Genomic DNA, 56,310 nt, shown 5'->3' on the forward strand with positions numbered 1-56,310 from the left:
CACATGCAGCGTGATGAAATCGGCCTGGGCGAGCAGCTCGTCGAGCTCGACCTTGGTGACGCCCATTTCCTCGGCACGCTCCTTGGAGAGGAACGGGTCATAGGCGACGACGTGCATCTTCAGGCCAATGGCGCGGGCACAGACGATGGAGCCGATATTACCGGCGCCGATGACACCGAGTATCTTGCCGGTGATTTCGACCCCCATGAACTTCGACTTTTCCCACTTGCCGGCCTGCGTGGAGGTGTCGGCAGCCGGAAGCTGACGTGCGACAGCAAACATCAGGGCGATTGCGTGTTCGGCAGTCGTGATCGAGTTGCCGAAGGGCGTGTTCATAACGATGATACCACGGCGCGATGCGGCCGGGATATCGACATTGTCGACGCCGATACCGGCACGGCCGACGACCTTGAGGTTCTTGGCCGCTTCGATGATCTTCTCCGTCACCTTCGTGGCGGAACGGATGGCGAGACCATCATAATTGCCGATGACTTCGAACAGCTTGTCCTTGTCCTTGCCGAGCTGCGGCTGGAAATCGACTTCGACGCCGCGATCGCGAAAAATCTGGACGGCAGTTTCCGACAGTTCGTCGGATACGAGAACGCGAGGTGCCATGAGGGCCTCCTTCAAAGAGTTCAACGATGAATGAATTCGGAATGCGGGGCTCCGCCATCAGGCGGAGCCGGATGCGATCACGTCAGGCGGCAGCCTGAGAAAGCGCGGCTTTCTGGGTTTCAAAAGCCCAGGAGAGCCACGGCATCAGCTTCTGCATGTCTGCAGTTTCGATCGTAGCACCCGCCCAGATGCGCAGCCCGGACGGAGCGTCACGGTAAGCGCCGATGTCGTAAGCGACACCTTCCTTTTCGAGGAGAGCGACGAGGCCCTTGGCGAAATTTGCCTGGCCATCGGCATCGAGAGCAGCCACATCCTTGTCGACGATCTTCAGGCAGATCGAGGTATTGGATTCGATCTCCGGCTTGACGGCCAGATTGGCGATCCAGTCGTTTGCGGCGACGAAATCGGCGATAACATTGGCATTGGCATCGGCGCGGCCGATCAGGGCCTTGAGGCCGCCAAGCTGCTTGGCCCAGAGAAGCGCATCAATGTAATCTTCGACGCAGAGCATCGACGGCGTATTGATCGTCTCGCCCTGGAAGATGCCTTCGATGAGCTTGCCGCCCGAGGTCAGGCGGAAGATCTTCGGCAGCGGCCATGCCGGCTGATAGGAGACGAGACGTTCGACGGCGCGCGGTGACAGGATGAGGATGCCATGCGCACCCTCGCCGCCCAGAACCTTCTGCCAGGAGAAGGTGACGACATCGAGCTTGGCGAAATCGAGATTCTGCGCGAAGGCGGCAGACGTCGCGTCGCAGATCGTCAGGCCCTTGCGGTCGGCAGGGATGAAATCGGCATTCGGAACGCGAACGCCCGAGGTTGTGCCGTTCCAGGTAAAGACCACGTCACGGTCGAAATCGACAGTGGAAAGGTCGGGAAGTTCGCCGTAACCGGCTTCGATCTTGCGAACGTCCTTCAGCTTCAGCTGCTTGACGACGTCGGTAACCCAGCCGGCACCGAAGCTTTCCCAGGCGACCATGTCGACGCCGCGCTCACCGAGCAGCGACCAAAGCGCCATCTCGACGGCGCCGGTATCGGAAGCAGGAACGATGCCGATGCGGTAATCCGCAGGCACTTCCAGAATTTCGCGGGTAAGATCGATGGCCTGCTTCAGCTTGGCCTTGCCGACTTTCGCACGGTGCGAACGGCCGAGGGCCGCATCGGAAAGAGCTTCGAGCGTCCAACCAGGACGTTTCGCGCAGGGGCCAGAAGAAAAATGAGTGTTTTGCGGACGCACGTCCGGCTTTGCGGTATTCGCCATATTGCTACCCTTCCAGATAGATGGCTCCTCGTTGGGGAGGAGTGTCCCGCCGCCGTGTTTATGGGCGAAGCCCGTCATAGTCAAGCGGCTGACGTCGTTTCTAGAGGATATTTTGCCGCAGTGGCGATCGTCTTTCCGGTTACGCCGCACTGCTTGCGGTACAGCGGCCCTGAAAATTGAAGATGTTGCGACCAATGCAAGACGCCGCCTCGATATGGGCAGCAGCATTTCCCGCATCCGCGTCGAGAAACAGTTCCGACATCACGACATGGGCGCCGCAGTAGTCGAAAATGCCATGGTCGATCTGCGTCCTCATGGCGTTGAGATAGCCGTGCCGCTCATAGGTGCTGACATCTGCACCACCGATACCGACGAGATGCACCCGCAGATGCCCGAGCTTCTTCACGACCTTGCTGCCGGGTACATCGTCATAAGCCCAGCCATTGGCAAAAACGCGATCGATCCAGCCTTTCATCAGGGCCGGCATCGACCACCAATAGACGGGATAGACCAATACAAGCGCATCAGCGCGATCGATTCTCGCCTGCTCGGCGGCGACATCGGCGGGGGGCGCAGCTTTGCGGCGATGGGCAGCAATATCGGCTTCGCTGAATCTGGGATCGAAAGCCTCATCCGTTAGATCCGCGATGTCGAAGGAGTTGGCGCCGTCGAATGCCAATATGCCCGCGGCAATTTGCGCGGCAACGCCATGGCTGAGAGAACCAGAATCGGGATGAGCGAGAACGATGAGTGCATGCATGTCGAAACCTCCTGATCGACGCTTGCGAGCAAGGTCGACGGCTTATATACTTTTTGTAAACTACTTTTGGTAGGTTACTTTTCGTAGGTTATGATGTCAAGCGTTGACAACCGACATAACAGCACCACCGCGCGCCCGCGCCGCCGGCTTTCGAGAGAGGAACGGCATCGACAGCTTCTGGACGTGTCGTGGCAGCTGATCCGGGAAGAAGGGACCGATGCGCTGACGCTTGGCCGGCTCGCCGAACAAGCGGGCGTGACGAAACCTGTCGTCTACGATCATTTCGGCACACGGCCAGGACTGCTTGCTGAACTTTACCGCGAATTTGACGATCGGCAGACGGCGCTGATGAATACTGCGCTTCGTGAAAGCGGACAGGCACTGATCGACAAGGCAAAGGTGATGGCCGCCTCCTATATCGATTGCGTTCTCACACAGGGGCGTGAAATTCCCGATGTGATCGCAGCTTTGGCGAGTTCCCCGGAATTGGAAAAGGTCAAGCATGAGTGTCAGGTAGTTTTCATGGACCAGTGCAGATCCGTGCTTGCCCCCTTCGTCGGTGCAGGGGCCATCGCTTCAGCCAGCCTCTGGGCAATGCTCGGCGCTGCCGAAACTCTCTCTTACGCCGCCGTAACGGGTGAAATCACGGCCAGACAGGCTGAGAGCGAACTTTTTGAAATCATTCTGGCAATGGTCTCCAGAAACACTCGCTGAAACGAAAAAGCCGCCCCTCCGGGCGGCTTTCGATAATCTCTGAAGCTCTGGTCCTACTTATAGACCGGCTGCTGCAGCGGAATTTCTGGCGGTTCGTAGGCAACCGGCTGGGCGCAGCCGTCGAAGAGGTAACGGGCGCCGACGCGGGCTTCGTGGACGTTGATGCCGCGGTCGCGGCCCGGGCCGCCGTTTTCGTTATAGCCGAACATGTCGCCGCCGTTGATATGCAGATAGCGGTAGCCGACATCGGCCTTGACGTTGCAGGTCACGTCGATCGAGGCACCGGCCATGAGAGCGTAGCTGAAACGCCAGCCGCTGCGGCCGCCGTGAATGACTCCGTCATCGCAACCGCTGCCGTCGTCGGCGCAGGCAACGTTCTGGAGATCGTCCCACTTGACATAGGAACCACCGATACCGGCACCGACATAGGGCGTGAAGTAGGCGTAGGTGCCGAGGTCGACGTAAACGTTGGCGAGCAATGTATAGGCCGTCATCGACGATACATCTGTCGAAGTACATGCCACAGCGCAGGCACCGAAGGCCGCGCCGCCGCCAGTCGTCGAGCCGTGGAAGTCAGCGTTGGTGAGGTAGTCGAAGGTGAGGTCGGTGCGCAGATAGTTGTTGATCTGGTAACCGACACCGCCGCCTATCATCCAGCTATCGTCTAGATCGGCATCGTCGAAATCGGCTTCCAGAGCATTGCTCCCCTGGAAGAACTTCGCGCCGCGTAGATCAGTGAAGGCGTAACCGATATCACCGCGCAGGTACCAGCCGGTCGATTCGGTAACGGCGACTTCCGGCGGCTGTTCCGGCACGGGCTCGACCGGAGCAAGATCGGCAGAATAGGCGTTCGACGCGATCAACAGCGCGGCGAAGATACCGGACAAGGTTCGTTTCATGGATTCACTCCAGTCGGTTGCGTCGGCGTGCTGCCGCCAAAACGGTTACGCTTTTTATGGATAATGAATCGGAAACGTTAAAAGCTGCTTAACCATAAGAAGTAATTCGAATATTCACGGCAGAACATGTTTCGAAAAAGTAAATACGGGCCATCTGCCTGTTTCGACTTCTGGAATCTGCAAGACGACAAATAAAAACTGCTCCTCAGTCCGGATGAATATCGCGCCCTGCTCACCGAACACGGCCTCACAGTCGTCGCCCACAAGGTCGAAGACCCCGCCTGCGGCAGCCACACGGTCTGGCTCGCGCAACGCCAATAAAAAAGCCGGCACGAAGGCCGGCTTTCAATCCTTTTTGCGGCGCTTTCAGGCGGCGCTGCGTACGCTCGAAATCGTGCCGATGAGATCGTTGACGATGCGCTCGATCTGCGCCCGGTCGTCGCCTTCCGCCATGACGCGGATCAGCGGCTCGGTGCCGGACGGGCGGATGACGAGACGGCCATTCTTGGAAAGCTCGGCTTCCGCATCGGCAATCGCCTTGACCACCTGCAGGTCCTCCAGCGGCTTGCCGCCGGCAATGCGGACATTGCGCAGAAGCTGCGGCACAGGCTCGAAGCGGCGGCAGATTTCGCTGACCGTCTTGCCGGTACGCTTGACGGCCGCCAGAATCTGCAGCGCGGCAACGAGACCGTCGCCGGTCGTGCCGTAATCCGAAAGCACGATATGGCCGGATTGCTCGCCGCCGACATTGTAATTATGCTGGCGCATATGCTCGACGACATAGCGGTCGCCGACCTTCGTGCGGGCAAGGCCGAGCCCCTTGTCCTCAAGGAAACGCTCGAGGCCAAGATTGGACATGACGGTCGCAACGATACCGTTGCCGCGCAGCTGCTGGCTCTCGGCCCAGCTTTCGGCAATGACGGCCATCAGCTGATCGCCGTCGACGATCGAGCCGTTCTCATCGACGATGATGACGCGATCCGCATCGCCGTCGAGCGCAATGCCGATATCGGCACGCACTTCGTCGACTTTCTTCTGCAGGGCGACCGGGCTGGTGGAGCCGCAATTCAGGTTGATGTTCGTGCCGTTTGGATCGTTGCCGATCGTTACCACGTCGGCGCCGAGCTCCCAGAGGACGGCAGGCGCCACCTTGTAGGCCGCACCGTTGGCGCAGTCGACCGCGACGCGCAGGCCCTGCAAGGTCACGTCGCGCGGCAACGTGCGTTTGACGTGCTCGAGATAGCGATAGATATCGCCATCGACACGCTTGGCTCGGCCGATTTCCTCAGCCTTGGCAAGCTGTCCCGATAGATCCTTGTCGAGCAGGTCCTCGATCTGTGCTTCGATGTCATCGGAGAGTTTGTAACCATCAGGACCGAAAAGCTTGATACCGTTATCCTGGAACGGATTGTGCGAGGCCGAAATCATCACGCCGATATCGCATCGCAGCGAGCGCGTCAGCATGGCAACCGCAGGTGTGGGAATAGGACCGAGCAGGAACACGTCCAGTCCCGCCGCGGTAAAGCCGGCCACGAGGGCATTCTCCAGCATATATCCCGACAAGCGCGTATCCTTGCCGATCACCACACGATGGCGGTGGGCGCCGTTACGGAAAATTGTTCCTGCCGCGATGCCGACCCGCATCGCAAGGTCCGGCGTCATGGGGAAGATATTGGCTTGGCCTCGGATGCCGTCCGTCCCAAAATAGCGTCTTTTCATATGCACTCCTGCGCTTTCCGCGCGCCGTAGAAGCTTACGCATTCCTCAAGCAAGAATCCGGCTTCAAAGATTGGTGCTGCGCCCAAAACCTTGATCAGACTTGTCTTTAATCAGCGGAATGCCACAAAACCGCGTAACCGGCACGTAAATTACCAAGAAAACCGATTATATCCTGTTACTAATATTAAAAGGGCCGGATTCCCTGTGGAAATCCGGCCCTTTAAGCAAATTCCTGTTCAATTTCAGTGAGGCTGAGGTTCCAGCCCGCCCTCGGGTTCATCACCCTTGGAAGCTGGGCGCACACCGGCCTTCGGCACGGCCGAGCCGCGGCTCGGAGGCGAATCATCGCCAAGATCGCGCGCAGGCTTTTCGCCACGGATCAGCGCTTTGATCTCTTCGCCGGTCAGCGTCTCGTATTCGAGCAGCCCTTCGGCGAGCGCGACGAATTCGTCGTGTTTTTCCGTCAGGATCGTGCGGGCTTGGGTATAGGCCTCGTCGATCAGGCGGCGCACTTCATTGTCAATCTTTTGCGCGGTCGCTTCAGAGACATTCTTCGACTGCGAGACGGAATGACCGAGGAAGACCTCCTGCTGGTTCTCGCCATAAGCAACCTGGCCGAGCTCATCGGAGAAGCCCCACTGGGTGACCATCGCACGGGCAAGCTTGGTCGCCTGCTCGATGTCGGAGGAAGCACCCGAAGTGATGTTCTCCTTGCCGAAGGTCAGCTCTTCGGCGACGCGACCGCCCATCATGATGCAAAGGCGCGAGATCATCCATTTGTAGCTCATCGAGTAGCGGTCGCCCTCGGGAAGCTGCATGACCATGCCAAGCGCACGGCCGCGCGGAATGATCGTTGCCTTGTGCAACGGATCGGCGACCGCGACGTTGAGCGCAGTGATGGCGTGACCGGCCTCGTGATAAGCGGTGAGCTTCTTTTCCGCCTCGGTCATGGCCGAAGAGCGGCGCTCCGCACCCATCATGATCTTGTCCTTAGCGTCTTCGAATTCCTGCATGGTCACGACGCGCTTGTTGCGGCGGGCGGCCATGAGAGCAGCTTCGTTGACGAGGTTCATCAGGTCGGCACCTGAGAAGCCGGGCGTACCGCGGGCCAGAACCTTGAGATCGACATTCGGTGCCAGCGGAACGTTGCGGGCATGAACTTTCAGGATACGCTCACGGCCGACGATGTCAGGGTTCGGAACAACGACCTGGCGGTCGAAACGACCCGGACGCAGCAGCGCCGGATCGAGAACGTCGGGACGGTTGGTCGCGGCGATCAGGATGATGCCTTCATTGGCTTCGAAGCCGTCCATCTCGACGAGAAGCTGGTTCAGCGTCTGCTCGCGTTCATCGTTACCGCCGCCGAGACCGGCGCCGCGATGGCGGCCGACGGCGTCGATTTCGTCGATGAAGATGATGCAGGGCGCATTCTTCTTGGCCTGTTCGAACATGTCGCGGACGCGGCTTGCACCGACACCGACGAACATTTCAACAAAGTCAGAACCGGAAATGGTGAAGAACGGAACGTTGGCTTCGCCGGCAACCGAGCGGGCAAGCAGCGTCTTACCGGTACCCGGAGGGCCGACGAGCAGCACGCCGCGCGGAATCTTGCCGCCGAGGCGCTGGAACTTCTGCGGGTCACGCAGGAACTCGACGATTTCTTCCAGGTCCTGCTTTGCCTCATCCACACCAGCAACGTCATCAAAGGTCACACGGCCATGCGCCTCGGTCAGAAGCTTGGCCTTGGATTTGCCGAAGCCCATCGCGCCACGCGAACCACCCTGCATCTGGCGCATGAAGAACAGCCAGACACCGAGGATCAAGAGCATGGGCAGCAGCGTCCCGAGATAGCTCAGGAAGCCGGAAGAACCATCGGTTTCCGGGCGCGCAGTGACGGCGACATTCTTGCCCTGCAGGCGCTCGAGCAGATTGTCGTCGATGACGGGCGAATAGGTCTGGAAGGTATTGTTGTTTTCCAGATATGTCCCGGTCAGCCTGTTACCGGTGACCACGACATCCTTCACCCGGCCCGCATCAACCTCACGCAGGAACTGCGAATAAGGGATTTCGCGGGAACCCGTCTGCGCCGGAGCCGTCTGGAACATACTGAAGAGGGCAATCAGCAGCAACGCTATGATCGCCCACAATGCGAAATTACGTAAGTTAGGGTTCATCGAACTCCCCAGCACTGGACAGTCGCCTCATGGCGGCCGTCATATTTGGTCTCTAACATAGGGTTGCGCCAAGCCATTGCCAAGGCGATCCACTCTGTCAGATCGTTTTTCCGTCAATACTTCTTAAAGGCGGCTCCGCATAGGGCGCTCTTGAGAAAACTGCCGAAAGCCTGTCGGCAAAGGTGAAATCAAATCGTGTCAAAAAGCGGTCGAAGGGGGCAAAATAGGGCGCCAAATCGATGGATCGGACGGATTCTGAAGCTAAATAAGCTCCTTCCGCGGACAAGGCCGGCGCCGAGGCGATTGCGCGCTTCCATGCTGCTTTGGGAAGGTGCCCCAAATGATGCTCCCTCGTTCCTGTGCTTGTCATAGGAATCCAGCCACCGCGCGTCCGCGCGGTGAATGACTCCATATGCAGCGAAAGAGAGTCTTCCGTGCCCAAGGACTTGGGCACGCTGGATTCCTGTGACAAGCACAGGAATGAGGGGGAGTGTGTGGCCGCGGCTTCGATTGCGATCGAGGCCACCGATCCATTGCGTGCCGCGAACCGTCCATCCCAAACCCCGGCCTCTCCCGGCCGAAGCACCAGAGGCAGGATTCCACGGCTCTCACGCGCCAGATATAGCCCATCACGCCGCAGATCGAATACCACCCTGCCGACAGTCATTCGCCCCGGCTTGCCGCCAACAGTAAACGCAAGAAGCCGCTCCATCTGCACCCTCCCCGGCACAAACGACTGCCCGCCGAAAACGGCAGCCAGGCGGCCGAGCGCATAATCGAGGACGGCGTGATCCTGCTTCAGACCGTCAGGCATCACTTGCCCGAGCAGGCCGCCATGAAGCCTGAAATATCGATCCAGCCATTCGGCTCCCTCGGACGCAAGAGCCAGCCGCTCCTGCCCGGCCCCGCGCATATCTCTCTCTGCACCGGCTTCGGCCGATAGCTGCCGGCGCATCCGCACGCGTTCGTATTTCATATCCTCGTTGCTGGGATCGTCGATCCACGACACGTCTCGTGCGCTCAGGAAAGCGCGAATATCGGCACGGGTGGAGAAAAGCAGCGGCCGCAGGATCCAGAAGCGCCGGTCGAAGAGCACCGCATCGGCAATGCCGGTCGAAATCTGCTCCGCCCGCATCCCCCGCATCCGTAACGTCTCACGCTGATCGTCGGCCGTATGCCCGGTGACGATAAGGTTGGCTTCAAACGCTTCCGCCCCCTCGGCGAGAAGACCGTAACGCGCCTCACGCGCGGCAGCCATGATGCCGGTTTTCGGCTTCGCGCCCTGCCAGATTATCGTCCGGTGCGGAATGCCGAGCGATGTGCAGAGGGCTGCGACCTGACGCGCCTCGTCTGCAGATTCGGGGCGCAGCGCGTGGTCGATGGTCGCGGCGCAAAGGGAAATGGAAAGATTGGGAGCGGCCTTCAGCGCTTCGGAAAGCAGGAGGAGCAGGCCGGTGGAATCGCTTCCGCCCGAGATCGCGACCAGAATGCGCACAGGCGTCTTCAGCGAGGTGAGGAAACGGTCGACTGCCGCCTCAGGGGAAATGGGATCCTCCGGAAACAAACCGGAAGACCTCAGCAGGCGAGACGCTTCTGTTCGCTCGCGACCTTATTTATGACGGCGCGGGAAGCCTTCGGATAGCGCTTCGAAACTTCGCGCAGCGTCGCACAGGCAGTCTCGGTATTGTCGAGCGCGGCAAGCGACATGCCCAGCTTCAGCAGCATCTCCGGCGCCTTTTCGGAGGTGGCATATTTCTGATGGGCGTTCAGGAAAGTCTTCGCCGCCTCATTGAATTTGCCTTGGGAATAAAGTGCTTCACCGAGCCAGAAATTCGCGTCCGGAGTCCGTGCGCTGTTCGGATAGCGGCCGATGTACTGCGTGAATTCCTGCTCGGCAATGTTGTAATCGCCGGAAAGCACGTGACCATAGGCGGCCTTGTATTGATCGGATTCGCTGCCGAGCGAAGCTGTCTGCTGCGGTGCGGTTACGCCTGGAAGACTATTTCCCTTCGGCGCAGCATCCGGAAGCGGCGCGGAACCGACCGTTGCACCTTGATTCACCGAACCGCCGATCTGATTACCATTCTGATCGAAATCCATGGAGCCCAGCTCGCGCGGCGGCTGGCCGAGGCCGCCATCGGCCGGCATGTTGGTGGAGGGAGCCGTTTCGGCTCCCTGCGGGGCTTGGATGACCTTGGCGATATCGTCGCCACCGCCTGAAGCCGGCGGAGCGACATCTGCCTCGCTCTTCTTCACCGGTGCCTTGGCACCGCCGCCACCGCTCGCGCCGCCCGTCTTTTCGAGTTGCTGGAAGCGGAATTCGTTGTCTTCCTGCTGCTTGCGGATCGTCTCCTGCATCTGGAGGAGCTGATAGCTCATTTCCTCGATACGACCGTTCAACTGCCGCATCTGGTCTTCCATCTGCTGGATACGGACTTCCGCGCCGCTGTTCTGCACGTTGACGACGGGTGCTGCCGGCTGGCTCTGTTGCGCGGATTGGCCGCCAATGTGCAAGCCGAAGAACGAAGCGGAATAAGCCGCTCGCTCGCTCCCGGTCACGGCCGCAAGGCACAGCATGCCTGCCACGACTAGTTTCTTCATTTTTGTATCGTCCTGTCCCAGTGATTCTTCGCGCCTCGATGGCACGAACAGGAGATTTTTCCAATTGCTCTCAAAAAGCAACGGAGTCTGGCCAAAGTGTGGTCAAAAAGAAAGGCGGCCCGCAAAGGACCGCCTTCTCAAATTCCGGGTTTTGCCGGAAATTACATGCCTGCGCCGCCGAGAACAGTGACGGCACGGCGGTTCTGCGACCAGCACGAAATATCGTCGCAGACGGCGACCGGACGTTCCTTGCCGTAGGAGATCGTCTTCATGCGCTGGGCGGGGACGCCGCGCGAAGCGAGATAATCCTTGGCCGCTGCCGCGCGGCGAGCGCCGAGAGCAAGGTTGTATTCGCGCGTGCCGCGCTCGTCGGCATGGCCTTCGACGGTGATTGCATAGTTCGGGTAGCGACCGAGCCACTGAGCCTGACGGTCGAGCGTCTGGGCGGCATCGGCGCGGATCGACGTGGAGTCGGTGTCGAAGAAGATGCGGTCACCGACATTGACCGTGAAGTCCTGGGCAGAGCCCGGCGTTGCCGCACCGGCACCGAGGCCGAGATCACCGGCGCTGTTCGGCACGTTCTTCTTGTTGGCGCAGCCCGCAAGAGCGAGACCGGCGACAAGCGCGATCATGACGGGGTTGCGGGCGAAATTCTGCAGACGGCTCATTGCCGGGGTGTGAATTCGGCTCATGGCCGGGTCTCCTTGCGACTTCAATCAGGGTTTCCGGACAGTAACCGCACTCGGTTAACCGGCCATCAAAGATTATGGTTAACGATTCGTTGATTTGTCCCTGCATCGCCCATTTTCAGGACTTTGCGGCGACATGAAGGCGAATTTCCGCTCCTCCACTACTCAAGAAGCGGCGACCAGGCGGGGTCCGAACCGTAGGCCGGCGTCTTGATGGCCTGTTCATTGTAGCCTGTCAGGTCGATCGAATAGAGCTGTGGACCGCCCGCACCCGCTGCCTGGCGGAAGAACATGATGACGCGGCCATTCGGCGCCCAGGTCGGGCCTTCATTGTGGAAACCGGTCGTCAAAATACGCTCACCCGAACCATCCGGCTTCATGACGCCGATCGAGAACTTGCCGCCCGACTGCTTGGTGAAAGCGATCAGATCGCCGCGCGGCGACCAGACCGGCGTGGAGTAACGGCCATCGCCGAAGGAGATACGGGTCTGACCCGAACCATCGGCATTCATGACGTAGATCTGCGACTGTCCGCCGCGGTCGCTTTCGAAGGCGATGCGGTTGCCGTCCGGCGAATAGGAGGGCGAAGTGTCGATGGCCGCCGTCGAGGTCAGGCGGGTCGTCGTGCGCGAGCGCAGGTCCATCGTATAGATGTTCGAGTTGCCCTCCTGCTGCAGGCTCATGATGACCTTCTGGCCATCAGGAGAGAAGCGCGGCGAGAAGGTCATGCCCGGGAAGTTGCCGACCACTTCACGCTGCCCGGTCTCAAGCTGCAGCAGATAGACGCGCGGCTGCTGGTTGGCAAAGGACATGTAGGTCACTTCCTGCCGGTTCGGCGAGAAGCGCGGCGTCAGAACGAGGTCGCTACCGTCAGTCAGCATGCGCACGTTGAAACCGTCCTGATCCATGATCGCCAGCTGGCGCTTGCGCTGCTGCTTGGTGCCGGATTCGGACACGAAGACGACGCGGGTGTCGAAATAGCCCTCTTCGCCGGTGATCTGCTTATAAATCGCATCAGCGATAATGTGCGCGACACGGCGCCAGTTCTCCGGCTGCGTGTAGAACTGTTGGCCGGTCATCTGCTGACCGGCGAACGTGTCCCACAGACGGAACTCGGCGCGAAGACGGCCATCCGCCTCCTGGGTGACGCGGCCTGTGACCAGTGCCTGAGCGTTGATGACCTTCCAATCCTCGAAGCGCGGCGAGGCGTCCGGATTGGAAATCTTCTCGATGAAGGCTGTCTTGTTGATCGGCGCAAACAGTCCAGACCGCTGCAGGTCGGCCGCGATGACCTGTGAAACCTGCGCACCCATGTTGCCCTGCAGGAAGTCCGTTACCGCGATCGGCAGCGGCTGGACGTTACCCTTATTGATGTTGATCTCAACAAGTGCGTTGGCCGGCGTCGCGAAGGCAGCGGCGGTCATCAGACCGGCAGCGACCATGATGGCGCGGAAGAAGGAACACTTTGTCATACCAAACAGCCTTTCAGCATTTATGGGTTCAGGTCGCTGGCATCGAAGTTAAAGATAACTTCCTTCCAGCCATCGTATTTATCTTTTGGGAGCATCGTGAAAGGAGCCGCGCGGACGATCGCACGAAACGCAGCGTCCCTAATGGTTTTACGCGTGGCCTCGCTACCACCGCTGGCGTCAGCCTCAGGGGTTCCCAAGATCTTGCCGTCTTTGCCGAGCTTCACACGAAATTGCAGTTTGACGCTGCCGGCATCCTTGAGGTTACCAGGGAGTATGAAACGGTCAGCGACCGAGCGTTTCATTGCGTCCATGGTCGCTCGGCTTATCATCGGCACATTCGTACCGCTTTCTTTGCGGACGACAGTCTCAGCACGCGCATTAGGAGAAAGCGTGCAAGCAATCGCCAATATCGCCATGGTCCCGAAAGACTTCGCAAAATGGAATCGCCGGTGCAGCATCTAGATTCCCAGATCGCTCGGATCAAAGTTGACGACGACTTCGTTCCAGGCGTCGTATTTGTCTTTCGGCAGACTTGAGAAAGGCGCTGATTTCATGATGGCGCGATAGGCACCGCCGGCCAGAGCCCGGCGGGTGGAATCATTGTCGCCACCGGTAGCTTCGACTTCCGGCTCGCCAATGATATTGCCGTCCTGATCAAGCTTCATATGAACCTTGATGCGCACGTCAGCCATGCCTTCCATGCCGGGAATGACCGACCAGTTGCCGGCGATCGCGCTTTTCAGCGCATCCATTTCACTAAGCGACAGTTTCGAGGCGCCGTTCGTGGCCTTCTTCGCGCCCAGCGATGCTTCCTGCGTCGAACGCTTCGTGCCTCCGGCAGACGGATCCGTCTTGTTCAACAGTGCGGAAATCTCATCCGCGTTGAAGTCACTCTTCATCGACGAAGCGGATTTCGCCACTTCCTGCTTTTTGTCAGCCTTCTTCTTGTCCGTCGGCACTTCCGCAGCCTTCGGCTGATCCGGGGTCTTCTCCGGTGGTTTTTCGGCCGGTTTCTGCTCCGGCGGCTTTACCTGCGGCTTGACGACCGGGGTCGGCACCTTGTCCGGCAGTGCTTCCGCATCCGGCTTCGGCGGCTCCTCAGGCTTGGCCTGCTCTTCCGGCGGCTTTTCCTCAGGCTTCGGCGGCGGCGTTATTTCTGCCGGCTTGGTCTGGGGAATGGAAGCGACTTGCTTTGGCTGCTCGACCTCGGTCTCTTCCTTGTTGACTTCCTTGACGTCGTTCGGCTTCGGGTCGATCTGCGACTGGGGCTTGTCGCTCGAATTGGCAGCGGCCGCGTCGCTGTTGCTCGGCTTGGCGTTCGGAACCGGCGGCGTCTTCAGATCGACCTTATTATCACCGGCGTTTTCCGACGGCTCCGGGATTGGCGGCCGCGTCGTGGGCACAGGCGCAGAGGTCTCCTTCATTGGAGCCTTCTTATCGCCCTGCTGCATCTGCGTGATGGATTCCACCGGCACGAGATCGACCGGCATTGCCTCGAAATCCTCCACCTTGAAAGATTCCGGAGCGCCCAGCGACACCAGCGCCCAGGTAAGCACCAGCCCGTGCAGAACCGCAGATGTGACGACGCTGGTCTTCATCTTGAGCGTTACTGGTCCTTCTTCTGCTGCGTCACGAGGCCGATATTCTTGAAACCCGCGCCCTGGATACGGGCCATGACGTCAGCAATCACGCCGTAAGGCGCAGTCGCATCGCCGCGCACGAAGATGCGCTCGTTGTAACCGGTGGTGGCGATCGCCTCGAGCTTTGCAGCAATTTCCTCAGCCGGGATCGGCGTTTCCTGCAGATAGACTTCGCCGTTGTTCTTGACCGAGATCGTGATCGGCTGCGTCTCGGAATTCAGCGCCTTGGCCTGCGTTTCCGGCAGATCGATCGGAACACCGACCGTCATCATCGGGGCCGCCACCATGAAGATGATGAGCAGCACGAGCATGACGTCGACGAGCGGCGTCACGTTGATTTCGGAGATAACCCCCTTGTTGCGGCCGCGGCGGCGGCGTCCGCCGCCTCCTCCGCTATTGCCGCCTACAGCCATACCCATGGTCGTCTACTCCGTTACTGCGCGGCCTGGCGCGGCTGCAGCTTCTCGTCGATCTGGCGCGAAAGGATGGCGGAGAATTCATCCGCAAAGCCTTCCATGCGACCCGAGAGCTTGCCGGCATCGGCGGAGAACTTGTTGTAGGCGATAACCGCCGGGATAGCGGCGACGAGACCGATGGCGGTCGCGAGCAGCGCTTCCGCGATACCGGGCGCCACAACCGCAAGGTTGGTCGACTTCGAACCGGCGATTGCCTGGAACGAGGTCATGATACCGACGACCGTGCCGAACAGACCGATAAACGGACCGGCCGAACCGATCGTCGCAAGCGAGCCGAGACGGGCCGAGAGATATTCGGATTCACGGGCGAGTGTGACGTCCATGGCGCGGTCAATACGCATTTGCAGACCGATCGGCGAACGCGCACCACGCTCGAAGGACTTCTTCCATTCGCGCATCGCCGCGACGAAGATCGCCGCAAGGCCCGTATTGTTGCGCTCGGAAAGCGTCCGATAGAGTTCTTCCAGCGACTGGCCCGACCAGAAGACCTGCTCGAACTTGTCGAACTGGCGACGGGCGCGTCCGTAGGCCAGATATTTGTCGATGACGATCGCCCAGGTCCACACCGAAGCGGCGACAAGGCCGAGCATGACCAGCTTGACGACGATGCCGGCCTGCATGAAAAGCGACCAGAGGCTGACGTCGGTCGTGGCTGCTGCCAATCCTACTTGTTCCATAGATCCAAAATCCCCGAATCCAAACGCCCGGCGCTTGACCGGGCGGCACGAAGTGATCACGCAAGAATGTCTGGCGGCCGCCGCCCAAAGCCCTGGTCAAGCTTCCAAGCTCTTCTTCCGCCTTCTTGCCGTCAAATTTGGTCAAAGGAAGGCGTGCGTCGCACAAACTCCGACTCCGCGAGTAAGACACCATTATGGTTAATAGATCGTTAGTGCCAGACTATGACAGCAGGAATGTCGCGAGAGATTTTGTTCCTGGATAACTTGACCGGAGCATCGCCCGGTTGCTGAACACAGCGCTCATCTTGCAGCGCGGCAATTCCTTCACATAAAATTCAAGTTTTTACAAGCCCTCGATTCCGGCAGTTTGACGCGGGAAACGCAGGCATTGTCCCGGCTATTTTCAGGTCTCTGGAATAAGCATTTGCCTTGCGAGCGCCTCCGGCAGCCGGCGCGGCCTGCCCTTGGCATTGATCACGGCGATGATCACCTTCGCGGCGATTAGCAGAGTATCGGCGCGGCGGATTTCCTGGTTGAGCACCATCTTCGCGCCACCGGCCTTTTCCGTGTGTGTGATCACGGTCAAAATATCGTCCATGCGGGCCGGGCTTTTAAAGTCGATCTCCATGCGATGAACAACGAAAACGAGTCCTTCCTCGTCCGCATTCACAAGCTCTCGCTGCTCGACACCGAGACAGCGCAGGTAGTCGGTGCGGCCCCGTTCGAGGAAATGCAGATAGCGTGCGTGATAGACCAGACCGGAGAAATCGGTATCTTCGTAATAGACCCGCTGGACGAGTCGATGACCCACCTCGGTGAGCTCGCCGGAAATAGAAAAACCGTGTTCCGCCATAATTTTCTCCAAACTTTCCGGCCCTCTTTGGCGCAACACGTCTCGACACGCAAGCATTGAACAATTGTCATATTTCCTAACTATTCCCGTTAGGACGCAACCATGAGGAGCCAGTGGCATGAAGATTGCAGTGATGGGCGGAGACGGGTTCATCGGTTGGCCAACCTCGCTACATCTCTCCGATGCCGGGCATGACATCCACATCCTCGACAATCTCTCCCGTCGCTGGATCGATACCGAGCTCGGCGTCCAGTCGCTGACGCCGATGGACTCCATTCAGGAGCGCACTCGTATCTGGCATGACGAAACCGGCCGCCGCATCCATTTCAATCTGATCGACCTCGCTCGGGACTACGAGCTCCTGAAGAAGTGGCTCGCGGAAAACCGGCCGGATGCGATCATCCATTTCGCCGAACAGCGCGCCGCGCCCTATTCGATGAAGAGCGACCGGCACAAGAACTACACTGTTAACAACAATGTCAGTGCCACGCATAATCTCTTGAATGCGCTGGTCGAGCTGCAGCTCGATGCGCATGTGGTCCACCTCGGCACGATGGGCGTCTATGGCTATTCGACGGTCGGCGCCGCCATTCCGGAAGGTTATCTGCCTGTCGGTATCGAGACGATGGATGGCGAAACTGCCTCCCAGGAGATTCTCTATCCATCCAATCCCGGCTCCATTTACCACATGACCAAGTGCCTGGATCAGCTGCTCTTCCAGTTCTATGCCAAGAATGACAGCCTTAGGATCACTGATCTGCATCAAGGCATCGTGTGGGGCACGCATACTGAACAGACGCGCCGCCATCCGCAGCTTATCAACCGCTTCGATTATGACGGCGACTACGGCACGGTGCTGAACCGCTTCCTCATCCAGGCCGCCATCGGCTATCCACTGACCGTCCATGGCACCGGCGGACAGACGCGCGCCTTCATCCACATCCAGGATTCCGTTCGCTGCATCGAACTGGCGCTCCAGAATCCCCCCGCTCGCGGCTCACGGGTCGAGATCTTCAACCAGATGACGGAAACCCACCGCGTGCGCGATCTTGCGGAGATGATCGCCAAGATGGCCGGTTCCGAAGTCGTCTGGCTGCCCAATCCGCGCAAGGAAGCCGCCGAAAACGATCTGGTCGTCAGGAACGACAAGTTCCTCGGCCTTGGCCTCGATCCGATTACCCTGAAAGCCGGCCTGCTCGACGAAATCGTCGAAGTCGCCAGGAAATTCGCTTACCGTGTCGACCGCTCCCGCGTCCCGGCCGTCTCCGCCTGGACGAAGGATATCGCCGCGACAATTAATCACGACCCGGAGGGCAAGCGGCTGAAGTCCGTATCATGAGTGGTGCTATCTTCTCGAAGCAACGGCCGTGCCGGAGCGAGGCCGCTCAGGAAAGTACCTCGCATCCATGACCTCAGTCCCGCAGTTCGCCTACGTCACCCTGGTCACCAATGCCGATTACGCTATGGGCGCGACGGCACTAGCCAACTCGCTGCGCCGCACTGGTACGGATGCCGCCATCGTCATCCTGCATACCGGCGGTGTTGACGCGGCCACCCTCGCCCCACTGGACGCTCTCGGCTGCCGGCTGGTTGAAGTTGAGCATCTGCCTTTGTCTGATGCTTTCAACGAGCGGCATGCGCGCGGCAACCTCCATTCCGAGGCACCTTTCACCAAGGGCCGCAAGCCGGCTTTTCACTCGCCGCTCGACAATTTCTGCAAGCTCCGCCTCTGGCAGCTTGTCGAATATGAGCGCTGCGTTTTCATCGATGCCGATGCGATCGCCTTGAAGAACGTCGACAAGCTCTTCGCCTATCCGGAATTCTCCGCGGCGCCGAATGTCTATGAAAGTCTTGTTGACTTCCGCCGCATGAACTCCGGGGTCTTCGTCGCCCGCCCTTCGCAAGAGACCTTCCGGAAGATGCTTGCGGTTCTGGATCAGCCCGACATCTTCTGGCGGCGTACAGACCAGACCTTCCTTGAGACGTTCTTCCCTGACTGGCACGGCCTGCCGGTCTATTTCAACATGCTGCAATATGTCTGGTTCACCATGCCGGCCCTGTGGGATTGGGAGAGCATTTCTATTCTGCACTATCAATATGAAAAACCTTGGGAAAAAGATCATCCCAAGGCCGCGAGGCTACAACCTTTGATCGATTTGTGGCATTGTTTCCATATTGGCGGCCATGTGCCGGAGATTGCATCTCTGGCCAATCCGGATGAGGCGGCATGAAAGTACTGGTATCAGGCGGAACGGGCCTCGTCGGACGTTATATCGTCGAAGAGCTGCTTTCTGCCGGATATCAGGTGATTGTCGGCGGACGGCGTGCGCCGCTCCCCCGGTCCTTCTCTCGCCCGGTCGATTTCGTCCCACTTTCGCTCGATCCGGATGAGGACGATATCGGCGCCTTCGATGACGCCTATTTCTTCGTGCATGCTGCCTTCAGCCACATCGAAGGAAAATACCGCGGCGGCGAAGGCGATGACCCAAAGGCGTTTCACCGCCTGAACCTCGATGGCACAGTGAAACTCTTCGAGGAAGCAAAGCGCGCAGGCACCCGCCGTTGCATCTTCATGTCCAGTCGCGCCGTCTATGGCGAGCACGCACCGGGCACCGAGCTTTTCGAAACCATGCCCGCCACGCCGGAAACTCTCTACGGACAGGTCAAGCTCGATGCGGAACGCACGCTCGCCCATCTTTCCGGACCGGGCTTTGCGGGAGCAAGCCTGCGGGCAACAGGCGTTTACGGTGACCGTTATCCAAGCAAATGGGATCGATTGATCGATGACTATCTGAGCGGCCGGCCTGTTTCCCCGCGCGCGGGAACCGAGGTACACGGTCGCGATCTCGGCCGTGCCGTGCGGCTGATGTTGGAAACAGAAAGCGCCCGAATCTCCGGCGAGGTCTTCAACGTTTCGGATATCGCCGTCGATGCGAGAGATATCCTTTCGCCGATCCGGCATCACGCCGACTGTCCCTTCCCGCTGCCCGAAGCAGCGGACAAGTCAAAGCTTTGCGCTATGGACACGGGTAAGATCCGCGCGCTCGGCTGGAAGCCCGGCGGCATGGCCCTTTGCGAGCAAACGATGCGGCAATTGGCCGAGAGACAAATGGTTCCGCGGCCCAGTTCCACGCAAGTCTGATCTGGCAGAGTGCGCACCAAATGTAATCGGGGGTATATTATGCAGCTCGCAACCGTTTCGGCGTCCACCCTTCTGCGCGGCACCCAGCCGGCACAATCCGGCGTTTCGTCCACGAGCGATGAGCCCGACACCGGCGTATTGAAGATCCAGCGGCAGTCGCTGGCGCTGGAGCAGGTGCGCAATTCGCTGGCTAGCTCCGCCGACGATGCGAAGAGCCGCGCCCAGCGCAAGCTCGAAGAAGCCAAGCAGGAGCTTCAGGCGCTGAAAACGGCGGGCTTCCCGCCTGAAGTGATTGCGCGTCTTGCCGCGGAACTCGCGCGCAAGGTCGGCGCCGCAGCCTCCGAATTCGCCTCCGCCGTTGCAACCGGTGGCTCTTCCGACGCAAGTACTGCGGCCGGCGCAGCATCCACGTCAGCTTCCACCACCACGACGACCGATGCCACCACGAGTGCTGCAGCCGACGTTGTCGCAAGCGATGCTACGACTTCCACCGAGGCAACGCAGAATACCGAGACGACAACGGAAGCCGCCGAGGACGGCACGAACACTGCGGAAACGGATGGCGCGGCTCATGCGCGCAAGGCCTATCAGGAAATCATCGAAGACGGTCCGAAATCGTCGGCAATTTCCGCCGATGACCGCAAGACGATGGAAGAGTTCAAATCCGTGGTCCGCGAACTGAAGCAAATACTCGAAAAGGCCATGCGCGACCTGCGCGAGAAAAACAGCGACGTTGCCCGCGAAGGTGCGATTGGGGCAGCACAATCAGCCGTGACCGGCCTGTCGGCTGCCGTGCCGACAGCGACCATCCCTTCGAGCATCGTCGTCTAAGCCTTAGGCTCTGCCGTCTGCGGCAGAAAATGGATGGTTGCCTGGTTGACGAGCAGCACAAGGCAGGCGGCAAAGACAGTTGCAAACAGCCTATCCAGTAGCGCGGAAGCCGGCAGGGCATGATCGGCGGTTCCCATGGCCATCATCATCAGCGGCGTCATCACGATCGAATAGGCGAGATAATTTCTGGCCCTCAGAAAGGGCCTGATACCACCGAGCACGGCGACAACAAGCACATCGGCCCAGGCCGGCAAGGTAAGAAACGAGAGCAATCCCGCACAACAGACCCCGAAGAGAACGCCGATCACCCTTTGCGTCGTCTTGAGCGGCAAGCGTTCCGGCCGCCGCTCGATCAGCAGCACCAGCGCCAGCGCCGCCCAGTGAATATCGTGATCGGGAAAGAACAGGTGGATGAGCGAGACGGCACCCAGACAGGAAACCAGCCGGACAGGATATTGCCAGCCTGCCGGCTCCATCAGGGAACGCCGCAGCCTGTTGAATTTCTGTCTGGCGGTCGGCTTGCGTTCATCCTCAACCGGCTCTGCCGCATGACGGCGGATATGCGCGACGACCGCTGCCATCGAGATGTGGAGAACGACAGCGAAAAGCGCGCCACCGATGATAATGGCGAAGATCAGCAGCGGATTTGCGGTGGTGGTGGAGACGATGCCGCCGACCATGACGAGATAGAAGATGAAGCGCATGGAAGCGGCAACCATCGCGCGATCGAAACCGCCGACGATACCGGCAACGCCGGCAATCACCAGCAGCCCCGTCTGCCAAGACCCGCCAAGCCGGGCGAGTGCACAGGCAAGCCCCGCCGCAGATATCAGAACCAGCAATGCGGCCCCTGCGCTCGCAGCTTGCGTCCTCGGTCTGCCATGCGCTACCGTCCCGCTCATTGCCATGCCGCCGATCAGGCCAAGCCCTGTATGATGGCCCTTCGCCGCAAGCAGTGCCGGAACAGCCATGGCAACCGCCGATACGGCGATTTCGATCGCCGTCACCTCCTTTTCAGTCGACCAGCGAAAGGCTCCGGCTACGTGATTGAGTGTCTTTTCCATCGACGGCCTCTCAGACTCGGGATTGGGCTTTGGCAAAATAATACGCAGTGCGTACTATATGTCCAGTAACAAAGATACAGCCGCGACGCTCATTCTGCGCTCCGTCCTGCTGCTCGGCCGTCGCTTGCGGGCCGCGCGCCCCGAAGGTCCGCACAGTCTCTCCACCATCGCGATTCTCGCGACACTTCACCGTCTAGGGCCTATGCCCGCCTGGCGGCTCGCCCTGGAGGAGCATCTGCAGCCGCAGTCGGTCACCCGCATCATTGCAGCTCTTGAGCGCGACGGGCTGATCAGCCGTACGCGTAGCGAGGCCGACCGCCGCGAGATCGAGCTGTCGATCACTACTCACGGCCGCACGGTGTTGTCCGATGACATAGGCGCCCGTCGCGCCTGGCTGGAAAAGGCGATGAATGACCGGCTGACGCCGGAGGAGCGCAAGACATTGATGGAAGCGTCGGAAATTATGCTGAAGCTCTCCCATGCCCACATTGAGAATGAGGCGCAATCAGGCGAGGAATAGACCCTTTTCACCTGTCGCCACCAGCCGCAAGCGGTTATGTTCGCTGGGCAACGATACTGGATTTGAGATGACGCCCAAGGAATTGAAGGCTCAATTGCGCACCGAACGTCTGGCGGCTCGCGACGCCATCCCGACGGATCTGCGCGCAGCCAAAAGCCTCGACATGGCGGCCCATGCCGGCGATACGATTGCTTTTGCGCCCGACACCATCATCTCAGGTTTTCTGCCGATCCGTTCGGAAGCTGATCTGCAGCCGCTGATGGCGCGGTGGCGCGGCCGCGGCGCCCGCCTCTGCGTGCCCGCAATCATCGACAAGCAGACCATCGTCTTCCGTGAGCTTGTCCACGGCGTGGCACTCATCGGCACCGGCTTCGGCACGGTCGGCCCAGGCGAAGACGCTGCTATCCTCGACCCGGAAATCATGCTCGTGCCGCTGTCGGCCTTCGATCCCAGAGGCCACCGCATCGGCTACGGCGCCGGCCACTATGACCGTGCAATCGGCCGTCTCCGGCAAAAAGGCCTGTCTCCGAAGCTGATCGGCATTGCATTTGACTGCCAGGAAGTGGCAGAGGTACCCGCTGAGCCGCATGACATAAGCCTGGATGCCATCCTGACGGAAAGCGGCCTGCGCCATTTTACCTCACGGATTGGATAGGGAATGCGACTGCTATTTCTGGGTGACATGGTCGGCAAGACGGGACGCACCGCGGTCTGGGACCGCCTGCCCGGTCTGGTTTCCGACCTGAAGCTCGACTTCGTCATCGTCAATGGCGAGAACGCCGCCGGCGGCTTCGGCATCACCGAAGACATCTTTCTCGAGACGATCAATGTCGGCGCCGACGTGGTGACGACAGGCAATCACGTCTGGGACCAGAAGGATGCCGTCGCCTTCGCCGGCCGCCACGACCAGTTCCTGCGACCGGCAAACTATCCGCAGGGAACGCCTGGCCGCGGCTCCGGCCTCTTCTATGCGCGCAATGGCGCGCGCATTCTCGTCGCCAACATCATGGGCCGCGTCTTCATGCATCCCGAGCTCGACGACCCCTTCAAGGCCGCCGAGACGATCCTCGCCGCCTGCCCTCTGAAGGAACAGGCCGATGCGATCATCTTCGATTTCCACGCGGAAGCGACGAGTGAGAAGCAATGCTTCGGCCATTTCGTCGACGGCCGCGCCAGCTTCGTCGTCGGCACCCACACCCACGTGCCGACCGCCGATGCGCAGATCCTGAATGGCGGCACCGCCTACATGTCGGATGCCGGCATGTGCGGCGATTACGACTCCTCGCTCGGCATGGACAAGGAAGAGCCGCTCAACCGCTTCATCTCCAAGATGCCGAAAGGCCGCATGGAAGCCGCGACCGGCCCCGCTACCATCTGCGGCGTCGGCGTGGAAATCTCCGATGCGACAGGTCTGGCGGAAAAGATCGCTCCGCTGCGGCTTGGTCCAAGACTTGCCGAAACGATCCCGGAGTTCTGGCGTTAACACACAATTGTGAGCATGCTCCGTCTGGACCGCTGCGACGGCATGCCGCATCCTTTCCGCTTCGTGAAAGCGCCGGAGGGGTGGCATGAAGCCGCATTGTCTTGTCCTCGCTATCGCATGCCTTGCGGTTTTCACCGCGCCGAACCTTGCCAAAGCCCAGGAAGAACGAGAACCTGTCAGTCAGTGCCAGGCCATCGCCCAGAATATCCCCAAGGCTATCTTCGCGAGTTTCTCCAGTGTAGCGCCGATCGTCCCTGCGGTTTCCGAGGATGAGGACGTCAAATTTACCTATCTCGGCCATTCGACGTTCGAAATAGAGACTCCCGGCGGCATCGTCATCGCCACCGATTATAATGGCTGGTACAGGCCGGCCATTACGCCCGATGTCGTCACCATGAACAAGGCGCACTCGACGCATTACACGCTGACCCCGGATCCCGGCATCAAACACGTGCTGCATGGGTGGAGCGACATCCCGGGCGAAAAGGCCAGGATCAATCTCGTCGTGGGCGACGCCTATATCCACAATGTGACGACGGATATCCGTTTCAGCTATGGGCTGGGCGGCTCGCAACTGGACGGCAATTCAATCTTCATCTTCGAAATCGCCGGCCTCTGCATCGGCCATCTCGGCCATCTGCATTACGAGCTGACCGATACCCATTACACGGAAATCGGCCGGCTCGACGTGGTCATGGTGCCGGTCGATGGCGGTCTGACCATGGGTGCCGACAGCATGAGCCGCGTTATCAAGCGGCTGCGCTCGTCGCTGATCCTGCCGATGCATCGCCGCGGTCCGCCGGTCAACGCCTTCATCTCGATGTTCGGCAATGGGTTCGACGTCAGTTATGCACCGGACAACAGCATCACCGTTTCGCTGCGCACGCTGCCGAAAAAGCCGCTAATCTACGTGATGAAGGATGTGCAGTAGAAGGCCCGAACTGTGCCGGGCCTTTGGCTTATGCAAATTGCAGATGTCGCTTGATGCCGACGTCAGGCATCTTCTCCTCGTCGAAATTGGCCTTCGCAATTTCCCAGCCGAATTTCAGCTTGCTGCCGGTCGAAACCCAGATCTCGGCATCATCGACATGCATGGCAAGCATCGTCAGCTTCGGATCCTTCTTGCCACCTTCGTACCAGGCGGCAACGACCGAGTTCCAGAACTCCTCGATTTTCGCGGGATCCGGACGCACCTCGATAACCCCGGACAGGCAGGCATGATAATCATGGTTCTTGCCGATGACGCAGAAATGCGCACGGCTGCCGGGTTTGATCTTTTGTACGAGTTCGGCATCCGTCTTGGTATAGAACCAGATCGTATTGGTGGTCGGATCGACATTGGGGGCCATCGGCTGCATATGCATATCGACGCCTGAAAGGCCGAGCATGCCGGCGTGGATGTCGTTGATCTGATCCCAGAGTTGACGCGCCGGTTGTTCACGGGCTTCGCTGAAGCTTGCCATAGCCGTTCCTTTCCTGCTGGTGCTGTCCGGTTGAAAACGTCGCCTCTCAGGCTTTGTTCCGCCACCTATCAAGCCATGATGGCAAGACCGAATGGCCGCTTTTTCCTTGAATATCGCCCTTTCCGATCTTATAAGGCGGCCCATTCCGAACAATGAGACGTGAACAGGGGTGCCATGGCTGGCCATTCACAGTTTAAAAACATCATGCACCGCAAGGGCCGTCAGGATTCCGTGCGGTCGAAAATGTTCTCCAAGCTCGCGCGCGAAATCACCGTTGCCGCCAAAGCTGGTCTTCCCGACCCGACAATGAACGCCCGACTGCGCCTGGCGATCCAGAACGCCAAAGCCCAGTCGATGCCGAAAGACAATATCGACCGCGCCATCAAGAAGGCCTCCGGCGCCGACACCGAGAACTATGACGAAGTCCGCTACGAAGGCTACGGCCCGGGCGGCACGGCGATCATCGTCGAGGCCTTGACCGACAACCGCAACCGCACCGCCTCCAACGTCCGCTCGATCTTCACCAAGGCCGGCGGCGCACTCGGCGAAACCGGGTCGGTGTCCTTCTCCTTCGATCATGTCGGCGAAATCACCTACAAGCTGTCTGCCGGCGATGCCGACAAGATCATGGAAGCCGCCATCGAAGCAGGCGCCGACGATGTCGAGACCGATGAAGAGGGTCACTACATCACGACCGCTTTCGAAGCTCTCGGCGACGTCGCCAAGGCTCTCGAATCGTCCCTCGGCGAAGCCGAAACCGTAAAAGCCGTCTGGCGCGCTCAGAACAACGTGCCGGTCGATGAGGAAAGAGCCCAGTCGCTGCTGAAGCTCATCGACTCGCTGGAAGACGATGACGACGTACAGAACGTCTACTCGAACTTCGAAGTCTCGGAAGAAGTTCTGGCGAAGCTCTCGGCCTAAGAGCTCTCCAATACGAAACTGAAAAACCCGGCTGCGCTCAGCCGGGTTTTTTCTTTGTCTGGTATTCTTGTGATTAGGCTGCAGCCCGCATGAAATTGCCGAGCCCGGCAAAGAGCTCCACCGATTTCAGCCGCGCCTCGATGTCATGAATCGGCATCGAAATGATGACCTCATCCGCCTGCGTTTCCTTGAGGAAATCATTGAGCTGGGCTTCGGCCGTAGCAGGCGAGCCGACGACGGCGTAGCGTAGCGTGTGCTCCACATTCATCTTTTCCATCGGCGACCAGAAGGCATCCATATCCTTGACGGGCCGCGGGAAAGGTCCGCGCACATTGCGCCTGAGGTTGACGAACTGCTGCTGGGCCGAGGTGAAGTGGTACTGCGCCTCCTCATCCGTTTCAGAAACGGCACCCATGACACCGACCATCACATAGGGCTTGTCGAGTTCCGCCGAGGGCTGGAAGCGGTCGCGATAGATCGCGATCGCATCGAGCAGCATGTCTGGCGCAAAGTGCGAGGCAAAGGCAAAGGGCAGGCCGAGCATGGCCGCAAGCTGGGCGCTGTAGAGGCTGGAGCCGAGGAGCCAGATTGGGATGTGCGAGTTGTTGCCCGGTACGGCGAGGATCGCCTGGTTTTCGATCGGTGCACCGAGAAGCTGCTGCAGTTCCACCACATCATTGGGGAAACTGTTGGCGCCCGCGTCGAGGTTGCGCCGCAGCGCCTGCGCCGTGCGCATATCCGTTCCCGGCGCGCGGCCGAGGCCCAGATCGACGCGGCCGGGAAACAAAGCTTCCAGCGTGCCGAACTGTTCGGCAATGACGAGCGGCGCATGGTTCGGCAGCATGACGCCGCCGGAGCCGATGCGGATGCTCTTCGTCACCGCCCCGATCTGCCCGAGAATGACCGAAGTCGCCGCGCTCGCGACACCGGGCATACCGTGATGCTCCGCCATCCAGAAGCGCGTATAGCCGAATTCCTCCGCCTTCTGTGCCATGCGCTTCGACGCCGCAAAGGATTGGCTGATGGTCGTGCCTTCAGCCACGGGAGAAAGATCGAGAATGGAAAAGGGAACCATGGAAACCTGCCGCGCAAGAATGGGAGTGCGGTCTATGTAGGTTCGCTATGGCGCTATTCCAAATCGCGGCGCAAACAAAAGCTGCCGCGGAAAATAACCGTCATTCGTCGAAAGCCGGGGAGAATTTCAATGCGCCTGATGGTGGCGATCCCTTGAAGACGATCCGCTGGACATATCGCGTATCGAGATCGCCATAAGTCAGCTTTCCATCGCTTTCGAAGCCTGCGCCGCGATAAACCGCGGGATCGCCGATCAGCGCGCAGCCAGTTGCGTCACGCTCTCTCAGCAGATCGAGCCCTTTCAGGATCAACGATCTGCCGATCCCCTGCCGCTGCCGCTCCGGCTTTACTGAAATCGGCCCAAGCCCATACCATCCATGCTCGATATCGCCGACCGAAATCGGCGAGAAGGCGACATGGCCGATGATCTCCCCACCTTCGTCCGCGACGAGCGACAGCGTCAGATCACCCGACGCTCGAAGGTCCCTGACGATCCGTGCTTCCGTGTTGTTGCTATAAGGCATCGGCTCGAACGCCAGCCACGTCAATTCGTGAATGGCGTCCGCATCTTCGGGCCTTTCGAACCGGATCAGCATGATGCGATCAGGCCCGCCTGCGTAGCTGATGCATGTCGGCACTGTGCTGCTGATATCCTTCGGCAAGGGTGAAGTTGCCAAGCTGGCGGTCCATCTCAACAGCTTCCGTTGCCAAGCGATGGATCGCGGCCGTCGTCTCCTCGACCATCGCCGCATTCTGCTGCGTCATGGAATCCAACTCGGCGACCGCGCTGTTGATCTGCCGCAGCGTATCGGCCTCCTCGCGAGTCGATTCCATGATCTCATTGATCTGACCGTTGATAGCTTCGACATGGCCGCCGATGCCGGTGAGCGCCAGCCCTGCCCGTTCGACCAGCGCCACGCCGCTTTCGACCTCATGCGTGGATTTCTGCAGCAGGCTGGAGATTTCCTTGGCAGCACTCGAAGACCGCTGCGCCAGTTCGCGCACTTCCATGGCGACGACCGCAAAACCCTTGCCGCTTTCGCCGGCACGTGCTGCCTCGACGCCGGCGTTCAGCGCCAGCAGATTGGTCTGGAAGGCGATATCGTCGATAACAGAGATAATGGTGTTGATCTGGCGCGAGGACGCCTGGATCGCTTCCATCGCCGCGATCGTCTCGCGCATGATCTGGCTGGAGCCGACCGTCTCCTTCTTGGCGTCGCGGGCAATGCGCTCGGCCTGCTCGGCCCGTTCGATCTGCACGCGCACCGACTGGGTGATGGCGCTTATGGCATTGGCAGTCTCGGTGATCGAGCTTGCCTGCCGCTCGGTGCGGCCGGCCAGTTCGTCCGCCCCCGTGCGCATCTCCTCGGAGCCTGCCCGGACGGCCATGGAGTTGCCGCCGATCGCCGTCATCGTTTCGTTGAGCGTTGCCAGCGCCTCGTTGAAGTTCACGCGCAGGCTTTCGAGCTCGCTCGGGAAATGGGTTTCGATCTGGTAGGCCAGATCGCCACTCGCCAGATGATGAAGCCCCTCGTCGAGCGCACTGACGACGTCCTGCAGGCTGCGGGCTTCTGCCTCGCGCTGTGCAAGGTTCTGCTGGCGCTCGCTTTCGGCATGTGCACGCGTCTGCTCGCTCGCGGCTTCGAGTTGACGGCCTTCGATCAGCGACTGCTTGAAACGAGCAAGCGCCTTCGCCATCGTACCGATCTCGTCCTTGCGATTCTGGCTGCCGATCTCGACTTCCAGCCTGCCGTCAGCGACTTCGCGCGTCACGCCCGCAAGGCGGGCAAGCGGCGAGAACAGGAAGTTGGTGATGAGCCCCGTGGCAACAGCCATGATGACGAGAACGCCGATGCCGATCCAGGTCAGCAGCGTGGCGATCTCGATGGAACCGGCATTCAATTCGCTGAGCAGCACGCTTTCGACAACGAGGAACCGGTCACCGCGATAATCGATGCCGCGCACATAAGCGCGTGCCGCACCATCGGCGCGATCGAAATCCGCAACCGTCATCGCCGAGCTCGCTAGCGCATCCTTGATAAAGGTGAACGGCGCAGTATCGAGCGTCGCAAGCTGGTTGGATGCGTTGAGACCAACGGCCGAGCCGTCATCTGAAATGATCGCCGCCTGTGCCGTGCTGCCGGACACGATACCCTTAGCCAGAATGCCGGTGACGATATCATCGCGCACCTTGAACAGCATCAGACCCTTCGCCTGACCCAGCTTGACGATCGGGACGGCATAGAAGATCGCCGACGTGCCGCTCTTGGCATCGACGCGCAGACCGGAGAAGGCCGTCGGCGCGGAATCATCAGTTGCCTTGGCGGTATTCTCGATCGCCCTGGCATAGGCGATGCCTGACCCGGTCGACTTCCAGGCATCCGATTTCAGGTTTTCAGCGAAGTCTTCGTTCTTCTTGTAGGAATAGAGCACAGTACCATCGAGATCAACGATCAACAGGTCGCTGAAGGCGGTATCGGCGAGATCGCGCGCCACTTCGCCCTGCGTCTTCTCATGGCTCGAATAGTAGAACCCGCTCGGCCCCTCGGGTTTGACTAGCTTTTCGCGTTGGTCTGCCGGGTTCGGGTTGTCGGCGATGAAGACCTTCTTCAGCTCGCCCCGCGCGTCGCCGGAGCTTTTCTCCATCGTTTTCCAGCCACTCTTCAGATTGGTGATCGACATCTGCAGCGCTTCGATGCGCGCAATCGAGGTCGCCTGGTTCTCGAGCTGTTGGAACTGATCCTGCAGCATGTCGCCGCGGAAGATCAGCACGCTGTCCTTCGCCTTCAGTGCCTGCTCGTCGGAAACGCGGCTGCTGGCGAAGTAGGCAAGGATATTGATCACCGCGACCGAAAGCGTGGTCAGCAGGATGAAGGTGGCTATCACCTTGAAGGACAGGGACTGAAATCTCTGAGCCATGAAAAACGAACCCTTCCGGAACGGCGCCGCCGGCGAGTGGAATCGCGAAGACATCACCCGTCGGTTGAACTACAAACAGACCATCGGAAGCCTTAAGCTTTGCAAAAGCCGGCCCCTCTCACATTTGATGGATTAGAATTCAGGCATCCGGTTTAATTCGCGGTAAATGCGATCCCGCAAAAACAAGGTATGTTTTCGCTTTGTTCACATATCAATGGCACTTATTTCGCCATCGCTATAGGGTGAACCATGCAAAACACGATTCGCATCATCGGTATCGATCCCGGCCTTCGCCGCACCGGATGGGGCATCATCGATACGCTCGGCAATTCGCTGCGCTTCGTTGCCTCGGGAACAGTCACTTCGGATGGCGACATGGACCTCGCTTCCCGCCTCTGCCAGCTGCATGACGGCCTTGCCGATGTGGTCCATTCCTACAAGCCGGATGAAGCCGCTGTGGAACAGACATTCGTCAACAAGGATGCAGTGGCAACCCTGAAGCTCGGCCAGGCCCGCGGCATCGCCATGCTGGTGCCGGCCCGCGCCGGTCTTCCAGTGTCGGAATATGCGCCGAACGCCGTGAAGAAAACTGTCATCGGCGTCGGCCACGGCGACAAGAAGCAGATCCATATGATGCTGAAGATCCTCATGCCGAAAGTCGAATTCAAGGGCGATGACGCCGCCGACGCATTGGCGATCGCCATCTGCCACGCCCATCACCGCGGCGGAAACAAGATGCGACAGGCACTCGCCAGCTGATTTGTTCTTGACTTGTTCCAGGTCCGCAGCTAGGTATTACCTCAGAGGTATTACCATGCGCGTGACTGAAAAAGGCCAGGTGACCATCCCTAAGGAAATCCGCGACAGACTTGGAATCGTTCCGGGATCTGAGGTGGAGTTTATCGCGAAAGACGATGCAGCCCTTTTGGTGAAGGTCAACGAAAACAGCTTACAGATTCGCAACTTCGAGGAATGGGCTGCCAGCGTAGAGGGACTGCTGGACCTCGATGGCATGACGACGGATGAATATATGGAATGGCTAAGGGGTCCGCGTGAAGATCTCGACCGTCATTGACACGAATATTCTCATCGACATTTTGGGACCGCAAAGCTCATTTCGCCATTGGTCGCTTGACGCGCTGAAACGTTGCGCCTCTGAGGGAAATCTGGTGCTGACCCCGGTCGTATGGGCTGAACTCGGTGCCGCACCGCTGACAGAGGAAAAGCTTCTGCTTGCCTTTGCCTGGCTTAATCTTGAACGAGAGAACTTGCCTTTCGAGGCAGCCTTCCGTGCAGGGCAAGCTCATCGTAGCTATCGGACTGCGGGTGGCCAACGGGAACGGACGCTTCCCGATTTTCTGGTTGGTGCCCACGCGGAATGGCATCGGCACCGCCTGCTGACCCGTGATGCGGCCCGCTACCGCTCCTATTTCCCTTCGCTCGATATTATTTCACCTGAAACTCATCCCTGACGGAACAAGATCATGATCGGCAAGCTGAAAGGCACCATAGACGAGATCGGCGACGACTATGTGCTCGTGGATGTGCATGGCGTCTGCTACGTCGCCTATTGCTCGTCCCGCACGCTCTCGAAGCTCGGTTCCGTGGGAGAAGCCTGTGTGCTCTTCATCGAAACTTATGTGCGCGAGGACCAGCTTAAGCTCTTCGGTTTCCAGACGCAGCTCGAACGCGAATGGTTCAACCTGCTGCAGAGCGTGCAGGGCGTCGGCGCGAAAGTGGCGCTTGCCGTTCTTTCGACCCTGACCCCTTCAGAACTTGCCAATGCAATCGCCCTCCAGGACAAGACCGCCGTCTCACGCGCCCAGGGAGTCGGTCCCAAGGTCGCGATCCGCATCGTCACCGAACTTAAGAACAAGGCGCCTGCCTTTGCCGGCGAGGCCATCAATATCGGCCTCAAACAGGAGATTGGCGAAGGTGTGGCTCCAGCCCCCGTGGCTGACGCCGTCTCGGCCTTGACCAATCTCGGATATTCGCGAGACCAGGCCGCCAACGCGGTTGCCGCTGCCATGAAGACGGCCGGCGAGGACGCGGACAGCGCCAAGCTGATCCGTCTCGGCCTGCGGGAACTTTCGCGTTGATGCCACGGCAGGGTGTCAATGGCTGCCGCTTGGTGTATGGACTTGAGCAAGCTTTGAACGGAAATGCCTGATGACGGATGCCCGCCTAATAACGCCTGAAAAGCGTGGCGAAGACCTGGACACCACCCTGCGCCCACAGTCTCTGGACGAGTTCACCGGCCAGGCGGAGGCGCGTGCCAACCTCAAGATCTTCATCGAAGCCGCCAAGAACCGCAGTGAAGCGCTGGACCATGTTCTCTTCGTCGGTCCGCCGGGCCTCGGCAAGACGACGCTGGCGCAGATCATGGCGAAGGAACTCGGCGTCAATTTCCGTTCTACCTCCGGCCCCGTCATCGCGAAGGCCGGAGATCTGGCCGCGTTGCTGACCAATCTCGAAGAGCGTGACGTTCTCTTCATCGACGAAATCCACCGCCTCAACCCGGCGGTCGAGGAAATCCTCTATCCGGCGATGGAAGATTTCCAACTCGACCTCATCATCGGCGAAGGCCCAGCCGCCCGCTCGGTAAAGATCGACCTGTCGAAATTCACGCTCGTTGCAGCCACCACCCGCCTCGGCCTGCTGACCACGCCGCTGCGCGACCGTTTTGGCATTCCGGTGCGCCTTTCCTTCTATACGGTGGAGGAACTGGAGCTGATTGTCCGCCGCGGCGCCCGCCTGATGGGCCTTGGCATGACCGATGACGGCGCCCGCGAGATTGCGCGGCGCGCCCGCGGCACGCCGCGCATCGCCGGCCGCCTGCTGCGCCGCGTGCGTGATTTCGCCGAAGTCGCAAGGGCCGAGGCCGTCACCCGCGAGGTCGCCGACGAGGCGCTGACCCGCCTGCTGGTCGACAATGTCGGCTTCGATCAGCTCGACAAGCGCTACCTCAACATGATCGCAGTCAATTTCGGCGGCGGCCCGGTCGGCATCGAAACCATTGCCGCCGGCCTCTCCGAACCGCGCGACGCGATCGAAGACATCATCGAGCCCTACATGATCCAGCAGGGTTTCATCCAGCGCACACCACGTGGCCGCGTTCTGACCGCAATCGCATGGAAACATCTCGGCATGCAGCCGCCGAAGGATATGGAGGCTGCTCAGTTCGGGCTGTTCCGGGAGGACGATTGATTGATCAGCCGGCGCAGCTTTCTCAAACTCATGGGCGGCAGCTTTGCAGGCCTCATGGCACTCGGCGGATATGCCCTCGCCTATGAACCGCTGGCCCGGCTGACGATTTCCCGCTACAGGCTGACGCCGCCGGGATGGACTCCCGGCCTGAAGCTTCGGCTTGTCGCACTGGCCGATTTCCATGCCTGCGAACCCTGGATGTCAGTAGACCGCATCGCTTCGATCTGCGCCCGCGCCAACGAGCTGGAGGGTGATATAACACTCCTGCTCGGCGACTACGCGGCCGGCATGAACATGGTGACGCGTTATGTCCATTCCAGTGAATGGTCGAGGGCGCTGGCAACGCTCAAGGCCCCGCTCGGCGTTCATGCGATCATGGGCAACCATGATTGGTGGGAAGACAGAACCGCACAGATGAATGGTGGAGGCGACACCTTCGGACACAGAGCTTTGACTGAAGCGGGTATCTCCGTCTACAGCAATCGCGCCGTCCGGCTGGAAAAGGACGGACATGGCTTTTGGCTGGCAGGTCTGGAGGACCAGCTGGCGCTCCTGCCGGGGAGGAAATGGGGCCGCAGCCGAATGCAGGGTCTCGATGATCTCGACGGAACGCTCGCGCAGGTTTCCGACGACGCGCCCGTTGTCCTGCTTGCCCATGAGCCCGATATTTTTCCGCGCGTGCCCGAACGTGTGTCGCTCACTCTTTCCGGCCATACGCATGGCGGACAGATCCGTCTTCTCGGTTATTCGCCGATCGTGCCTTCGCGTTATGGCGATCGCTATGCCTATGGCCATATTGTAGAAAACGGTCGGAACGTCATCGTTTCCGGCGGGCTCGGCTGCTCCATCGCGCCCGTGCGCTTCGGTATTCCGCCGGAGATAGTGGTCATCGACCTCGGATAATATCATGCCCAAGAGAACCGTCGTTCGCCTCAATGCAGGCAGCCAGCGCTTCAACTACCGCATTGCCGGGCTCGGCTTTCGCGACGGGCACGTGCTTGTCCATCGCGCCGTTCACGAACCTTTCTGGACTTTTCCCGGCGGCCGTGCCGAGATCGGCGAAACCTCTGAGGAAACGCTGAAGCGGGAGATGATGGAAGAGCTCGGCGTCGAGGTCACAGTCGGCCGTCTGCTCTGGACCGTCGAGAATTTCTTCCATTACGAGGGGCGCGACTGGCACGAACTCGGCTTCTACTATCACATGGAAATACCCCAGGATTTCCCCTTCCGCCCGCATGAGATCATTCACCGGGTGGAGGATGGCGACAACCATCTGGAATTCAAATGGGTACCCGCAACATTTCAGGCTCTGACGGCGCTCGACATTCCGCCCTATTTCATCTCCGGTGAGATCGAAAACCTGCCCACCTCACCTCGCCACCTGGTGTGGCGCGACGGTGATCTCGATGACAAGGATTAGAGCTATTCTGGCAAAAGTGCGAAGCGGTTTGCGTCCAGAATTGCGTAAAAACAAAGAGATAAAGCATTTCCGTACTTCGAGGAAAAACCGGAAATGCTCCAAGGAGGAGACGCGATGCCGAGTTTCGATCCCTGCCGCATGTTCCGAAAGCTCGCCTATAACAATGCCCTGGCGAATAACCGGCTTCTTGCCGCCTGTGCAGCCCTAACGCCCGGTGAATTCGAGGCCACGCGCACAAGCTTTTTCCCGTCGATCAAATCGACGTTGAACCATATCCTCACGGTCGACTGGTTCTATGTCGATGGCCTCGAAGGCGGCACCCTCGGCCTTCGCGCCTTCGACGTCGAAGAGCCCTTCGATGACCTGCCATCGCTCTCCGCAGAGCAAGCGAAGGTCGATCAGCGCCTTGTGGCCATCTGCGAAACGCTGACGCCGGAGAAGCTTACCTCTATCGTGGAGCTTCAGCGCGACGGCCGCGTCCAGCAGGAGCGCATGGAGGATGTGTTGAGCCACCTCTTCCAGCATCAGACGCACCATCGCGGGCAGGTGCATGCCATGCTCTCGGGCAGCAGCGTCGCTCCGCCGCAACTCGACGAATTCATCGTCGATGACGATGCGAGGTTCCGGGGCGGCGAGATCGCCGCTCTCGGCTGGAGCGAGGAGATGCTGATGCGCTAACCCTTGAGGCGCGCCTTCAAGCCATTGATGATCGTCTTGGTCAAAAGATCATAATTCTCGTCGAAGTGATGATCGCCCGGCAGTTCGATGACCTCGCCGCCGACATCCTTGACGGCGGGGCAGGCCACATCGTCATCATCGTCCTTACCGTATATGCACTGGACAAGCTTCGGATCGGCACCCTTGAGATCCTTGACGGGATCGCCGCCGGCACCTTCAGTCTTCTGGCCGAGCCAGCCCATGACGGAGATGACGTAATCGACCTGATGCGACATCGACAGAAGCGAAATCTGCGCCACCGCCGTCTTCTCAGCCGGTTTCAGCAACTGATAGGTGGCTGGCAGGATATCCGCGCCGAAAGAGTAGCCGATCAGCAGGACATGTTTCACCTTCCACTGCTTGCGGTAAAACTCGATGATGCGCGAAAGATCGTCGGCCGTTTCCTGCGGCTTCCGCTCCGTCCAGAAATAGCGCAACGAGTCGATGCCGACGACCGGAATGCCTTCCTTCTGCAGCATGCCGCCCACTTCCTTATCGATGTCGCGCCAGCCACCGTCGCCGGAATAGATTACCGCCATCGTATCGAGGTTCGGCGTGGTGTCGAGAACGGCAAGCGGCAGGCCGAGCGGATTGTCGAAGGCGCCCGAAGCCGTCACCAGGTCGTCGAGCGTGTCGGCAAACACGGTCTGCGCATCATCGGATGAGTCGCGGATGTCGATCGCATCGTGGACCTTCTTCAGATTCTCGACATGGGCGCGGCCATCCTTGTCCGCCTGAGGCGTGAAGGTAGCGATAACAGGGTCCGGAAGAGTGCCGTCGGTGAGCCCATAGACGCTGCGATCGCCGACCACCTGCCTTGCTGCGGGCGTACAAAGCACCTTGGCAAGCGGAATACCCGCACGCGGATCGACGGCAAATGTCTGGCCGATCGTCGCATCAGGCGTCTGCGCGGCAATGGCCAAAGCCAGAGCGCCGCCCTCGCCGATGCCGGCAATGATCGGCAGGTGATAGGGGCTGTTGCCGGCGGCGCGCTGTACCTGCTGGCTCAGCGATTCAATATCGGAAACCGTATAGATGCAGCCGTCGTTGAGGCTGACGTCGTAGCGATTGAGCGCTTCCATATAGGACGGAAAGTCGACGCCGATGACGACGGAGCCCTGCGAAACCAGACGGTCGGCCTCGGTCTTTTCGTAGTCACCCCAGCCGGCCGCATCGGAAATCAGGAAGACGGCGCCCTTCACTTCACCCTGCGGCAGGAAGATGTGCGGCGAAGGGATCAGGCCCGTTTCGAAACTTTGGGTGGTTTCATCGGCAGCATAGGACGGCACGGCCGCAAGCATGCTGACGCATGCAGCAGCAAACAGTATGTTTTTCATCATTTTCTCACTACCCCTTTCAATCCGCCCCCGATCAGAAATGTCGCATCCATCAATGCGATCATCGGATTGCCTCCTCCGGAAACCGCAAGATAGCGCGGTTGCCAGTGCGGATGAAACTTGGATTTGAAGGCACGAAGCCCCTTGAAGTTGTAGAAGCGCTCGCCGTGTTCGAAGACGGTCCCGCCGATACGGTCCCAGACGGGCGCCACCTCGCGTTTCGACATGCCGGAGAGGGGCGCCATGCCGAGGTTGAAATGCATAAAGCCCTGGGCGCGAAGATATTCCATGATCTGCACGAACAGGAAGTCCATGGCCCCCTTCGGCGCGTCGGGCGAGAAACGCATGAGGTCAATCGTCCCCTCCTCTTTCGCCGCTGTGACGAGGATATTGGCAAAGGCGACGATCCGGCCATCCTTCTTGAGAACGCCGACCGGCTGCGACGTCACATAATCAGGATCGAAGGCACCGAGCGAGAAGCCCTTCTCCTTGGCGTTGTGATGCTCGAGCCAGGCGTTGGAAACGGCGGAGAGCTCGCCGATGATCTCGGGGATATCGGCAGGTTCGACAACGGCGAATTCCAAGCCGTCGCGCTGCGCGCGGCTTGCGGTCTGACGCAGGTTCGCCCATTTGCCGCCCTTCATCTCGAAGGTGCGCAGATCGGCCACTGCCAGTTCGCCGAGCTTGAAAGCGCGCAGGCCAGCATCGGCGCAGTGCGAAAGCAGCGCCGGCGAAATCTGGTAGAAGACTGCACGGCAGCCTGCGGCGCGCGCCGCTTCCACGAAGCGCCAGACCAGTTCCTGCACGGCATGCTGCTCGCCGATCGGATCGAACAACGCGATCCACGACCGGCCTTGCCGGCCATACATGATGAAGGCGTCGCCCTTTTCCGAGAACATGATGGACTTATCCCCCATGCGCACGAGATTGGCGTCCGCGCTGTCCTGCTTCTCGACGATCTCGACGGCACGGCGGACCGCCTCCTCATCCGCCGGCTCCGGCTTGAAGGTCGCCGGCCTCAGCAGGCTGAAGATGGCGATAGCCGAGGAAATGATGGTGATACCGAGTACGGCGCGCAGACCGCGCGGCGCTTCCGCCGCGAATTCGAACTGCCACCAGAGTTGGTTGCTGTATTCTACGTCGCGATAGACGAAGAGCAATATGACGACCGCACCGACGACGATCACCGCAATCGCCATCAGCCAGGACGCCGTCATCGCCTGATTGAGAAGCGAGGCATGACGGGTAAAGAGCCGGCGACTGACGAACAGGCCGAAGACCAGGAAGGCAAGGAAGGCTGCCTCGACAAGGGCGATCGCCTTCAGCAGCGAGAGTGTCAGGGCAGCGACGGCGGAAAACACAGCCACCCACCAGGCGCCGTCAAGTCGCTGGCCAAGACCACGGGCGGCAACGACCAGCGCAAGACCGAGCAGGCTGGAGAGGAAATGCGCTCCTTCCACCATCGGCAACGGCAGATAGTTGGAGAGGAATTCGAGGTTCTGATCGGGCGTCGGCGTCACGCTCGAAAAGATCAGCATGACACCCAGGAGCAGCGCCAGCGCCGACAGAAGCTGCGGCATCAGCCGCCCGCCGATGCGCCGCACACTGGAAGCGGCCGGATGATCCACGAAGCGGCGCAGCTCCGTGGCGGAGACCGCAAGGATGGCGATCAAAAGCGGCAGCACATGATAAATCAGGCGATAGAGCACCAATGAGCCGAGCACGGCATCGATATTCACCGCGCTGCCGAGTGAGGCGATGATGACGGTCTCGAAGACGCCGAGCCCCGCCGGAACATGGCTCAGCACGCCAAGCCCGACCGCAATCGCATAAACCGCCAGAAACACCGGCCAGCCGATCGCCGTCTGCGGCAGGAGCACGTAGAGCACCGAGGCGGAGGCTGCGATATCGAAGGCGGTGACCAGAAACTGACGCGACCAGGTGCGCGAATCCGGCAGGCGCAGCGCAATCGGCCCGATTTCGATTACCCGGTCTTCGCGCCCAAGCACCATGAGGGAACCGAGGACCGCCAGGATCGCTGCTGCCATGATGCGAAGCCAAAGGCTGTTGACGCTGATCAGCGGCGCAATTTCATCGGCGATGATAAGCAGCGCAATCGCCGCCACGGCAGCAAGACCGAGGCCGAAGGACAGCGTCACGAAGGCGATGATGCGACCGATATCTTCAGGCGAAAGTCCAAGCCGCGTATAGGCGCGGTAACGGATCGCCCCACCCGACAGCGCGCCGAAACCGGCGGTGTTGCCGACCGCATAGGCGCTGAACGCCGTGAGCCCGACATGCGGAAAGGGCAGCCGCTTGCCGATATAATCGATGGCGTTGAGATCGTAGAAGACGAGTGCCAGAAAGCTCAGCGCCGTGAAAAACAGGGCGAGCAGAATCGAACTCAGCCGAGTTTCGGCCAGTGCCTCCACTACGTCATCGTAGCGCACCTCGTCCGTCAGCTGCATGATCGCGTAGCCGACGAGGCAAAAAATAAGAAGCGTGGCGAAAGCCGTCAGCGGCGTCCTATAGCGTCGGAAAAGTACTCCTGGCGAAAAGCCCTCTCCCGTCTCCGAATTCTCTTCCAACTCGCCGTGACCCGACATCTCATACCTGCCGCAATTGCCAGTTTCGCGGGAAACTCTTTCGAAAGACGTAACATAAGCAACATGCAAGCTCTATGAACCCTGTTGCGGCTACCCGTACCCGCGCACTTGCCGCCTCCTTTATCCCCAATTGGGGCAAATTTGCGCAGCACGCAGGCCTGAGTGCATTGCATTTTCGTAAGCCTCTCCTCACCCTCGATACATATCCGAAAAGATCAGGCCGCCGGCTCATCGCGTGCCCGTGAGTGCGCCGCATAGCGAGCGGCGGCGGCATCCACATCGAGTTCCCGCTCCCCGGAAACCTGCACCGTCGGCACCGCGAACTGGATGCCGTTTTCCTTGAAGGCATTGCGGATCATCGCCAGTGCGTTGCGGCGGATGACGAACTGCTCGCCGGGCTTCGTCATCATCGACAACCGGATCTCGATGGCGAATTCACCGAACTGTTCCACGCCCTTCATCTTCAGCGTTTCGATGATATTCGGACCCCACTCAGGGTTATCGAGAAGCTGCTGACCGATCTGCTTGATGATCTTCTTCGTTTTCACGAGATCGGTGTCGTAGGTCACGTTCAGGCTGATCTTGTCGATCGTCCAGTCGCGGTTGAGGTTCTTGACTGCCCCAAGTTCGCCGAAAGGCACCGTCGTCAGCGGTCCGCGGTGATGGCGGAGTTTGACGGAACGCAAGCTGAAAGCTTCGACCACGCCCTTGTGGCTGCCGCTTTCGATATATTCGCCAACGCGGAAAGCATCGTCCCACAGATAAAACATGCCACTGATGACATCCTTGACGATGGTCTGCGCGCCGAAGCCGACAGCAACGCCGACGACGCCGGCGCCGGCAATCAGCGGTCCGATCTCGATACCGAGGCCCGAAAGCACCATCAGGATGGCAATCACGACAATGACGACCGCGAGGATATTGCGGAAGATCGGCAGCAGCGTCTGCAGACGGGCGCGCTTGACCTTCCCTTCGTCGCTGACCGTGCCATCGACGGGTGAATCCAGAAGTTTGCCGTCGATATAGGCCCTGACGAGATGCCAGAGCAGATCGGCCGCAAGGAGAATGACGATACCGCCGATGATGCCGCGCGCCACCCGATCTATCATCGTTTCATTCGACGTCATCATCGTGGCGGTTTCGACGCCGAGCATGCGCCCGAGCCAGATCGCCGCAAAGGCGATGATCAGAGCCCGCACGCCGCGGTCGAGCAACACGGTCGCAATCCGGCGCTTGGCGAGAAAACCCGCTTCGGCATTGTGGAATGATTTGACCGCAAGCGTCGAGACGGCAAGCACTCTCGGCAGCAGCAGCACATAGATGCAGACCCAGAGCAGCCAATCGAAGCTCAGCACCCAGATGCCCCAGAGCAGTAGGAAATAGAGGATCAACAGCCAGGTAACCGCATGGCTGCGCCTCGTCTCAATGCCCGGCCGCGACCAGACCGCCTCCGTGGCAATCAAAAAGAGGCCAATGCCGAGCACATAGCCGACCAGATAACGCGCGGCCATCGAATAGCCGAGCGGCACCATCGACTGGAGAATGGCCCAACCGAAGACGAAGTAGATGACGAATAGCGTACAGCGCCGAAACCAGAATTGCGCGACGGCCGGATCGACCGCGACCGTCTCACCCTCGCCGCGCGGCAGTGTGACGAGATCGACCACGACACCGCCGATGGAAACGGCGAAGCGCTGCACGACGACAGCAATGGCGATGGCGATCGCGATATTCTGGCTGACTGGCGGCCAGTTGAAGCTGATCAATGCAAGCCCGGTCGCGAGGCCGAAGACGATGGCAGGAACGATGCGCGCGGCCAACCGGGTGCCGGTCATCTGTGCCGCCCGCTCCCGCCGTTCGCGTACCGCCCTCCGCACCAGGATTTCAACGACGAAGCCGGTGACCAGGATGGCAAGAAATTGTGCGGCCATGCGCAGCGGACCAGCAGCATTCAGCTCGCCGAGGAAGAGCGATGAAGCCCGTGCGATTTCGGATGGCAGCGTCATGGCTGCGCCGGAGACCATAGCGATGTGCCGGCGGGCATGCTGAAGGCGGCCGGACAATATCGACATTTCCTCGTTATTGCCGTTCGAGGCTGCTGGCGCCGCCATTTGCGTCGCCATCCATTGCTTGACCTCCGGCGTCTGCATCAGCTCCATCATCTGCCGCACTTGGGCAGGCGGTGGCGCAACATCAGTGGAAGCTGACGGCGTCTGCGCGTAAACGGCACTAAAAAGAGAAAGCAACAGCAGCATGCCGCAGATGCCGATCGCAGAAATTCGCCCCATACCCGCCTCCGGTTTTGTACGTCAGGCATTTATGCAAGCGCCGCAGCGGAAATGCCAGCCGAACAAATGGTCTAGCTGAATACCGGCAAAAAGAAAGCCGCCGGACCTTCCGGCCGGCGGCTGATATAAGCATCAATGTGCTTCGCTTATTTGTGCGGCTTTTCGGCATGACCGCCGAAGCCGGCGCGCATAGCCGAAAGCACCTTGTTTGCAAACTCGTCCTGGTCGCGAGAAGAGAAGCGGCCGTGCAGCGCGGCGCTGAGCACCGGCGTCGGCACGCTTTCGTCGATGGCGGCCATGATCGTCCAGCGGCCTTCGCCGGAATCCGAAACGCGGCCGGCATATTGGGTAAGGACCGGATCCTTGTGCAGCGCATCGGCTGTCAGGTCGAGCAGCCAGGAGGTAATAACGCTGCCGCGGCGCCAGACTTCGGCAATTTCCGGCAGGTTGAAATCGTACTGGTAGAATTCCGGATGCGAGAGCGGCGCCGTCTCGGCGTCGGCCTCATGCGTCAGAGCACCGACATTCGCGTGCTTCAGGATGTTGAGACCCTCGGCATAGGCAGCCATCAGGCCGTATTCGATCCCGTTATGGACCATCTTGACGAAATGGCCGGCGCCATGCGGGCCGCAATGCAGGAAGCCCTGCTCCGCAGTGCTGAGAGCCGCAGCTTCCGGCGTGCGGTTCGGCGAGGCTTCCGCGGTGCCGTTGCCTGGGGCCAGCGTTGCGAAGATCGGCGAAAGATGCTGAACGATGCCTTTTTCGCCACCGATCATCAGGCAGTAGCCGCGCTCGAGGCCGAAGACGCCGCCGCTGGTGCCGACGTCCACATAGTGAATGCCCTTGGTGATGAGTTCCGCGCCGCGGCGGATGTCATCGTGATAATAGGAGTTGCCGCCGTCGATCAGGATATCGCCGTCATGCAGCAGCGGAAGAAGTGCGGCAATCACCTTGTCGGTGATCGCAGCCGGCAGCATCAGCCAAACGGCGCGCGGGCGGGCGAGCTTCGAGACGAATTCTTCAAGAGAGGCACTGCCCTCTGCGCCGAGGCCGACAAGCTCGGTGACACTGTCCGGCTTGGCATCATAGACCACGCATTCGTGGCCGCCCCGCATCAAGCGCTGGACCATGTAATTGCCCATACGGCCCAAACCAACCATGCCAAGCTGCATATGAAATCTCCTGGGATTTAATCGATATGATTCCGGAAACTAGCACCGGCATCGTGACAGGCAAGCGAAGTCTCGGTCACAAAGGCGAATGCCTCTATTGTACGGCTGTATCTTCCGCACTTAACAATCTGCCGTCTTTGGAGCGCAATTCCAAGCTTCCAACACGTATATAGCCGCCTCGTCGGCGGCTATATGATCTTCTGCCTGTTCGGTGCGGCATCGGCACCATCGCGATGGCTTTCTGGATTGCAGTTAGCCGCGGCTCTCCCGCACCAGATGCACGATGCCAGCCGGATTGAGGATCCAGCCACCGCGGAGGCTGGAGGGCAGCGGCTCGATGGGATCGCAGCGCGGAACGCCGGCTTTCTCCAGATGCTCCGCGGCGCGGTCGAAATCCGGCGTCATGAATTCCAGCCAGAGCTCGGCCTGGCTCATGGTCGGCACCTTGTCGATCCAGAGCCGGATCGGCCCCAGTTCGAAGGAGACATCGTCCCCTTCGATTTCCTTCAGCTGCACCACGTCGCGGTAGAAAGCGACAGTTGCCTCATACCGATGTGGCGGAACCTTCATCGCGACGTCAATGCCGCCATAGATAAGATCGGACATGGCTTCCCCCTCAGCCTTCCGGCGCTCTTGCCTGTTCGCCGCGCATCTCGCTGAGGAACATGCCCTCTCGCAGATTGATGCCGTATTCGACGAAGGCCTTCATGCAGCAGAACATCTGCGTCCAGCCTTCGAGATTCTGATATGTTCCGCGCCGCCCCGGCTCATCCTCGCGCCAGCCGTCTTCGGCAATGGTCACCATGGTACCTCCGTCATCCAGCGGTTTGAAATTCATCTCTACGAGGGTTTTGTACGGCTTTTTCTCTTCGTCCGTGGCCCCGTCCCAGCGCAGCACGATCTTGCTGTCAGGCACGAGTTCGACCACCTCGACAGGCACATCTTTCCACCAGGTTACTGTCGTGCCCTGCACCAGCGGCGCGCTGGCACCGCCCACCGTGGTGAAATAGCTCGACAGCTTCTTCGGATTAACGACTGCATCGAAGACATCAGCCACCGGGCGGCCGATGCGGCCCGAAACGCGAATATTGAGGGACATGCGACTTCCTCCTCTTCTCCGTTGTATCTGATGCAATTATGTTATAAAAACATAACATGTCAAGCGAATCGGATGACGACCCCATTTTCAAGGCGCTGGCACATCGCCGCCGCCGCGACATTCTCGACCTTCTGAAGGAAGAGCCGCGCACGACAGGCGCGCTCTGCGAAGCCTTTCCCGAGATGGACCGCTGCACCGTCATGCAGCATCTGAGGGTGCTTGAAGAAGCCGATCTCGTGATTGCCAGGAAGGAAGGCCGGGAGCGCTGGAACCATCTGAACAGCCTGCCGATCAAACAGATCCACGACCGTTGGATCAGTGCCTATGCCGGGCATGCGCTCTCTATTCTCGACCGGCTGAAGAGGGACGTCGAGGCTCCGCCGCACTAGCTTGCGGCGATACGGGCCGCTACTTTACGATAACGGGCAAGGAAAAGAGCCATGCCGATATCAGGACCGACAATCCGCCGTATGCGCCGGCTGCGCAACATGAAGCAGGAGCATCTGGCCGAATTGCTCGCTGTCAACCAGGCGACCGTCTCCCGCTGGGAGCGCGGCATTTTGCCGGTCACAGCCGTTCAGGCAAGGCGGCTGGAAACCGTCTTCGCTTCCCCGTCCTCCTCAGCAGATGCCGCACTGAGACGGCTGGTCGAAGATTCCCGGAGCAAGGTTCACCTTATCTGCGACCGCACCCACCGACTTTTTGCCGCTTCCAGTGCGCGGCAAAGCGAATGGCGCCTGCCGCTCTCCGATTTCCTGGGAAGGCCGCTGTTTTCCTATGCTTCGGAGGAAATCATCAAGTCGGAACGAGAACTGGTGGATCTCGGCTGGCATGAGGGCGAAATGAATTCGCTGATGCTGAAAACAGGCGCAAACGGCAATCCGCACCTACCCATCGCCGCAGGGCATGTGCTGTGGGAGCGCATCCTTCTCGCTGACGGCAGTGCGGCACGGCTGGTCACGACGGTCGGCTGAGCTGCAGAATTCCTGCATCCTGCTGCATAAATTATGCGTTGCTCCGCCGAAGCGACCCTTGTTAGCGTCCGTCGCCATCTGACTGGAGACATGGAATGACGATACTGGTGACGGGAAGCGCCGGCCATCTCGGCGAAGCACTGATGCGGACATTGAGCGATCAAGGCCGTCAGGCGCGCGGCATCGATATCAAGCCCTCGCCTTTTACCGATATGACCGGCTCGATCACCGATGCCGATTTCATCCGCCGTGCGCTGACGGGCGTCACCGCCGTTATCCATGCAGCAACGCTGCACAAGCCGCATGTCGGAACGCACGGCAATCAGGATTTCGTCGACACGAATGTCTCGGGCACGCTGAACCTTCTCGAACAGGCAGTCGCCACCGGCGTGAAGAGCTTCGTCTTCACCAGCACCACCAGCGCTTTCGGAGCGGCCCTGCGCCCAGCCGCAGGCGAACCAGCCGCTTGGATCACCGAAGATGTGCTGCCAGTCGCCCGCAATATCTACGGTGTCACGAAGATATCAGCCGAAGGCGTCTGCGAGCTCTTCGCACGCACCATGTCTCTGCCCGTCATCATTCTCAGAACCTCGCGCTTCTTCCCCGAAAATGACGACGATCCCGATATCCGCAACCGCTACTCTGCCGAAAACGCCCAGGCCAACGAACTGCTCCATCGCCGCGTCGATATCGAGGACGTGGTCGACGCCCATCTGCTGGCACTCGACAAGGCACAATCCATCGGTTTCGGCCGCTATATCATCTCTGCGACTGCGCCCTTTACGAGGGCTGATCTCGCCGACCTGCGCCGTGACGCGGCCGCGACGGTGGAACGCCTGTTCCCGGGCATGACCGCACTGTATGCCGCGCGGGGCTGGAGCATGTTCCAGCAGTTCGATCGTGTTTATGTCAATACGCTCGCCCGACGAGAGCTCGGCTGGAACCCAAAATACGACTTTGCCCACGTACTTGATTGCCTGCGTGATGGTAAGGAATGGAGGAGCCCGCTCGCGCTCATCGTCGGGTCCAAGGGCTATCACGACCGGATCTTCGAGGATGGTCCTTACCCGCTCCACCGCCGCTGATCCGGTACGGTAAAACGGGCGCCGAAGCGCCCGTTTCCTTAAGCAGCCTTGTCTCAGACCGGCGCCGAAGATCGCCGCATTTTCCTTCGCCCGCTCTTCGGAGACAGTCTTGGATACGAAACCATGCGTTCTGCATCAGGACCCGGCACGCGAAACGTGCCGAGGGTGGGGATGGAAGCGCCATTGGCGCTGACGATTTTCATGCTGTTTCCTTTCAATATGCAGAGATCAGGCGGCGCTGCCGGCAACAGCCGCGGCGGGCGTGGAGCGGCGGTCGAGTGCCCCGCTCCTGATGGTGAGACCAAGGGCAACAGCGACAAGCGCTGCGGCGACGAAGGGCGTGGCACCCAGCCCGAAACGGGACTCGACGACCAGGCCCCCGATCCAGGCGCCCATGGCAATGCCGAGATTGAAGGCGGCAATGTTGAGCGCCGAGGCGACATCGACTGCATTCGGCCGAAGCTCACGTGCGAGCTGCACAACATAGAGCTGCAGGCCCGGCACGTTGGCGAAAGACAGGAAGCCGAGGATTGCGAGCGTCGGGATCGTCAGCCAGGGTGAAATCGCGGTGAAGCCGAAGAGCACCAGCACGAGCGCCTGGGCGATGAAGAGGAAGGTCAGCGCCTTGACGGGATCGCGGTTGGAGATGCGTCCGCCGACGACATTGCCGATGGCAATCGCCACACCATAGAGCATCAGGATCAAGGCAACGGCCGAGGAGGCAAAGCCGGTGATCTGTTCGAGGATGGGCGCGAGGAAGGTGAAGGCAACGAACGTGCCGCCATAGCCGAGCGCGGTCATTGCATAGACGAGCAGCAAGCGACCGGTGGCAAGCACGCGGATCTGTTCGCCGATGCTGGCCGGCGGAGCCTTCTTGAGGTTCGACGGCAGGAGAAGAGCAATGCCGGCGAAGGCAACGACACCGAGACCGGCAACGACAGCAAAGGTGGTACGCCAGCCGAAGGTCTGGCCGATAAAGGTGCCGAGCGGAACGCCGGTCACGATGGCGACCGTCAATCCCATGAACATCATGGCGATGGCCGATGCCCGGCGATTTTCCGGTACCAGATCGGCAGCGATCGTCGAGCCGACCGAGAAGAACACGCCATGCGCGAAAGCCGAGACGACGCGGGCAACCAGCAACACCTCATAACCGGGGCTGAGCGCGGCAATGATGTGGCCGATAATAAAGAGCGCCATCAGCCCAAGCAGGAGCGGCTTGCGCTCGATCCGCCCGGTCAGCGCCGTCAGGATGGGTGCGCCGAAGGTAACGCCCAGCGCATAGACGCTGACGATGAGGCCGGCGAGCGGCAGGGTAATATGGAGATCATTGGCAACCGTCGGCAACAGGCCGACGATGACGAATTCCGTCGTACCGATCGCATAGGCCGCGATCGTCAATGCAAAGAGTGCAAGTGGCATGAGAGTGACCCGATGAATTTGCGGTTCTTGTTCGGACCGGGAATATGGGCGTGGCGCACTTGCTCGATAATTGCCTATAATGGCTCAACAGTTGTGAATTGAATTCAAGATAGGACGCGGCGGATGGATAACCGCATCGGCGAGATGGATGTCTTCGTGCAGGCGGCTGAGCTGCAGAGCTTTTCGGCAGCCGGCCGCAAGCTCAGGCTTTCCCCCTCTGCCGTCAGCAAGCTCGTCACACGGCTGGAAGATCGTCTCGGCACGCGTCTTCTGGTGCGCACCACCCGCGCCCTGCAGCTGACACCGGAAGGCGAAATCTATCTCGAACGCTCTCGCCGCATCCTCTCGGACATAGAGGAGACGGAGCGCGCCGTCTCGGCCGGCGGCACGACGATGGCGCGCGGCCGCCTGCGCGTAAGCACGTCAGTCGCCTTTGGCGTTCGCTACATCGTGCCGCTGGTCCCGAATTTCCTGAAGCTCTATCCGGAAGTCGATCTCGACCTCGCGCTCAACGATGGCATTATCGACATCGTCGGCGAGCGTGCCGACATCGCCATCCGCTCCGGCGCCCTGCGCGACTCCTCGCTGAAGGCGCGCAAGCTGCTCGAAAGCCGCCGCGTCATCGTCGCCTCACCCGACTATCTGAAACGAGAAGGCATGCCGGAAAGCCCCGAGGATCTCGACCGCCACAATTGCCTGACCTTCAGCTTTCGCTCGACCTCGCAAGAATGGCCATTCCGCAATCCTGAGAATGGCGACCGTTTCTCAAGACCCGTTTTCGGCAATCTCGAAACCAATAACGGGCCGACCGCACGCAGCCTTTGCCTCGCCGGTCTTGGCCTCGCCCGCGTCGGTCAGTTCCATGTGCAGCCGGATATCGACGCGGGAACATTGGTGCCCGTGTTGGAAGCCTATAACCCCGAGGATATCGAACTCATCCACGCCGTCTATCCCGGTCACGAACATCTTGCGGCCCGCATCCGCGCCTTCATCGATTTCCTGGTCAAGAACATCCGCTAGATAGGACATAACAGAAAGACCTCCGTCATCGCCCTGTCACAGGCCAGCGATAGCGAGCCCCGACGCCTATTACGATATCAAGGACCCGGTCTTCGATATCATCATGGAAGGCGCCTACGACTGAGCGAAGCTCACCGGCTGGACAGAACCGCAGGGCGACTGAAAGTAGGACTTGTCGGAGATATCGACATGGCTCCGGACGAACCCGCCGGAAAGAGATTAAAGTGCGATCCACACAGCCGGTGGAAACTTTCGATCCTGGGCGCCTACTGAAGTAGGTGGGCGCCGTGTGTCCAGACCCACGAGCCCGGACAGGGACAGCTCCCTAAGGATCGGGTAAGGCCCCGAGGATTCATTTGTTCCTGTCGAGAAGCACAGACCGCATTGCGGAATATAAGTGCATTTATGTCGCCGCACCAGTGGGGCGGCGGTGCTGTCCCAAATTAATTGAGTTCAGCGGGTGTGCGGCCGTTGAGCTTATCAGTAATGCCCTGAATATGGCTCGTCACTTCCGAAAGGGCAGCCGCAATGCCTTCTTCTGTTCGGGCGGTGGCGGCAAGCACGGTATCCCGGTTGCTGCGCAGCGTCTCCAGTTCGGATTCCAGCCCGGCAACGCGCCGCGTCAGCTCGGAAATCTCGTCCATCACCATGATCCCGGCCATGACTGTGATCCTGAGATCACCGATTTCGCCGAACTGCCCTTTGAGATGGCCCACGTAACGGTCGAAACGGGTCGCAAGATCGCTCAGGTGCTCTTCCTGCCCTTCTTCGCAGGCCATGCGATAGGCCTTGCCGTCGATCGTTACCGTTACCTGCGCCATCTCTTCCAAGTCCTCTTAGCGGTCAAGAACCGCGCGGATCGTTTCCATCGCCGTCACCAGCCGCCGCGAAACCTCGCGGTTGACCTCCTCCAACCGATTGGCGCGGAATTCGGCCTGGTCGAGCTCCTGGGCAAGACGCGAGCGATCGGCATGCACGCGGCGAACCTCGCCTTCGATCTCGCCCTGCTCGCGCTGGCGCTCGATACGCATGTCCACCGCATTCTCGAGGCCCGAGATTGCCTGTTTCAGCTCCGTAAGCGCCGCTTCGATGGTTTTGCCGTTAGGCGTCATGTCTTTTCCGGTTCCCCGCACAAGACCCGCGAATCGGCCCCTGCCGCCGACCCTGTATTTTCAAGAGGATATGCAGCTAGGCTGGAGCGCGTCAATAAAGCCTGGCTGATCGTGCCCGCCCTATTCTGTGGATGAGTGATTTACACAAGCTTGTCACACAAAATTCGTCTTTTGTAAAACTTGACGGTCAAATGTCAAAAATCGTCGCACCCGGCCTCCAAACGGCTTCCAATTTGTTGACTTGCCTGTTCCAACTGCTATGTCTCGACCGCTCTCTTTGATGGCCTTGGCAGGCTCGAGGCCATCCCCAACCTGGAACCAGCGGAAAAGCCATGACCTCACGCGAACAAAACGATCGGATGGCGAATGCGATCCGATTCCTCTCCATGGATGCTGTCGAAAAGGCGAATTCCGGCCACCCGGGCATGCCGATGGGCATGGCTGATGTGGCAACGGTCCTCTTCACCAAATATCTCCGCTTCGATCCCAAGAAGCCGCATTGGCCGAACCGCGACCGCTTTGTGCTGTCTGCCGGCCATGGCTCGATGCTGCTCTACTCGCTACTCTATTTGACCGGCTATCCGGACATGTCGGTCGAGGACCTGAAGCAGTTCCGTCAGCTCGGCTCCAAGACCGCCGGCCATCCGGAATACGGTCATGCCACCGGCATCGAAACCACCACCGGCCCGCTCGGCCAGGGCATTGCCAATGCCGTCGGCATGGCGATCGCCGAGCGCAAGCTGCGCGACGAATTCGGTCCGGAATTGCAGGATCACTATACCTACGTCATCAACGGCGACGGCTGCCTGATGGAAGGCATCAGCCATGAGGCGATTGCCCTTGCCGGCCATCTCAAGCTGAACAAGCTGATCCTCTTCTGGGACAACAACTCGATCACCATCGACGGCGCCGTCTCGCTGTCGGACTCGACCGACCAGATCGCCCGCTTCAAGGCCGTTCACTGGAACACGATCGAGATCGACGGTCACGACCAGGCCGCCATTGCCGACGCGATCGAAGCCGCCCACAAGTCCGACCGCCCGACCTTCATCGCCTGCAAGACCGTCATCGGCTTCGGCGCTCCGAACAAGCAGGGCACCCACAAGGTTCACGGCAACCCGCTCGGCGCCGATGAAATCGCCGCCACCCGCAAGGCGCTGAACTGGGAATACGAGCCTTTCGTCATCCCCTCCGATATCCTCGACGCATGGCGCACTGCCGGCACCCGCTCCGACAATATCGTCAAGGCATGGGAAGAGACGCTTTCCAAGTCGCCGTCCAAGGCCGAGTTCACCCGCCGTTTTGCCGGGGACCTGCCTGAAGGCTTTGACAAAGCCATCGACGACTACAAGAAGAAGCTTGCCGAAACCAAGCCGACGATAGCCTCTCGCAAGGCATCGGAAGACGCGCTTGAAGTCATCAACGGCTTCGTGCCGGAAACGCTTGGCGGTTCTGCCGACCTGACTCCGTCGAACAACACCAAGACCAGCCAGATGCATTCGATCACGCCGACGGATTTTGCCGGACGCTATATGCACTGGGGCATCCGCGAACACGGCATGGCATCTGCCATGAACGGTATCGCGCTCCATGGCGGCCTCATTCCTTACGGTGGCGGCTTTATGATCTTCTCGGATTATTGCCGCCCGCCGATCCGCCTCGCTGCCCTCATGGGCATCCGTGTTATCCACGTGCTCACGCATGACTCGATCGGCGTCGGCGAGGATGGCCCGACCCACCAGCCGGTCGAGCAGATCGCTGGCCTGCGCGCCGTTCCGAACCTGCGGGTCTTCCGTCCGGCAGACGCCGTCGAAACGGCCGAATGCTGGCAGATCGCCATGAAGAGCAAGGATCATCCGTCTGCGCTGGCTCTCACCCGCCAGAACCTGACGACCGTCCGCACCGAGTATAACCAGAAGAACCTCTGCGAACTCGGCGCCTATACGCTCGCCGGCAATGCCGACGCCAAGGTCACGATCTTCGCCTCGGGCTCGGAAGTGGAACTGGCCGTTGCCGCCCGCGCAACGCTGGAAGGCAAGGGTGTCAGCACCCGCGTCGTTTCCGTTCCCTGCACGGAACTCTTCTTCGAGCAGCCGAATGCCTACCGCAAGGACGTCATCGGCAACTCGCCGGTCAAGATCGCCGTCGAAGCCGCCGTCCGCGAAGGCTGGGATGCCTTCATCGGTCCGGAAGGATCGTTCATCGGCATGAAGGGCTTCGGCGCTTCCGGTCCGGCAAAGAAGGTCTTCGAACATTTCGGCATCACGGCTGACGCCGTCGTTGCAGCTGCAGAAGCGAAGCTTTAATAGAAGTACCTTCGGGTACTTCCTCATCTACTATCAGCAAGCCCCACCTCTAGGGAGTGAATGCACATGACAGTCAAGGTTGCCATCAATGGTTTCGGACGTATCGGCCGCAACGTTCTTCGCGCCATCGTCGAGTCCGGCCGCACCGACATCGAAGTCGTCGCCATCAACGACCTCGGCCCGGTCGAGACCAACGCCCACCTGCTCCGTTACGACTCCATCCACGGCAAGTTCCCGGCCGAAGTGAAGGTCGAAGGCGATACGATCACCGTCGGCGGCGGTAAGCCGATCAAGGTCACCGCGATCAAGGATCCGGCAACCCTTCCCCATAGGGAACTGGGTGTCGACATCGCGATGGAATGCACGGGCATCTTCACCGCCCGCGACAAGGCTGCGGCCCACCTGACGGCCGGCGCCAAGCGCGTCATCGTTTCGGCTCCTGCCGACGGCGCTGACCTGACGGTCGTCTTCGGCGTCAACCACGACCAGCTCACCAAGGAGCATCTGGTCATCTCCAATGCCTCCTGCACCACGAACTGCCTGGTGCCGGTCGTCAAGGTTCTCGATGACGCCGTCGGCATCGATCACGGCTTCATGACGACCATCCACTCTTACACCGGCGACCAGCCGACACTCGACACGATGCACAAGGACCTGTATCGCGCCCGCGCTGCTGCCCTCTCGATGATCCCGACCTCGACGGGCGCCGCAAAGGCCGTCGGCCTCGTTCTGCCGCACCTCAAGGGCAAGCTCGACGGCACGTCGATCCGCGTTCCGACCCCGAACGTCTCGGTCGTCGACTTCAAGTTCGTTTCCAAGAAGGCCACCACGGTCGGCGAAATCAACGAAGCGATCAAGGCTGCTGCAAACGGCAAGCTGAAGGGCATCCTCGGCTACACCGACGAGCCGCTGGTCTCCCGCGACTTCAACCATGACAGCCACTCCTCGATCTTCGCGACAGATCAGACGAAGGTCATGGAAGGCAACTTCGTGCGCGTCCTGTCCTGGTACGACAACGAGTGGGGCTTCTCCAGCCGCATGTCCGACACGGCTGTGGCCTTCGCCAAGCTCATCTGAGCTTGACGGCAGATTGAAAAACGGCCCGGGAAACCGGGCCGTTTTGTTTTGAGGAACTGTGTGCAACCTTCGCTAAGTTGGGTCGAAAGAACGGGAAATGGCGCAACTGAATATCCGAAAGGCTCATCCGACCGACGCCCGGGAACTCTCCGAAATTCTCAACGAGATCATCGCAATCGGCGGCACGACTGCAATCGAGACCCCTCTTTCGCCCGAGGAACTGGCCGATTGGTTCATAACAGGCAAATGGCCTCTGACATGCCACGTCGCCGAAAGCAGTTCCGGTCTCGCCGGTTTTCAGTCCCTGAGCCTCTACGGAAACCCACCGAAAGGCTGGGCCGATATCGCGACGTTTGCGCGGCAAAACCCAAAGATACCAGGCGTCGGAACCGCACTCTTCGCGGCAACTCTTGCCGTTGCCAAGGAGCGCAACATCGAGTTCATCAACGCAACCATCCGCGCCGATAATGCCGGCGGTCTCGCCTATTACGAAAAGATGGGCTTTCGCACCTATAACACGATTGAGAAAGTGCCGCTTAAGGATGGTACGCTGGTGGACAAAATTCAGAAGCAATATGAGGTGCAGAAGGGTCGGAGCGGCCTCTAGGCGCGCCGCCAACAAAAAATGCGGCCCTCCGCCTATCTGCCCTGCTCTCGCCTGATTTGCTTATACATTCTTTATACAGACTTTTTCCCGTAGCATCCTTCACTGTCCCTCCTCCCAAGGGTCGTCCAGCAGCATGATGCAGCAATGCAGCCGAGGTTAAGCCGCAAGGCCTACCCTTCTGTCGTATTTTGCCGTTTACTAATGGATCGTGCTGGACGCGGAGGGTAAGGGACAGGCTGGGCGACTTTGGGATGGCGATGAGGCGAAAGGGGTAGGCATGGAAGCGTTTTACATCGTGGTGCTGGTCGCAACCGCACTCGTGCTTCTTGCTGCCTTTTCGAGCTTGCTCGCCTTCCGCTTCGGCGCTCCCCTGCTGCTGCTCTTTCTGATGATCGGGCTTGCCGCCGGTGTCGATGGTCTCGGCATCGAATTCAGCAATAACTACCTCGCCTATGTTCTGGGCTCGGTTGCCCTTGCCATCATCCTCTTCGATTCCGGCTTCGGCACGCCGATGCAGGCCTTCCGCATCGCGGCGATGCCGTCGCTGACGCTCGCCTCCGTCGGCGTGCTCCTGACTGCCGCGCTCTTTGCCTTCGCCGCCCGCTGGCTACTCAATTTCACCTGGCTGGAGGGCATGCTGCTCGGCTCCATCGTTGCCTCCACCGATGCCGCCGCCGTCTTCTTCCTGCTGCGCATCGGCGGCATCAACATCCGCGACAAGGTGCGTTCCACTTTGGAAGTCGAATCCGGCACCAATGACCCGATGGCGATCTTCCTGACCATCGCGCTGGTTGAGGTTCTCGCCAGCGGCGAACGTTACGCCGGCATCAATATCGGCATGCTCGCCATGTTCATCCAGCAGATGGGCCTCGGCGTCATCCTCGGTCTGCTCGGCGGCATGATGATCGTGTTGATCGCCGGCCGGCTGGAAACGGATCGCGGCCTCACGCCGATCTTCGTGCTGGCGCTTGCCTTGCTGGTCTTCTCCTTCACCGGTGCTGTCGGCGGCAGCGGCTTCCTTGCCGTCTATGTCGCCGGTATCTATGCCGGAAACCGCAGGATGCAGGCGATTGGCACCATCAGGCGCTTTCAGGACGGCATGACCTGGCTTGCCCAGATCATCATGTTCCTTGTGCTCGGCCTGCTGGCGACGCCCTCGCAGTTTCCCATCATCATCGTGCCGGCGATCCTGCTCGCGCTCTTCCTGATCTTCGTCGCCCGGCCGCTCGCCGTCTGGTTGTCGCTGCTGCCCTTCGATTATACCCAACAGGAAATCGGCTTCGTCGCCTGGGTCGGCCTGCGCGGCGCCGTTTCCATCCTTCTCGCCATCATGCCGATCCTCGGCGGGCTGCAGCACAGTCAGATCTATTTCAACACCGCCTTCATCATCGTGCTCGTCTCGCTGCTCGTACAGGGCTGGACGATCAAGCCGGTCGCCAAGCGCCTGGGCCTCATCATTCCGCCGCGCATCGGCGCGGTCGACAAGGTAGAGGTCGATCTGCCGGGTGCCGCCAACCACGAGCTGCTGTCCTATCGCGTCGTCAAGGATAGCCCGGTGCTTCGCGGCGAGCGCATCCCGCGCTGGGCAGCCCCCTCGCTCGTGATCCGCGACGGCAAGTCGATGCGTTATCAATACGCCGGCCGCCTCCGGGAAAACGATCTCGTCTACCTCTTCATCGCGCCCAGCTACTCGCGCCTGCTCGACCGGCTCTTCGCCAGCCGCGCACCTGTTGATGAGGACGATGCGGAATTCTTCGGCGCCTTCGCGCTGTCACCGGCCCGTCCCGCCGCCGATCTCGACGCCGCTTACGGTCCCGGCCTTCTCAACGAATCCGAAAAGGGGCTGACGATCGCCGAACTGATGAAACAGCGCCTCGGCGGCAAGGCGGACTATGCCGATCGCGTCCGTCTGGGCTCGCTCATCCTCATCGTGCGCGACCTCGACGACCAGGATCATATTACCTCTGTCGGCATGTCGCTGGAAGCTGTCGAGCCGGCCACCACGCTGCCGATCTTCATCAATCTGCGTGATATTATCCAGCGCATCCGCGACCGTATGAAAGGCCGCCAGAAACATGAGGCAGCCACGACGGAAGGTGCTGTGGGACGTGAGGAAAACCCGCGCTGAAACGGCGACCCACTGCCTTGCGTCTCCCCCGATCCTTGCTATGGTCGGCGCAACTTTCGCCAACCACGAACGGATCCTCCCATGGCAGCTTTCAAGACTCTCGACGACCTCAACGACATCGCCGGCAAGCGCGTTCTCGTCCGCGTCGACCTCAACGTCCCTGTCAAGGACGGCAAGGTCACGGACACGACCCGCATCGAGCGCGTTGCGCCGACAATCCTTGAACTGTCGAAAAAGGGCGCCAAGGTTATCCTGCTCGCCCATTTCGGTCGCCCGAAGGATGGTCCTTCGGCGGAATTCTCGCTTTCGCTGGTTGCCCCCTCCGTCGAGCAAGTGCTTGACCATGCGGTGCTGACGGCAGCCGACTGCATCGGCGAGGCAGCTGCTTCCGCCGTCACGAAGATGAACAATGGCGATATCCTGCTGCTCGAAAACACCCGCTTCCACAAGGGCGAGGAAAAGAACGATCCGGATTTCACAAAGGCGCTCGCCGCAAACGGCGATATCTATGTGAACGATGCCTTCTCGGCCGCGCACCGCGCCCACGCCTCCACCGAAGGTCTCGCCCATCACCTGCCGGCCTACGCGGGGCGCACCATGCAGGCCGAACTCGAAGCATTGGAAAAGGGCCTCGGCAACCCCGTCCGTCCGGTCGTCGCGATCGTCGGCGGCGCCAAGGTCTCGACCAAGATCGACCTCTTGATGAACCTCGTGAAGAGGGTTGATGCGCTCGTCATCGGCGGCGGCATGGCCAATACCTTCATCG

56 protein-coding genes and 1 other RNA gene (2 of these 57 running past the window's edge) are annotated in these 56,310 nt (G+C 60.1%); 27 read left to right on the forward strand and 30 right to left on the reverse strand.

What is annotated here, in order from left to right:
- From serA to FHT87_RS23495, 3 genes are all read right to left on the reverse strand, one after another.
- Nucleotides 1-615, reverse strand: the 5' end (the start) of a protein-coding gene (gene serA, locus FHT87_RS23485) for a phosphoglycerate dehydrogenase (protein WP_183735154.1). 981 nt of this gene lie to the left of the window's left edge; only the first 615 of its 1,596 coding nucleotides appear in the window; the start codon lies at nt 613-615; the stop codon falls past the left edge of the window.
- A gap of 82 nt (nt 616-697) precedes the next feature.
- The gene (locus FHT87_RS23490; protein WP_183805154.1) at nt 698-1,876 is read right to left on the reverse strand and encodes a phosphoserine transaminase; all 1,179 of its coding nucleotides are present in this window, start codon (nt 1,874-1,876) and stop codon (nt 698-700) included.
- Nucleotides 1,877-2,015: 139 nt separating this feature from the next.
- Nucleotides 2,016-2,636: an NAD(P)H-dependent oxidoreductase gene (locus tag FHT87_RS23495; RefSeq protein ID WP_183805156.1), complete on the reverse strand. Its 621-nt coding sequence runs from the start codon at nt 2,634-2,636 to the stop codon at nt 2,016-2,018.
- Between the two features lie 93 nt (nt 2,637-2,729).
- Here FHT87_RS23495 and FHT87_RS23500 point away from each other — a divergent pair, with 93 nt between their 5' ends.
- Complete coding sequence (locus FHT87_RS23500) at nt 2,730-3,350, forward strand: TetR/AcrR family transcriptional regulator (protein ID WP_183805158.1); 621 nt, start codon at nt 2,730-2,732, stop codon at nt 3,348-3,350.
- A gap of 53 nt (nt 3,351-3,403) precedes the next feature.
- Here the strand turns inward: FHT87_RS23500 and FHT87_RS23505 are convergent, their stop codons facing one another.
- From FHT87_RS23505 to ybgC, 12 genes are all read right to left on the reverse strand, one after another.
- Nucleotides 3,404-4,249 (reverse strand): outer membrane protein, encoded by an 846-nt coding sequence (locus FHT87_RS23505; RefSeq protein WP_183805160.1) that lies wholly within the window; start codon nt 4,247-4,249, stop codon nt 3,404-3,406.
- A gap of 366 nt (nt 4,250-4,615) precedes the next feature.
- Nucleotides 4,616-5,968, reverse strand: coding sequence for a phosphoglucosamine mutase (gene glmM, locus FHT87_RS23510; RefSeq protein ID WP_183735159.1), 1,353 nt, complete (start codon nt 5,966-5,968; stop codon nt 4,616-4,618).
- A 242-nt stretch (nt 5,969-6,210) separates the two neighbouring features.
- Nucleotides 6,211-8,142, reverse strand: a complete 1,932-nt coding sequence (gene ftsH / locus FHT87_RS23515) for an ATP-dependent zinc metalloprotease FtsH (protein WP_183735160.1) — start codon at nt 8,140-8,142, stop codon at nt 6,211-6,213.
- A 97-nt stretch (nt 8,143-8,239) separates the two neighbouring features.
- Nucleotides 8,240-9,706, reverse strand: a complete 1,467-nt coding sequence (tilS, locus tag FHT87_RS23520) for a tRNA lysidine(34) synthetase TilS (RefSeq protein ID WP_183735161.1) — start codon at nt 9,704-9,706, stop codon at nt 8,240-8,242.
- Nucleotides 9,707-9,717: 11 nt separating this feature from the next.
- Complete coding sequence (gene ybgF, locus FHT87_RS23525) at nt 9,718-10,743, reverse strand: tol-pal system protein YbgF (RefSeq protein ID WP_183735162.1); 1,026 nt, start codon at nt 10,741-10,743, stop codon at nt 9,718-9,720.
- Between the two features lie 161 nt (nt 10,744-10,904).
- Entirely contained in the window at nt 10,905-11,435 is a 531-nt protein-coding gene (gene pal, locus FHT87_RS23530) for a peptidoglycan-associated lipoprotein Pal (RefSeq protein WP_183735163.1), read from the reverse strand.
- A gap of 158 nt (nt 11,436-11,593) precedes the next feature.
- Nucleotides 11,594-12,904, reverse strand: a complete 1,311-nt coding sequence (gene tolB, locus FHT87_RS23535; protein ID WP_183805162.1) for a Tol-Pal system beta propeller repeat protein TolB — start codon at nt 12,902-12,904, stop codon at nt 11,594-11,596.
- 20 nt (nt 12,905-12,924) lie between these two features.
- The gene (locus FHT87_RS23540) at nt 12,925-13,362 is read right to left on the reverse strand and encodes a hypothetical protein (protein WP_183805164.1); all 438 of its coding nucleotides are present in this window, start codon (nt 13,360-13,362) and stop codon (nt 12,925-12,927) included.
- On the reverse strand, nt 13,363-14,502 hold the full coding sequence (locus FHT87_RS23545; protein WP_183735164.1) for a hypothetical protein: 1,140 nt from the start codon (nt 14,500-14,502) through the stop codon (nt 13,363-13,365). It abuts the gene before it with no gap.
- A gap of 8 nt (nt 14,503-14,510) precedes the next feature.
- Nucleotides 14,511-14,963, reverse strand: a complete 453-nt coding sequence (gene tolR, locus FHT87_RS23550; RefSeq protein WP_183735165.1) for a protein TolR — start codon at nt 14,961-14,963, stop codon at nt 14,511-14,513.
- Between the two features lie 14 nt (nt 14,964-14,977).
- The gene (tolQ, locus tag FHT87_RS23555) at nt 14,978-15,697 is read right to left on the reverse strand and encodes a protein TolQ (RefSeq protein WP_183805166.1); all 720 of its coding nucleotides are present in this window, start codon (nt 15,695-15,697) and stop codon (nt 14,978-14,980) included.
- Nucleotides 15,698-16,100: 403 nt separating this feature from the next.
- A complete protein-coding gene (gene ybgC / locus FHT87_RS23560) occupies nt 16,101-16,550 on the reverse strand; it encodes a tol-pal system-associated acyl-CoA thioesterase (protein ID WP_183735166.1) in 450 nt (149 codons plus the stop codon).
- Nucleotides 16,551-16,668: 118 nt separating this feature from the next.
- Here ybgC and FHT87_RS23565 point away from each other — a divergent pair, with 118 nt between their 5' ends.
- From FHT87_RS23565 to FHT87_RS23580, 4 genes are all read left to right on the forward strand, one after another.
- Nucleotides 16,669-17,889: an NAD-dependent epimerase/dehydratase family protein gene (locus FHT87_RS23565; RefSeq protein WP_183735167.1), complete on the forward strand. Its 1,221-nt coding sequence runs from the start codon at nt 16,669-16,671 to the stop codon at nt 17,887-17,889.
- Between the two features lie 67 nt (nt 17,890-17,956).
- Nucleotides 17,957-18,781, forward strand: coding sequence for a glycosyltransferase (locus FHT87_RS23570; RefSeq protein ID WP_183735168.1), 825 nt, complete (start codon nt 17,957-17,959; stop codon nt 18,779-18,781).
- The gene (locus FHT87_RS23575; RefSeq protein WP_183735169.1) at nt 18,778-19,692 is read left to right on the forward strand and encodes an NAD(P)-dependent oxidoreductase; all 915 of its coding nucleotides are present in this window, start codon (nt 18,778-18,780) and stop codon (nt 19,690-19,692) included. Before FHT87_RS23570 ends, FHT87_RS23575 begins: the two co-directional genes overlap by 4 nt.
- 39 nt (nt 19,693-19,731) lie before the next feature.
- Nucleotides 19,732-20,523, forward strand: coding sequence for a hypothetical protein (locus FHT87_RS23580; protein WP_183735170.1), 792 nt, complete (start codon nt 19,732-19,734; stop codon nt 20,521-20,523).
- Here FHT87_RS23580 and FHT87_RS23585 read toward each other — a convergent pair.
- On the reverse strand, nt 20,520-21,587 hold the full coding sequence (locus FHT87_RS23585) for an FUSC family protein (RefSeq protein ID WP_183805168.1): 1,068 nt from the start codon (nt 21,585-21,587) through the stop codon (nt 20,520-20,522). The genes FHT87_RS23580 and FHT87_RS23585 overlap by 4 nt on opposite strands.
- 58 nt (nt 21,588-21,645) lie before the next feature.
- On the opposite strand from FHT87_RS23585, the gene FHT87_RS23590 reads away from it, so the two are divergent.
- From FHT87_RS23590 to FHT87_RS23605, 4 genes are all read left to right on the forward strand, one after another.
- The gene (locus FHT87_RS23590; protein ID WP_183735172.1) at nt 21,646-22,107 is read left to right on the forward strand and encodes a MarR family transcriptional regulator; all 462 of its coding nucleotides are present in this window, start codon (nt 21,646-21,648) and stop codon (nt 22,105-22,107) included.
- Nucleotides 22,108-22,174: 67 nt separating this feature from the next.
- Nucleotides 22,175-22,762, forward strand: a complete 588-nt coding sequence (locus FHT87_RS23595; RefSeq protein WP_183735173.1) for a 5-formyltetrahydrofolate cyclo-ligase — start codon at nt 22,175-22,177, stop codon at nt 22,760-22,762.
- A gap of 3 nt (nt 22,763-22,765) precedes the next feature.
- Nucleotides 22,766-23,590: a YmdB family metallophosphoesterase gene (locus FHT87_RS23600; protein WP_183735174.1), complete on the forward strand. Its 825-nt coding sequence runs from the start codon at nt 22,766-22,768 to the stop codon at nt 23,588-23,590.
- Between the two features lie 85 nt (nt 23,591-23,675).
- The gene (locus FHT87_RS23605) at nt 23,676-24,521 is read left to right on the forward strand and encodes an MBL fold metallo-hydrolase (RefSeq protein ID WP_183735175.1); all 846 of its coding nucleotides are present in this window, start codon (nt 23,676-23,678) and stop codon (nt 24,519-24,521) included.
- Between the two features lie 28 nt (nt 24,522-24,549).
- On the opposite strand, the gene FHT87_RS23610 is transcribed toward FHT87_RS23605, so the two are convergent.
- Nucleotides 24,550-25,053, reverse strand: coding sequence for a pyridoxamine 5'-phosphate oxidase family protein (locus tag FHT87_RS23610; RefSeq protein ID WP_183735176.1), 504 nt, complete (start codon nt 25,051-25,053; stop codon nt 24,550-24,552).
- A gap of 174 nt (nt 25,054-25,227) precedes the next feature.
- Between FHT87_RS23610 and FHT87_RS23615 the strand changes: the two genes are divergently transcribed.
- Complete coding sequence (locus FHT87_RS23615; protein WP_183735177.1) at nt 25,228-25,974, forward strand: YebC/PmpR family DNA-binding transcriptional regulator; 747 nt, start codon at nt 25,228-25,230, stop codon at nt 25,972-25,974.
- 73 nt (nt 25,975-26,047) lie between these two features.
- Here FHT87_RS23615 and FHT87_RS23620 read toward each other — a convergent pair whose 3' ends face one another.
- From FHT87_RS23620 to FHT87_RS23630, 3 genes are all read right to left on the reverse strand, one after another.
- Nucleotides 26,048-27,049 carry an LLM class flavin-dependent oxidoreductase gene (locus FHT87_RS23620; RefSeq protein ID WP_183805170.1) on the reverse strand — a complete coding sequence of 334 codons (1,002 nt, stop codon included), beginning with the start codon at nt 27,047-27,049 and terminating at the stop codon, nt 26,048-26,050.
- Between the two features lie 100 nt (nt 27,050-27,149).
- Nucleotides 27,150-27,644, reverse strand: coding sequence for an N-acetyltransferase (locus FHT87_RS23625; RefSeq protein ID WP_183805172.1), 495 nt, complete (start codon nt 27,642-27,644; stop codon nt 27,150-27,152).
- A gap of 7 nt (nt 27,645-27,651) precedes the next feature.
- Nucleotides 27,652-29,967, reverse strand: coding sequence for a methyl-accepting chemotaxis protein (locus FHT87_RS23630; protein WP_183805174.1), 2,316 nt, complete (start codon nt 29,965-29,967; stop codon nt 27,652-27,654).
- Between the two features lie 249 nt (nt 29,968-30,216).
- Here FHT87_RS23630 and ruvC point away from each other — a divergent pair, with 249 nt between their 5' ends.
- From ruvC to FHT87_RS23670, 8 genes are all read left to right on the forward strand, one after another.
- Entirely contained in the window at nt 30,217-30,726 is a 510-nt protein-coding gene (ruvC, locus tag FHT87_RS23635) for a crossover junction endodeoxyribonuclease RuvC (RefSeq protein ID WP_183805177.1), read from the forward strand.
- 55 nt (nt 30,727-30,781) lie between these two features.
- Nucleotides 30,782-31,042 carry an AbrB/MazE/SpoVT family DNA-binding domain-containing protein gene (locus FHT87_RS23640; protein WP_183805179.1) on the forward strand — a complete coding sequence of 87 codons (261 nt, stop codon included), beginning with the start codon at nt 30,782-30,784 and terminating at the stop codon, nt 31,040-31,042.
- On the forward strand, nt 31,020-31,439 hold the full coding sequence (locus FHT87_RS23645; RefSeq protein WP_183805181.1) for a type II toxin-antitoxin system VapC family toxin: 420 nt from the start codon (nt 31,020-31,022) through the stop codon (nt 31,437-31,439). Before FHT87_RS23640 ends, FHT87_RS23645 begins: the two co-directional genes overlap by 23 nt.
- 12 nt (nt 31,440-31,451) lie before the next feature.
- Complete coding sequence (gene ruvA, locus FHT87_RS23650; RefSeq protein WP_183805183.1) at nt 31,452-32,066, forward strand: Holliday junction branch migration protein RuvA; 615 nt, start codon at nt 31,452-31,454, stop codon at nt 32,064-32,066.
- A gap of 67 nt (nt 32,067-32,133) precedes the next feature.
- Entirely contained in the window at nt 32,134-33,174 is a 1,041-nt protein-coding gene (gene ruvB / locus FHT87_RS23655; protein WP_183805409.1) for a Holliday junction branch migration DNA helicase RuvB, read from the forward strand.
- Nucleotides 33,175-34,077 (forward strand): metallophosphoesterase, encoded by a 903-nt coding sequence (locus FHT87_RS23660; RefSeq protein WP_183805185.1) that lies wholly within the window; start codon nt 33,175-33,177, stop codon nt 34,075-34,077.
- A gap of 4 nt (nt 34,078-34,081) precedes the next feature.
- The gene (locus FHT87_RS23665; RefSeq protein WP_183805187.1) at nt 34,082-34,594 is read left to right on the forward strand and encodes an NUDIX hydrolase; all 513 of its coding nucleotides are present in this window, start codon (nt 34,082-34,084) and stop codon (nt 34,592-34,594) included.
- 114 nt (nt 34,595-34,708) lie between these two features.
- Complete coding sequence (locus FHT87_RS23670) at nt 34,709-35,272, forward strand: DinB family protein (RefSeq protein ID WP_183805189.1); 564 nt, start codon at nt 34,709-34,711, stop codon at nt 35,270-35,272.
- Here the strand turns inward: FHT87_RS23670 and FHT87_RS23675 are convergent.
- The 6 genes from FHT87_RS23675 to FHT87_RS23700 form a co-directional block, all read right to left on the reverse strand.
- Nucleotides 35,269-36,651: a virulence factor family protein gene (locus FHT87_RS23675; RefSeq protein ID WP_183805191.1), complete on the reverse strand. Its 1,383-nt coding sequence runs from the start codon at nt 36,649-36,651 to the stop codon at nt 35,269-35,271. The genes FHT87_RS23670 and FHT87_RS23675 overlap by 4 nt on opposite strands.
- The gene (gene mprF, locus FHT87_RS23680) at nt 36,648-39,254 is read right to left on the reverse strand and encodes a bifunctional lysylphosphatidylglycerol flippase/synthetase MprF (RefSeq protein ID WP_183805193.1); all 2,607 of its coding nucleotides are present in this window, start codon (nt 39,252-39,254) and stop codon (nt 36,648-36,650) included. The genes FHT87_RS23675 and mprF overlap by 4 nt, the downstream gene beginning before the upstream one ends.
- A gap of 215 nt (nt 39,255-39,469) precedes the next feature.
- Complete coding sequence (locus FHT87_RS23685; RefSeq protein ID WP_183805195.1) at nt 39,470-41,542, reverse strand: mechanosensitive ion channel family protein; 2,073 nt, start codon at nt 41,540-41,542, stop codon at nt 39,470-39,472.
- Between the two features lie 146 nt (nt 41,543-41,688).
- Complete coding sequence (gnd, locus tag FHT87_RS23690) at nt 41,689-42,714, reverse strand: phosphogluconate dehydrogenase (NAD(+)-dependent, decarboxylating) (protein ID WP_183805197.1); 1,026 nt, start codon at nt 42,712-42,714, stop codon at nt 41,689-41,691.
- A gap of 252 nt (nt 42,715-42,966) precedes the next feature.
- Nucleotides 42,967-43,320, reverse strand: a complete 354-nt coding sequence (locus tag FHT87_RS23695) for a hypothetical protein (RefSeq protein ID WP_183735190.1) — start codon at nt 43,318-43,320, stop codon at nt 42,967-42,969.
- A 10-nt stretch (nt 43,321-43,330) separates the two neighbouring features.
- Nucleotides 43,331-43,813, reverse strand: coding sequence for an SRPBCC domain-containing protein (locus tag FHT87_RS23700; protein ID WP_183735191.1), 483 nt, complete (start codon nt 43,811-43,813; stop codon nt 43,331-43,333).
- Nucleotides 43,814-43,869: 56 nt separating this feature from the next.
- Here FHT87_RS23700 and FHT87_RS23705 point away from each other — a divergent pair, with 56 nt between their 5' ends.
- The 3 genes from FHT87_RS23705 (at nt 43,870) to FHT87_RS23715 (ending at nt 45,872) form a co-directional block, all read left to right on the forward strand.
- Complete coding sequence (locus FHT87_RS23705; protein ID WP_183735192.1) at nt 43,870-44,202, forward strand: metalloregulator ArsR/SmtB family transcription factor; 333 nt, start codon at nt 43,870-43,872, stop codon at nt 44,200-44,202.
- Between the two features lie 51 nt (nt 44,203-44,253).
- The gene (locus tag FHT87_RS23710; RefSeq protein WP_183735193.1) at nt 44,254-44,787 is read left to right on the forward strand and encodes a helix-turn-helix transcriptional regulator; all 534 of its coding nucleotides are present in this window, start codon (nt 44,254-44,256) and stop codon (nt 44,785-44,787) included.
- A gap of 95 nt (nt 44,788-44,882) precedes the next feature.
- A complete protein-coding gene (locus FHT87_RS23715; RefSeq protein ID WP_183735194.1) occupies nt 44,883-45,872 on the forward strand; it encodes an NAD(P)-dependent oxidoreductase in 990 nt (329 codons plus the stop codon).
- A 228-nt stretch (nt 45,873-46,100) separates the two neighbouring features.
- Here FHT87_RS23715 and FHT87_RS23720 read toward each other — a convergent pair whose 3' ends face one another.
- Entirely contained in the window at nt 46,101-47,294 is a 1,194-nt protein-coding gene (locus FHT87_RS23720) for an MFS transporter (protein ID WP_183805199.1), read from the reverse strand.
- Between the two features lie 123 nt (nt 47,295-47,417).
- On the opposite strand from FHT87_RS23720, the gene FHT87_RS23725 reads away from it, so the two are divergent.
- Nucleotides 47,418-48,314 carry a LysR family transcriptional regulator gene (locus FHT87_RS23725; protein WP_183805201.1) on the forward strand — a complete coding sequence of 299 codons (897 nt, stop codon included), beginning with the start codon at nt 47,418-47,420 and terminating at the stop codon, nt 48,312-48,314.
- A gap of 224 nt (nt 48,315-48,538) precedes the next feature.
- Here FHT87_RS23725 and ssrS read toward each other — a convergent pair.
- The 3 genes from ssrS to FHT87_RS23740 all read right to left on the reverse strand — a co-directional run bounded on the left by ssrS (nt 48,539) and on the right by FHT87_RS23740 (nt 49,426).
- Nucleotides 48,539-48,698: non-coding RNA, 6S RNA (gene ssrS, locus FHT87_RS23730), on the reverse strand.
- A 59-nt stretch (nt 48,699-48,757) separates the two neighbouring features.
- Nucleotides 48,758-49,135 carry a cell division protein ZapA gene (locus FHT87_RS23735; RefSeq protein WP_183735197.1) on the reverse strand — a complete coding sequence of 126 codons (378 nt, stop codon included), beginning with the start codon at nt 49,133-49,135 and terminating at the stop codon, nt 48,758-48,760.
- A gap of 15 nt (nt 49,136-49,150) precedes the next feature.
- Nucleotides 49,151-49,426, reverse strand: a complete 276-nt coding sequence (locus FHT87_RS23740; protein WP_007826550.1) for a DUF4164 domain-containing protein — start codon at nt 49,424-49,426, stop codon at nt 49,151-49,153.
- A 332-nt stretch (nt 49,427-49,758) separates the two neighbouring features.
- Here FHT87_RS23740 and tkt point away from each other — a divergent pair, with 332 nt between their 5' ends.
- The 5 genes from tkt to FHT87_RS23765 all read left to right on the forward strand — a co-directional run.
- Nucleotides 49,759-51,732, forward strand: coding sequence for a transketolase (tkt, locus tag FHT87_RS23745; protein WP_183805203.1), 1,974 nt, complete (start codon nt 49,759-49,761; stop codon nt 51,730-51,732).
- A gap of 66 nt (nt 51,733-51,798) precedes the next feature.
- Nucleotides 51,799-52,809: a type I glyceraldehyde-3-phosphate dehydrogenase gene (gene gap, locus FHT87_RS23750; RefSeq protein WP_183735199.1), complete on the forward strand. Its 1,011-nt coding sequence runs from the start codon at nt 51,799-51,801 to the stop codon at nt 52,807-52,809.
- A 106-nt stretch (nt 52,810-52,915) separates the two neighbouring features.
- On the forward strand, nt 52,916-53,416 hold the full coding sequence (locus tag FHT87_RS23755; RefSeq protein ID WP_183805411.1) for a GNAT family N-acetyltransferase: 501 nt from the start codon (nt 52,916-52,918) through the stop codon (nt 53,414-53,416).
- A gap of 277 nt (nt 53,417-53,693) precedes the next feature.
- Nucleotides 53,694-55,544 (forward strand): potassium/proton antiporter, encoded by a 1,851-nt coding sequence (locus FHT87_RS23760; RefSeq protein WP_183735200.1) that lies wholly within the window; start codon nt 53,694-53,696, stop codon nt 55,542-55,544.
- A gap of 81 nt (nt 55,545-55,625) precedes the next feature.
- Nucleotides 55,626-56,310, forward strand: the 5' portion of a protein-coding gene (locus FHT87_RS23765; RefSeq protein WP_183735201.1) for a phosphoglycerate kinase. It continues 512 nt past the right edge of the window; 685 of the gene's 1,197 nt are visible here — the first part of the coding sequence; the start codon lies at nt 55,626-55,628; its stop codon lies beyond the right edge, outside the window.

Source organism: Rhizobium sp. BK316 (assembly GCF_014193695.1).
Classification (GTDB): domain Bacteria; phylum Pseudomonadota; class Alphaproteobacteria; order Rhizobiales; family Rhizobiaceae; genus Rhizobium.

What these genes read in the sequence shown, in the direction of transcription:
- FHT87_RS23490 (WP_183805154.1), bottom strand. Translation starts at nt 1,876, where the DNA reads ATGGCGAATACCGCAAAGCCGGACGTGCGTCCGCAAAACACTCATTTT.
- FHT87_RS23495 (WP_183805156.1), bottom strand. Translation starts at nt 2,636, where the DNA reads ATGCATGCACTCATCGTTCTCGCTCATCCCGATTCTGGTTCTCTCAGC.
- FHT87_RS23500 (WP_183805158.1), top strand. Translation starts at nt 2,730, where the DNA reads ATGTCAAGCGTTGACAACCGACATAACAGCACCACCGCGCGCCCGCGC.
- FHT87_RS23505 (WP_183805160.1), bottom strand. Translation starts at nt 4,249, where the DNA reads ATGAAACGAACCTTGTCCGGTATCTTCGCCGCGCTGTTGATCGCGTCG.
- glmM (WP_183735159.1), bottom strand. Translation starts at nt 5,968, where the DNA reads ATGAAAAGACGCTATTTTGGGACGGACGGCATCCGAGGCCAAGCCAAT.
- ftsH (WP_183735160.1), bottom strand. Translation starts at nt 8,142, where the DNA reads ATGAACCCTAACTTACGTAATTTCGCATTGTGGGCGATCATAGCGTTG.
- ybgF (WP_183735162.1), bottom strand. Translation starts at nt 10,743, where the DNA reads ATGAAGAAACTAGTCGTGGCAGGCATGCTGTGCCTTGCGGCCGTGACC.
- pal (WP_183735163.1), bottom strand. Translation starts at nt 11,435, where the DNA reads ATGAGCCGAATTCACACCCCGGCAATGAGCCGTCTGCAGAATTTCGCC.
- tolB (WP_183805162.1), bottom strand. Translation starts at nt 12,904, where the DNA reads ATGACAAAGTGTTCCTTCTTCCGCGCCATCATGGTCGCTGCCGGTCTG.
- FHT87_RS23540 (WP_183805164.1), bottom strand. Translation starts at nt 13,362, where the DNA reads ATGCTGCACCGGCGATTCCATTTTGCGAAGTCTTTCGGGACCATGGCG.
- FHT87_RS23545 (WP_183735164.1), bottom strand. Translation starts at nt 14,502, where the DNA reads ATGAAGACCAGCGTCGTCACATCTGCGGTTCTGCACGGGCTGGTGCTT.
- tolR (WP_183735165.1), bottom strand. Translation starts at nt 14,963, where the DNA reads ATGGGTATGGCTGTAGGCGGCAATAGCGGAGGAGGCGGCGGACGCCGC.
- tolQ (WP_183805166.1), bottom strand. Translation starts at nt 15,697, where the DNA reads ATGGAACAAGTAGGATTGGCAGCAGCCACGACCGACGTCAGCCTCTGG.
- ybgC (WP_183735166.1), bottom strand. Translation starts at nt 16,550, where the DNA reads ATGGCGGAACACGGTTTTTCTATTTCCGGCGAGCTCACCGAGGTGGGT.
- FHT87_RS23565 (WP_183735167.1), top strand. Translation starts at nt 16,669, where the DNA reads ATGAAGATTGCAGTGATGGGCGGAGACGGGTTCATCGGTTGGCCAACC.
- FHT87_RS23570 (WP_183735168.1), top strand. Translation starts at nt 17,957, where the DNA reads ATGACCTCAGTCCCGCAGTTCGCCTACGTCACCCTGGTCACCAATGCC.
- FHT87_RS23575 (WP_183735169.1), top strand. Translation starts at nt 18,778, where the DNA reads ATGAAAGTACTGGTATCAGGCGGAACGGGCCTCGTCGGACGTTATATC.
- FHT87_RS23580 (WP_183735170.1), top strand. Translation starts at nt 19,732, where the DNA reads ATGCAGCTCGCAACCGTTTCGGCGTCCACCCTTCTGCGCGGCACCCAG.
- FHT87_RS23585 (WP_183805168.1), bottom strand. Translation starts at nt 21,587, where the DNA reads ATGGAAAAGACACTCAATCACGTAGCCGGAGCCTTTCGCTGGTCGACT.
- FHT87_RS23590 (WP_183735172.1), top strand. Translation starts at nt 21,646, where the DNA reads ATGTCCAGTAACAAAGATACAGCCGCGACGCTCATTCTGCGCTCCGTC.
- FHT87_RS23595 (WP_183735173.1), top strand. Translation starts at nt 22,175, where the DNA reads ATGACGCCCAAGGAATTGAAGGCTCAATTGCGCACCGAACGTCTGGCG.
- FHT87_RS23600 (WP_183735174.1), top strand. Translation starts at nt 22,766, where the DNA reads ATGCGACTGCTATTTCTGGGTGACATGGTCGGCAAGACGGGACGCACC.
- FHT87_RS23605 (WP_183735175.1), top strand. Translation starts at nt 23,676, where the DNA reads ATGAAGCCGCATTGTCTTGTCCTCGCTATCGCATGCCTTGCGGTTTTC.
- FHT87_RS23610 (WP_183735176.1), bottom strand. Translation starts at nt 25,053, where the DNA reads ATGGCAAGCTTCAGCGAAGCCCGTGAACAACCGGCGCGTCAACTCTGG.
- FHT87_RS23615 (WP_183735177.1), top strand. Translation starts at nt 25,228, where the DNA reads ATGGCTGGCCATTCACAGTTTAAAAACATCATGCACCGCAAGGGCCGT.
- FHT87_RS23620 (WP_183805170.1), bottom strand. Translation starts at nt 27,049, where the DNA reads ATGGTTCCCTTTTCCATTCTCGATCTTTCTCCCGTGGCTGAAGGCACG.
- FHT87_RS23625 (WP_183805172.1), bottom strand. Translation starts at nt 27,644, where the DNA reads ATGCTGATCCGGTTCGAAAGGCCCGAAGATGCGGACGCCATTCACGAA.
- FHT87_RS23630 (WP_183805174.1), bottom strand. Translation starts at nt 29,967, where the DNA reads ATGGCTCAGAGATTTCAGTCCCTGTCCTTCAAGGTGATAGCCACCTTC.
- ruvC (WP_183805177.1), top strand. Translation starts at nt 30,217, where the DNA reads ATGCAAAACACGATTCGCATCATCGGTATCGATCCCGGCCTTCGCCGC.
- FHT87_RS23640 (WP_183805179.1), top strand. Translation starts at nt 30,782, where the DNA reads ATGCGCGTGACTGAAAAAGGCCAGGTGACCATCCCTAAGGAAATCCGC.
- ruvA (WP_183805183.1), top strand. Translation starts at nt 31,452, where the DNA reads ATGATCGGCAAGCTGAAAGGCACCATAGACGAGATCGGCGACGACTAT.
- FHT87_RS23665 (WP_183805187.1), top strand. Translation starts at nt 34,082, where the DNA reads ATGCCCAAGAGAACCGTCGTTCGCCTCAATGCAGGCAGCCAGCGCTTC.
- FHT87_RS23670 (WP_183805189.1), top strand. Translation starts at nt 34,709, where the DNA reads ATGCCGAGTTTCGATCCCTGCCGCATGTTCCGAAAGCTCGCCTATAAC.
- FHT87_RS23675 (WP_183805191.1), bottom strand. Translation starts at nt 36,651, where the DNA reads ATGATGAAAAACATACTGTTTGCTGCTGCATGCGTCAGCATGCTTGCG.
- mprF (WP_183805193.1), bottom strand. Translation starts at nt 39,254, where the DNA reads ATGTCGGGTCACGGCGAGTTGGAAGAGAATTCGGAGACGGGAGAGGGC.
- FHT87_RS23685 (WP_183805195.1), bottom strand. Translation starts at nt 41,542, where the DNA reads ATGGGGCGAATTTCTGCGATCGGCATCTGCGGCATGCTGCTGTTGCTT.
- gnd (WP_183805197.1), bottom strand. Translation starts at nt 42,714, where the DNA reads ATGCAGCTTGGCATGGTTGGTTTGGGCCGTATGGGCAATTACATGGTC.
- FHT87_RS23695 (WP_183735190.1), bottom strand. Translation starts at nt 43,320, where the DNA reads ATGTCCGATCTTATCTATGGCGGCATTGACGTCGCGATGAAGGTTCCG.
- FHT87_RS23700 (WP_183735191.1), bottom strand. Translation starts at nt 43,813, where the DNA reads ATGTCCCTCAATATTCGCGTTTCGGGCCGCATCGGCCGCCCGGTGGCT.
- FHT87_RS23705 (WP_183735192.1), top strand. Translation starts at nt 43,870, where the DNA reads ATGTCAAGCGAATCGGATGACGACCCCATTTTCAAGGCGCTGGCACAT.
- FHT87_RS23710 (WP_183735193.1), top strand. Translation starts at nt 44,254, where the DNA reads ATGCCGATATCAGGACCGACAATCCGCCGTATGCGCCGGCTGCGCAAC.
- FHT87_RS23715 (WP_183735194.1), top strand. Translation starts at nt 44,883, where the DNA reads ATGACGATACTGGTGACGGGAAGCGCCGGCCATCTCGGCGAAGCACTG.
- FHT87_RS23720 (WP_183805199.1), bottom strand. Translation starts at nt 47,294, where the DNA reads ATGCCACTTGCACTCTTTGCATTGACGATCGCGGCCTATGCGATCGGT.
- FHT87_RS23725 (WP_183805201.1), top strand. Translation starts at nt 47,418, where the DNA reads ATGGATAACCGCATCGGCGAGATGGATGTCTTCGTGCAGGCGGCTGAG.
- FHT87_RS23735 (WP_183735197.1), bottom strand. Translation starts at nt 49,135, where the DNA reads ATGGCGCAGGTAACGGTAACGATCGACGGCAAGGCCTATCGCATGGCC.
- FHT87_RS23740 (WP_007826550.1), bottom strand. Translation starts at nt 49,426, where the DNA reads ATGACGCCTAACGGCAAAACCATCGAAGCGGCGCTTACGGAGCTGAAA.
- tkt (WP_183805203.1), top strand. Translation starts at nt 49,759, where the DNA reads ATGACCTCACGCGAACAAAACGATCGGATGGCGAATGCGATCCGATTC.
- gap (WP_183735199.1), top strand. Translation starts at nt 51,799, where the DNA reads ATGACAGTCAAGGTTGCCATCAATGGTTTCGGACGTATCGGCCGCAAC.
- FHT87_RS23760 (WP_183735200.1), top strand. Translation starts at nt 53,694, where the DNA reads ATGGAAGCGTTTTACATCGTGGTGCTGGTCGCAACCGCACTCGTGCTT.